The 46,918-nt window shown below is 39.1% G+C and carries 41 protein-coding genes (1 of these 41 running past the window's edge); 22 read left to right on the top strand and 19 right to left on the bottom strand.

Features of this window, described 5'->3' with window-relative positions; translation table 11 throughout:
• Window positions 1-114 precede the first annotated feature (114 nt).
• The 8 genes from QZ574_RS15975 to miaB all read left to right on the top strand — a co-directional run bounded on the left by QZ574_RS15975 (window position 115) and on the right by miaB (window position 8,729).
• Window positions 115-1,773 (top strand): O-antigen ligase family protein, encoded by a 1,659-nt coding sequence (locus QZ574_RS15975; protein WP_297091343.1) that lies wholly within the window; start codon window positions 115-117, stop codon window positions 1,771-1,773.
• 5 nt (window positions 1,774-1,778) lie between these two features.
• Window positions 1,779-2,561, top strand: a complete 783-nt coding sequence (locus QZ574_RS15970) for a Rossmann-like and DUF2520 domain-containing protein (RefSeq protein ID WP_297091342.1) — start codon at window positions 1,779-1,781, stop codon at window positions 2,559-2,561.
• A 2-nt stretch (window positions 2,562-2,563) separates the two neighbouring features.
• On the top strand, window positions 2,564-3,094 hold the full coding sequence (locus QZ574_RS15965) for an HAD-IIIA family hydrolase (protein ID WP_297091340.1): 531 nt from the start codon (window positions 2,564-2,566) through the stop codon (window positions 3,092-3,094).
• Window position 3,095: 1 nt separating this feature from the next.
• On the top strand, window positions 3,096-3,671 hold the full coding sequence (locus QZ574_RS15960; protein WP_297091338.1) for a Maf family nucleotide pyrophosphatase: 576 nt from the start codon (window positions 3,096-3,098) through the stop codon (window positions 3,669-3,671).
• A gap of 124 nt (window positions 3,672-3,795) precedes the next feature.
• A complete protein-coding gene (locus QZ574_RS15955; RefSeq protein ID WP_297091336.1) occupies window positions 3,796-4,800 on the top strand; it encodes a substrate-binding domain-containing protein in 1,005 nt (334 codons plus the stop codon).
• Window positions 4,801-4,897: 97 nt separating this feature from the next.
• Complete coding sequence (locus QZ574_RS15950) at window positions 4,898-6,511, top strand: sulfatase (RefSeq protein ID WP_297091334.1); 1,614 nt, start codon at window positions 4,898-4,900, stop codon at window positions 6,509-6,511.
• A gap of 123 nt (window positions 6,512-6,634) precedes the next feature.
• Window positions 6,635-7,279, top strand: coding sequence for an FAD-binding oxidoreductase (locus QZ574_RS15945; RefSeq protein WP_297091332.1), 645 nt, complete (start codon window positions 6,635-6,637; stop codon window positions 7,277-7,279).
• A 106-nt stretch (window positions 7,280-7,385) separates the two neighbouring features.
• A complete protein-coding gene (gene miaB / locus QZ574_RS15940; protein ID WP_297091330.1) occupies window positions 7,386-8,729 on the top strand; it encodes a tRNA (N6-isopentenyl adenosine(37)-C2)-methylthiotransferase MiaB in 1,344 nt (447 codons plus the stop codon).
• A 116-nt stretch (window positions 8,730-8,845) separates the two neighbouring features.
• On the opposite strand, the gene QZ574_RS15935 is transcribed toward miaB, so the two are convergent.
• Window positions 8,846-10,084, bottom strand: coding sequence for a prolyl oligopeptidase family serine peptidase (locus QZ574_RS15935; protein ID WP_297091329.1), 1,239 nt, complete (start codon window positions 10,082-10,084; stop codon window positions 8,846-8,848).
• A 204-nt stretch (window positions 10,085-10,288) separates the two neighbouring features.
• Here QZ574_RS15935 and QZ574_RS15930 point away from each other — a divergent pair, with 204 nt between their 5' ends.
• From QZ574_RS15930 to QZ574_RS15905, 6 genes are all read left to right on the top strand, one after another.
• Window positions 10,289-11,011 carry a ThuA domain-containing protein gene (locus QZ574_RS15930; RefSeq protein WP_297091326.1) on the top strand — a complete coding sequence of 241 codons (723 nt, stop codon included), beginning with the start codon at window positions 10,289-10,291 and terminating at the stop codon, window positions 11,009-11,011.
• Window positions 11,012-11,070: 59 nt separating this feature from the next.
• Complete coding sequence (locus tag QZ574_RS15925; RefSeq protein WP_297091324.1) at window positions 11,071-12,393, top strand: MFS transporter; 1,323 nt, start codon at window positions 11,071-11,073, stop codon at window positions 12,391-12,393.
• A gap of 99 nt (window positions 12,394-12,492) precedes the next feature.
• Complete coding sequence (gene bglX, locus QZ574_RS15920; protein WP_297091322.1) at window positions 12,493-14,775, top strand: beta-glucosidase BglX; 2,283 nt, start codon at window positions 12,493-12,495, stop codon at window positions 14,773-14,775.
• Between the two features lie 193 nt (window positions 14,776-14,968).
• A complete protein-coding gene (locus QZ574_RS15915; protein WP_297091320.1) occupies window positions 14,969-15,379 on the top strand; it encodes a hypothetical protein in 411 nt (136 codons plus the stop codon).
• A 176-nt stretch (window positions 15,380-15,555) separates the two neighbouring features.
• Window positions 15,556-16,089 carry an AraC family transcriptional regulator gene (locus tag QZ574_RS15910; RefSeq protein ID WP_297091318.1) on the top strand — a complete coding sequence of 178 codons (534 nt, stop codon included), beginning with the start codon at window positions 15,556-15,558 and terminating at the stop codon, window positions 16,087-16,089.
• 236 nt (window positions 16,090-16,325) lie between these two features.
• On the top strand, window positions 16,326-17,078 hold the full coding sequence (locus QZ574_RS15905) for an energy transducer TonB (protein ID WP_297091316.1): 753 nt from the start codon (window positions 16,326-16,328) through the stop codon (window positions 17,076-17,078).
• Window positions 17,079-18,770: 1,692 nt separating this feature from the next.
• Here the strand turns inward: QZ574_RS15905 and QZ574_RS15900 are convergent.
• The 7 genes from QZ574_RS15900 to QZ574_RS15870 all read right to left on the bottom strand — a co-directional run bounded on the left by QZ574_RS15900 (window position 18,771) and on the right by QZ574_RS15870 (window position 29,175).
• On the bottom strand, window positions 18,771-20,636 hold the full coding sequence (locus QZ574_RS15900; protein ID WP_297091314.1) for a right-handed parallel beta-helix repeat-containing protein: 1,866 nt from the start codon (window positions 20,634-20,636) through the stop codon (window positions 18,771-18,773).
• Window positions 20,637-20,663: 27 nt separating this feature from the next.
• Window positions 20,664-21,080, bottom strand: a complete 417-nt coding sequence (locus tag QZ574_RS15895) for a VOC family protein (RefSeq protein WP_297091311.1) — start codon at window positions 21,078-21,080, stop codon at window positions 20,664-20,666.
• 56 nt (window positions 21,081-21,136) lie between these two features.
• Entirely contained in the window at window positions 21,137-22,891 is a 1,755-nt protein-coding gene (locus tag QZ574_RS15890) for an arylsulfatase (protein ID WP_297091309.1), read from the bottom strand.
• Window positions 22,892-22,975: 84 nt separating this feature from the next.
• The gene (locus QZ574_RS15885; protein ID WP_297091307.1) at window positions 22,976-23,668 is read right to left on the bottom strand and encodes an HAD family hydrolase; all 693 of its coding nucleotides are present in this window, start codon (window positions 23,666-23,668) and stop codon (window positions 22,976-22,978) included.
• Between the two features lie 24 nt (window positions 23,669-23,692).
• Window positions 23,693-26,185, bottom strand: a complete 2,493-nt coding sequence (locus tag QZ574_RS15880) for a Smr/MutS family protein (protein ID WP_297091305.1) — start codon at window positions 26,183-26,185, stop codon at window positions 23,693-23,695.
• Between the two features lie 86 nt (window positions 26,186-26,271).
• Window positions 26,272-27,357 carry a sialidase family protein gene (locus QZ574_RS15875; RefSeq protein WP_297091303.1) on the bottom strand — a complete coding sequence of 362 codons (1,086 nt, stop codon included), beginning with the start codon at window positions 27,355-27,357 and terminating at the stop codon, window positions 26,272-26,274.
• Window positions 27,358-27,465: 108 nt separating this feature from the next.
• Window positions 27,466-29,175 (bottom strand): sodium:alanine symporter family protein, encoded by a 1,710-nt coding sequence (locus QZ574_RS15870; RefSeq protein ID WP_297091301.1) that lies wholly within the window; start codon window positions 29,173-29,175, stop codon window positions 27,466-27,468.
• Window positions 29,176-29,430: 255 nt separating this feature from the next.
• On the opposite strand from QZ574_RS15870, the gene QZ574_RS15865 reads away from it, so the two are divergent.
• A complete protein-coding gene (locus QZ574_RS15865) occupies window positions 29,431-29,679 on the top strand; it encodes a hypothetical protein (RefSeq protein WP_297091298.1) in 249 nt (82 codons plus the stop codon).
• A 57-nt stretch (window positions 29,680-29,736) separates the two neighbouring features.
• Window positions 29,737-29,940 (top strand): PspC domain-containing protein, encoded by a 204-nt coding sequence (locus QZ574_RS15860; protein WP_297091296.1) that lies wholly within the window; start codon window positions 29,737-29,739, stop codon window positions 29,938-29,940.
• A gap of 1 nt (window position 29,941) precedes the next feature.
• On the opposite strand, the gene QZ574_RS15855 is transcribed toward QZ574_RS15860, so the two are convergent.
• The 3 genes from QZ574_RS15855 to QZ574_RS15845 all read right to left on the bottom strand — a co-directional run bounded on the left by QZ574_RS15855 (window position 29,942) and on the right by QZ574_RS15845 (window position 33,882).
• Complete coding sequence (locus QZ574_RS15855) at window positions 29,942-32,074, bottom strand: Tex family protein (RefSeq protein WP_297091295.1); 2,133 nt, start codon at window positions 32,072-32,074, stop codon at window positions 29,942-29,944.
• A gap of 132 nt (window positions 32,075-32,206) precedes the next feature.
• Window positions 32,207-32,797: a hypothetical protein gene (locus tag QZ574_RS15850; RefSeq protein WP_297091294.1), complete on the bottom strand. Its 591-nt coding sequence runs from the start codon at window positions 32,795-32,797 to the stop codon at window positions 32,207-32,209.
• Window positions 32,798-33,195: 398 nt separating this feature from the next.
• Entirely contained in the window at window positions 33,196-33,882 is a 687-nt protein-coding gene (locus QZ574_RS15845) for a hypothetical protein (RefSeq protein WP_297091292.1), read from the bottom strand.
• A 234-nt stretch (window positions 33,883-34,116) separates the two neighbouring features.
• Here QZ574_RS15845 and ffh point away from each other — a divergent pair, with 234 nt between their 5' ends.
• The 3 genes from ffh (at window position 34,117) to QZ574_RS15830 (ending at window position 36,978) form a co-directional block, all read left to right on the top strand.
• Window positions 34,117-35,457, top strand: coding sequence for a signal recognition particle protein (gene ffh, locus QZ574_RS15840; protein WP_297091289.1), 1,341 nt, complete (start codon window positions 34,117-34,119; stop codon window positions 35,455-35,457).
• A 35-nt stretch (window positions 35,458-35,492) separates the two neighbouring features.
• A complete protein-coding gene (gene folD / locus QZ574_RS15835) occupies window positions 35,493-36,368 on the top strand; it encodes a bifunctional methylenetetrahydrofolate dehydrogenase/methenyltetrahydrofolate cyclohydrolase FolD (protein WP_297091286.1) in 876 nt (291 codons plus the stop codon).
• Between the two features lie 208 nt (window positions 36,369-36,576).
• Window positions 36,577-36,978, top strand: a complete 402-nt coding sequence (locus QZ574_RS15830) for a DUF3276 family protein (protein ID WP_297091284.1) — start codon at window positions 36,577-36,579, stop codon at window positions 36,976-36,978.
• A 13-nt stretch (window positions 36,979-36,991) separates the two neighbouring features.
• Here the strand turns inward: QZ574_RS15830 and QZ574_RS15825 are convergent, their stop codons facing one another.
• Window positions 36,992-38,881: an ABC-F family ATP-binding cassette domain-containing protein gene (locus QZ574_RS15825; protein WP_297091282.1), complete on the bottom strand. Its 1,890-nt coding sequence runs from the start codon at window positions 38,879-38,881 to the stop codon at window positions 36,992-36,994.
• Window positions 38,882-38,884: 3 nt separating this feature from the next.
• Window positions 38,885-40,150: a serine hydrolase domain-containing protein gene (locus QZ574_RS15820; protein ID WP_297091280.1), complete on the bottom strand. Its 1,266-nt coding sequence runs from the start codon at window positions 40,148-40,150 to the stop codon at window positions 38,885-38,887.
• A 362-nt stretch (window positions 40,151-40,512) separates the two neighbouring features.
• Between QZ574_RS15820 and nth the strand changes: the two genes are divergently transcribed.
• Window positions 40,513-41,208 (top strand): endonuclease III, encoded by a 696-nt coding sequence (nth, locus tag QZ574_RS15815; RefSeq protein WP_297091279.1) that lies wholly within the window; start codon window positions 40,513-40,515, stop codon window positions 41,206-41,208.
• A gap of 33 nt (window positions 41,209-41,241) precedes the next feature.
• On the opposite strand, the gene QZ574_RS15810 is transcribed toward nth, so the two are convergent.
• The 3 genes from QZ574_RS15810 to QZ574_RS15800 all read right to left on the bottom strand — a co-directional run bounded on the left by QZ574_RS15810 (window position 41,242) and on the right by QZ574_RS15800 (window position 43,445).
• Window positions 41,242-42,684, bottom strand: coding sequence for a pyridoxal-dependent decarboxylase (locus tag QZ574_RS15810; protein WP_297091278.1), 1,443 nt, complete (start codon window positions 42,682-42,684; stop codon window positions 41,242-41,244).
• A gap of 39 nt (window positions 42,685-42,723) precedes the next feature.
• Window positions 42,724-42,993, bottom strand: a complete 270-nt coding sequence (locus tag QZ574_RS15805; protein WP_297091277.1) for an acylphosphatase — start codon at window positions 42,991-42,993, stop codon at window positions 42,724-42,726.
• A gap of 92 nt (window positions 42,994-43,085) precedes the next feature.
• On the bottom strand, window positions 43,086-43,445 hold the full coding sequence (locus QZ574_RS15800) for a hypothetical protein (RefSeq protein WP_297091276.1): 360 nt from the start codon (window positions 43,443-43,445) through the stop codon (window positions 43,086-43,088).
• A gap of 166 nt (window positions 43,446-43,611) precedes the next feature.
• On the opposite strand from QZ574_RS15800, the gene QZ574_RS15795 reads away from it, so the two are divergent.
• The gene (locus tag QZ574_RS15795; RefSeq protein WP_297091275.1) at window positions 43,612-43,860 is read left to right on the top strand and encodes a hypothetical protein; all 249 of its coding nucleotides are present in this window, start codon (window positions 43,612-43,614) and stop codon (window positions 43,858-43,860) included.
• 18 nt (window positions 43,861-43,878) lie between these two features.
• Here the strand turns inward: QZ574_RS15795 and QZ574_RS15790 are convergent, their stop codons facing one another.
• On the bottom strand, window positions 43,879-44,874 hold the full coding sequence (locus tag QZ574_RS15790; protein ID WP_297091274.1) for an FAD:protein FMN transferase: 996 nt from the start codon (window positions 44,872-44,874) through the stop codon (window positions 43,879-43,881).
• Window positions 44,875-44,968: 94 nt separating this feature from the next.
• Here QZ574_RS15790 and QZ574_RS15785 point away from each other — a divergent pair, with 94 nt between their 5' ends.
• The gene (locus QZ574_RS15785; RefSeq protein WP_363314343.1) at window positions 44,969-46,057 is read left to right on the top strand and encodes a linear amide C-N hydrolase; all 1,089 of its coding nucleotides are present in this window, start codon (window positions 44,969-44,971) and stop codon (window positions 46,055-46,057) included.
• A 26-nt stretch (window positions 46,058-46,083) separates the two neighbouring features.
• On the opposite strand, the gene QZ574_RS15780 is transcribed toward QZ574_RS15785, so the two are convergent.
• Both QZ574_RS15780 and QZ574_RS15775 read right to left on the bottom strand, forming a co-directional pair.
• On the bottom strand, window positions 46,084-46,530 hold the full coding sequence (locus tag QZ574_RS15780; RefSeq protein WP_297091269.1) for a MarR family transcriptional regulator: 447 nt from the start codon (window positions 46,528-46,530) through the stop codon (window positions 46,084-46,086).
• Between the two features lie 2 nt (window positions 46,531-46,532).
• On the bottom strand, window positions 46,533-46,918 hold the 3' portion of the coding sequence (locus QZ574_RS15775; protein ID WP_297091267.1) for a glutathione peroxidase. 97 nt of this gene lie beyond the right edge of the window; 386 of the gene's 483 nt are visible here — the last part of the coding sequence; its start codon lies beyond the right edge, outside the window — the gene reads right to left on this strand; the stop codon is at window positions 46,533-46,535.

The raw sequence follows: 46,918 nt of genomic DNA, 5'->3' as shown, positions 1-46,918 counted from the left end.
TTCCGAACAGAGAAGTTAAGCCCGTCAGCGCCGATGGTACTGCGTAAAAGTGGGAGAGTAGGTCGCTGCCAATTTTATTGAGGCCCGTGTTCTGATGAGCATGGGCCTTTTTTATTGAAAAAAGTAGAACTACAGCAAATATTTTTTATTCTATATCGTTTGATAAAAAATACGACTGACCGAATGAGACCAGAAAAAGTAAAGGTTGATTTTAATGAAAAGAGTTTTTACTATAGTTTGTTACTATTTGTTATTGTTATCCCTTTTTCTGAAGCTTTTGTGAGTATTGCTGCGGCAGCGTTGCTCGTACAATCGCTATTATTTTATACCTGGCGAAAATCAAAGAACTTATACCCTGAAAAGGCTTCTGCTTTATTCCTTTTTGGTATTTTTCTGATTTACCTGCTTGGTTTAATACAAACAAATGACTGGTCGCTTTCCATTTATCAATTAAAAAAAGTTGCATTTTGGATTGTTATACCACTGGCGTTTATATTATCTCCAAAATTATCAGAAAAACAATTTTTTAACATTTTAATTGGCTTTTGTATTGCTGTCTTTATTGCGTCATTATTAGCAATTGTCAGGCTCGTATTTAAATCAGCATTACATATTACTGATTTCCGAGATATCTCTTTTATTTCACATATTCGATTTTCATACCAGGTAGCTCTGGCTATTTTCTGTACCTTTTTTCTAATTCACCAAAACATTAGCAAAAAAAAGAGTGCAGTTGTCCTAACATTACTGCTTCTTTGGTTCGTATTTTTTATTGTAGTTCTGAAGTCAATTACCGGAATTATTTCATTAGTTGGTGCTGCGAGTTTTTTCATCCTATACTATTTACTTTCAGGAAGACGAAAACTTAAGTACTTTCTTTTTGTATTACTTGTGGGAGCCTTGTTTTTTTCGGTAACATACATTAAATCAGTATGGGATAATTTTTATACCATTGAAAAATTAAATCCTGATAGGGTTGATAAACATACGCAATCTGGAAATCCTTACACATTTAAATTTGATTCGTTTGAAAAGGAAAATGGAAACTGGGTTAACAGCTACGTTTGTGATGATGAGTTGCGAGAAGAATGGAATAAACGGAGTGAATGCAAATTTGACTCTTTGGATGAACGCGGATTTACTTATCAGTCGACATTAATACGATATTTGACAAGTAAAGGATTACGGAAAGATAGTGTTGGCGTTAATAACTTAACAGATAAGGATGTAAAAGCCATAGAACAAGGATATGCCAATTACATTTATATAGATAAGAAGTTTTCTTTATATCCTCGAATTTATGAAACCCTTTGGGAGTACGACAGGTATAAAGCTACCGGAGATCCAAACGGACAATCTTTATCTCAACGCATCGAGTTTTTTAAGGCATCCTTGGAAATCATTAAAAATAACTTTTGGTTTGGTATAGGAACTGGTAACTGGAAGGAAGAATATGCGAATACATACGAATTTTTAAATTCGAATTTAAGCCCCGAAAATCAGCGATCTTCGCATAATCAATACCTGAATTACATGGTTAAATTTGGCTTAATTGGCTTTCTTATAATAATAAGCTTTTTACTTATTCCTGTATTTAGGGAGGGGCATCAAAGTAATTTGTTATTTTGGTTGTTTCTGGTTTTTATGGGTATTGCAAATTTAGGCGATGCAAATTTTGAAAGTCATATGGGACTCTCGTTTTTTAGCTTTTTTTATTGTCTTTTCTTATGGAATTCACCGGAGCTTATCCGAAATTTTAAGTTTCAAAAATAATAACGATGAATAGCTACAAAGTCTGTTTTATAGGAGCTGGAAATGTGGCAACACATCTGGCGGTGGAGCTAAAACAATTGGGACATGAAATAACCCAGGTGTACAGCAGAACGGAGGAGGCAGCAAAAATACTGGCATACAGAGTAAATGCCAGTTATACAAAATTTCCCGGCCAAATTACAACAACTGCCGATATTTATTTTGTGGCGCTGAAAGATTCTGCGCTAGAAAAGGTACTTGAAGAAGTAGTGCTTGAAGATAAATTACTGGTGCACTGTTCAGGGAGTTTGCCAATGGGTATATTAAGTAAATTTTCCGCAAATTATGGTGTTGTTTACCCTTTGCAAACATTTTCAAAAAACAGGGCAGTTAATTTTCGGGAAATACCAATTTTTGTTGAAGGAAATTCTCAAAGTAACGAAAAGTTGTTGTTTAATTTATCTGAACAACTGTCTGGTTTAGTTCAGGTTATGGAATCCCAAAAAAGAAAAAGTCTGCACATTGCAGCTGTGTTTGCCTGCAACTTTGCAAATCATTGTTATGCGTTGGCTGCACAATATCTCGATAGTAAAAATATATCATTCGAAGTACTTCGCCCTTTAATAAAGGAAACAGCACAGAAGGTTCAGGAATTACATCCGAAAATGGCTCAAACAGGCCCGGCTATTCGTTATGATGAAAACGTAATTGACGCCCATTTAGAAGAACTGAACGAAATGCCAAAGGTTCGTGAATTGTACAATTCAATTTCAAAGAGTATTTTTGAGCTTCATCAGAAAAAGGAATAGACATGTCATTTTTTAAAGAAGAACTTACAAGGGTAAAAGCTTTTGTTTTTGATGTTGACGGGGTTTTATCGAAGGATATATCGCCTTTAAACGAAGAAGGAGATCCGGTGCGAACAGCCAATGTAAAAGATGGCTTTGCTATTCGAAGCGCCGTAAAAGCAGGTTATCCAATTGCGATTATAACCGGAGGCTATATTGAGCGGGTGCGCTTACGATACGAGAAACTGGGAGTGGAATATTTTTACGACAAGGCCAGAGATAAAGTAGCTTGTTTAAACGATTTTCTGAAGAAAGTTAATGTAAAACCCGAAGACGTACTTTTTATGGGCGACGATTTGGTCGATTTCCAGGTGATGAATGCAGTTGGTTTGCCAACCTGCCCAAAAGATGCTGTAAATGAAATTAAAAGTATTTCGAAATATATCTCGGATAAAAATGGTGGAGAGGGATGTGTCCGCGATGTTATAGAACAAGCTTTAAAAGCCCAGCACAAGTGGTTTACCAACGATATGTTAAACTCCAGAGCTTTTTAGTATGAACTGGGTTCCAGCCTATCATTTTATTCTTGCGTCAAAATCGCCGCGCCGCCAGCAGCTATTAAAATCAATGGGAATTGATTTTGTAGTGAGAACAAAGGATGTTGACGAAAGTTATCCTTCTGACCTAAGGGGGCATCAGATCCCTGAATTTCTTGCAGAAAAAAAGGCAAAAGCTTTTGTTAATGAATTGAACAATAAAGATTTGCTGATTACAGCCGATACAATTGTTGTTTTAAACGGACAAGTGCTCGAAAAACCTGACGATTATGATCATGCCTATAAAACTTTATCGGCGTTAAGCGGAAAAATGCACGAGGTAATAACCGGTGTTTGCCTCAGTTCAACTAACAAATCGGTCGTGTTTTCATCTTTAACCAACGTGCAGTTTAAACAACTAACCAAAACTGAAATCGATTATTACATTACTACTTTTAAACCGTTTGATAAAGCCGGTGCGTACGGTATTCAGGAATGGATAGGCTCAATTGGTATTAAACATATTGAAGGTTCGTTTTATAATGTAATGGGACTGCCTCTTCAAAAATTATACGAGGAAATTCAAAAATTTTAATATACTCTGCCAAAAGGTTTCATTATTTCTGATGTTTTAAAACAATGAACTAAAACTATTTTCAGGGTTAACCAATCAACTGATAATTCGTAAATTGAATAGAAACTTAATTAAATTCAATAATATGAATTACAGAATAGCATTACTCATCTTAACCTTTCTTGCTGCAATTCTCTTTACCGGATGTGATAAAAAAGACGAGGCTGTTGAAGTTGGTTTTCTAATTCACGCTTTTGATAAGGAGCGGTGGGAAAATGACCGGAACTATTTTGTTGAAAATGTTCAGGAACTTGGAGGAACCGTAAAAGTTATGGATGCCGAAAATGATGCCGATAAACAGTTGGCACAGGCAAAAGAACTGCTCGCCAACGGTGTTGACGTATTAGTAGTAGTACCTGTGGATCAGTTTGCTGCTGCCGAAATAGTGAAAGCTGCTCATGCAAAAAATATTAAGGTGATTTCGTACGACCGGTTGATAAAAAATTGCAAACTCGATTTTTATGTATCTACTGATAACGTTGAAATTGGAGCACTACAGGCCAATTATTTAACAACAATTCAACCGCAAGGAAAATATGCATTAATAGGAGGTGCGTTAAGCGATAACAACAGTCAGCTTTTGTACCTTGGGCAACGAAATGTATTACAACCGCTGGTGGAAAGGGGCGATATTGAGATTGTTTTTAATGAGTTTACCGAGGCCTGGGAGGAAAATGAAGGTTACGATCATGGAAAAGCTTTATTAAAAGAGCACCCTGATGTAGATGCTATAATTGCCGGAAATGATGAGCTGGCTTTGGGGGTTATAAGAGCAACTGCAGAGGCAGGACGAGAAGGCCAGATTTTGATAGCGGGTATGGATGCCGACTTACGTAATCTGCGCGAGATTGTTGCCGGAAACCAAACCTGCACGGTATACAAACCATACGAAAAACTTGCCGCAACAGCAGCAGACCTCGCAATGAAAATGGCACGCTGCGAAGAATGTGAAAAGACTTATCAGACAGTGAGTAATGGGGAAATGCTGGTGCCAACAGTATTTCATTCCGGAATGATTGTTAACAAGGAAAATCTGCAGTTAACTGTTATTTCTGAAGGCTATCAGCGTGAGGAGGAAGTTTTTAAATAGTGAAATGGATTAGTTCTTTTTAAGGGATTTCAGTATTGAGATCCCTTTCTTTTTGCTGAAAACTTTTGTTAACTTTAAAATTGTTAAATCAGATAAAATGAGAAGTTTTTTAATTTGGGCTATCGTATTATTTGTTGTAAGCGATTTTTTAATTGCCTGTAATTCTGTGCACTCAAAACCTAAACAACCAAATATATTGTTTGCTATTTCAGATGACCAATCATTTGCGCACACCAGTTTTGGAGGGTGTAAATTTGTACATACTCCGGCATTCGACAAGATCGCTTCTGAAGGCATTTATTTTTCGAATTGTATCGCAGGGTCGCCGGGATGTGCTCCATCACGAAGTGCTATTGTTACAGGGCGCCATCACTGGCAAAACGAACAAGCCGGCCAGCATGCCTCATCGTGGTTAAAAAAAGTTGTGCCTTTTATTGATGTACTCGAGGCCAATGGATATGCTACGGGTCGTACCGGTAAGGGAGTCTCGCCATTTCAATATGCACGAACTGAAAATGACTCGCTTTGGCGAAAAACAGACGCAGGTGGTGTTGAGTATAGCCGCATTTCCTACGAAGCCGGTACTGCTGATGACGAAAGAACAGCAGAGGGGATAATCACCTTAAATTATTTTGAGAACTTCAAATACTTTATTGAAAACCAAAGATCGAACAAACCATTCTTCTTTTGGTATGGGGCAAAAGAACCACATCGGGCATTTGAAAAAGATTCGTGGAAAAGAAACGGAAAAAAACTTACCGATGCTGAGTTGCCCAACTTTTTCCCGGATCACGAAATTGTTAGGGGAGACCTGTTGGATTATGCCGTTGAAGTAGAATGGTTTGATTTGCATTTGCAACGCATGTTGAAGTACCTTGAGGAAATTGGGGAACTGGAAAATACGATTGTAATTGTTACTTCTGATAATGGAATGGCATTTCCCAGGGCAAAAGCCAACGGCTACGAGTATGGAATACATGTGCCACTTGCCATACGCTATCCAAAAAACTTTCCAGGAGGAAGAATGGTGGATGATCCAATTGGTTTTGCCGATTTGGCGCCAACTATCCTTGAAATTACTGGCATATCGGCCGAAGGTATGTTGCCCATTAGCGGAAAAAGCATTGCAAATATTTTACAAGCTGAACAGCAGGGAACGGTAAGTGCAGAAAAGAAATATGTTTATAGCGGACGAGAACGCCATTCCAGTTCGCGATACAAAAATTATGGTTACCCGGTTAGGGCAATTCGTAGTCAGGAATACCTACTGATTTGGAATATTAAACCGGAACGCTGGCCAGCCGGGGCTCCGCAGCGCATTGCACCGGGAACTCAAAATAAACGTTTACCCATGCACGGAATTGATGAGAAGGGAGTTCACCATAGCGAATGGGCTTATACTGATATCGATGGTTCGCCTACAAAATCTTTTATCATTGAAAATCGAACACAGGAAGCGGTAAGTAAGTATTTTCATTTGGCAGTTGACAGAAGACCGGAGTTTGAATTGTACCAGATTAAAGATGATCCGGATTGTTTAATGAACCTGATAAATACCAACGAGGTACTGACAGTTCAGGAAGAAATGAAAACAGCCTTATTTACTGAATTAAAGAAAACAAAAGATCCACGCGTGGTGGGGCCTGATCCCGAAATATTCGATTCATACACTCGATATAGTCCAATGCGCGAATTTCCCAACCCCGAATAATTAACCCCGGCGATACCATGCGATGACGAATAAAAAGAATTATCAATCAATCGAGATTTGAACTTGACCATTTATTTCTTTTTTATACTTTTGCATCGATTTATTTAGAACAAGTCTTAATAATTGAAAAAGCATAAAGTTACACAGGTCAGGCATTTAACCGATTATACTTTTGTAATTCGTTTCGAACGAAATGGAATGGAGTTTCAGACCGGACAATTTGTTTTATTGGGAACAAAAGGAGCGGTTGACCGACGCGAATATTCCATATACAGTGGCGAGCACGATGACTTTCTTGAAGTACTGGTGCGAGAAGTTGACGGTGGAAAGGTTTCATCAAAATTAAAACGACTTAATGCCGGTGATTTTGTAGATGTTGATGGACCATTTGGTTTCTTTAAGTTTGATCCTGCAAAATTTGCCACGCAAAAGTTTTTATTTGTTGCCACAGGAACAGGTATAAGCCCGTTTCATAGCTTCCTGAAAACACATCCTGAGCTCAATTTCAAGATGGTACATGGTGTGCGAAAAGCTGAAGAAGCCTATGATTATGAAGACTTTAAAAGAAGCAAAGTTACTTTGTGTACCTCGGGGGAGAAGCAAGGCGATTTTTATGGCCGGGTAACCGGATTTTTAAGTACGCAGACTTTCGACGAAGATACAAACTGTTTCTTATGCGGAAATAGCGAGATGATATACGAAGTATTTGATATATTAACAGGAAAAGGAATTCCGGTTTCAAATATTTATACTGAAGTATATTTTTAAATAGAAAAAGCTGTAAATAACAAGGGATAAAATTACCCTTCTTTTATGGGAAGCTTGCTGAGGAAGGAAGACTGGAGGGGGAAACCAAGTAAAAAAGATAGACAGAATGAAATATCATGTAGTAACCTTAGGGTGTCAGATGAATATGTCGGATAGTGAACGGGTGATTTCGGTGCTTGACGAGGCCGGATACGAGTGGACCGACAACGAGGAGGAGGCCGGACTAATTGGTATTTTGGCGTGCTCTGTGCGCCAGAAAGCAATTGACAAAGTGTATTCGAGAATTCACAAATGGAATAAGTGGAAGAACAATAAAAACCTGGTTACGTTCATTTCAGGATGTATTTTACCCGACGATCATGAGAAATTCCTGAAACTCTTTGATATAACTTTCCAGATGAAGGATTTGCCCGAACTGCCTAAAATGATTCGCAGCTACGGAGTAACTACGCCTACCCATCTGAATGTAGGTATTGATCCGCATAATGAGAATATTGAAGATTTCTGGAATGTGCAGCCTCATTACCAGTCGAAATTTGAAGCATTTATTCCTATTCAAAACGGTTGCGATAAATTTTGTACCTATTGTGCTGTGCCGTATACACGCGGTCGGGAAGTTTCGCGCCCATCAAAAGATATTGTTGCAGAAGTGGCTTTACTGGTGGCACAAGGGTATAAATCTATTACCTTGTTGGGGCAAAATGTAAACTCATACGGACTCGATAAAAAAGGCGAAGAACTAACTTTTCCTCAGCTGCTTAAAGAGATTGGTGAATTGGGGAACAGGTTGAAAAAGGAATTCTGGTTATATTTTACTTCGCCACATCCGCGCGATATGACTGATGAAGTTATTGAAGTAATAGCAGAGTATCCGGTTTTGGGAAAACAAATTCATTTGCCAATGCAGAGTGGTGATGATAAGGTGCTTATGCGAATGAACCGCAAACACAATATGGAAAAATATCGACATATTGTTGAAACCATCAGGCGAATTTTACCGCAGGCTACCCTTTTTACCGATGTAATTGTTGGTTTTACAGGAGAAACCGAAGAACAATTCGAGAATACACGTAAAGCCTTTGATGAATTTAAGTTCAACATGTCGTACACAGCTATTTATTCTCCACGGCCCGGAGCAACCAGTCATCGCTGGGTTGACGATGTGCCACTTGAAGAGAAAAAACGACGCCTGCATCAGTTAACCGAAGATTTGCGAAAACATAACCTGCCATATAATAAAAGCCTAATTGGACAAACAAAACGGGTTTTGGTTCGGGGCGAGGACAGAAAAGAGGGGTACCTTACATCTTACACCGAAGGAAAATTAACCATCCGTTTTGCTTGTAACGATAAATCATTGATCGGACAATTTGCTGACATTAAAATTACTTCTGCTTCTGATTTTTCGCTGGAAGGAGAGCTGCAGGAAGTGGTAGCCAGTTGCGAATAAAATGCTAAGTTATAAACTATACAGATTCTGTCTTCGATAAGGTAGAATCTGTATAATTCTTTATTGTCGACTGAAAGAAATCTAAAATTACTTTTTCGTATCCTCGTAGTGCGTGTCTACATAGTACTGTTTTCTAACTCAATGAACCAAAGTATAGATGCTAAGCCTGCAGGTATTATTCCGCCAGTATGATCGAGCCCCACCAGAGGAATATATTGTACTTGATTAGTAGAGGCGCCACCGGCAATAAATTCGGCATACTTTTCTTCTGCTACAATAGACGGAACATAGGTGTCGGCTGTACCATGATAGAGCCTTGTTTGAGATTTTGGGACAAACGCAGGCACACTGTTTTCTTGAAGCATGCTTAAAACCTCGTCATAATTTGCTTCCGAATCCCATCCGCTTAGGTATTCAGGTGTAAATAAATTGGCAATTGTTGTGGTTAACTGGTTGTTCAGGTCTTCTCCTGAAGTATTTCCATCAAACATGGTCTCAATTTTTGCAGCATAGGGTTCCTGAAAAACGCTATTTATAGGAGTTGTTAAACCTAACTGAAGGTAGCTGTTAAAAATATAAGCCAGAAAATATGGCATCGGGTATTCTGCTAAACCAACCACATATTGGTTAAGCGTTGTAAGGTTGTATGGGCCTGCACTACATGCACTTGCTTTTAAACTAAAGGCAAACGAAGCATCGGCTTCAATGGCTTGCTGAACCTGCATGGTAGCCCAGCCTCCTTGTGAGTATCCTGCAAGGTACAAATCATTATTCAGCGAGATATTTTCTTCATTCTCAACAAACTCTTCTACCGCTTTTAGCATATCGGTAACAGTTTGTACGGTTGATTCGTGATGCAAATAAGGATGAAACATTTGATCGGCCTCGCCAAATCCCAGGTAATCCGGAAGGGCGATAACAAAGCCGGTTGAACCCATCATTTTTAGAATACGAAACAGGTCGTTATTTGTATCCACCGAGGGGGCTTTGCTGTGCAAAGTGTTAGTACCGTTCTGGTAACTTATAACTGAATAATCGCCCGCAGCATCAGGTAGGGCCACTACACCCGAAGCGTTGATGGTTTCATCATTAAAAGTAGTTTTATAAGTTATTTTGTATACTTCAACACCCGATTTTACAAGGTCAGCAAGGTCAGCCAATTCCGGGTATTGTGTGGAGGCAATGGCTATTAACAGGTCAATTTGTGTTTTTGAATAGGATTCCTGTAGTGTCGCTTCAACTAAATATTCATTTCCTGTAACCGGTGTTTCTACATCGTCCATTTCATCGCACGATACAAAAACAAATGCAGCAAGGAAAAAGTAAAATAAAAATCGAATAAATTTCTGATTCATGGCTAAGAGTTTTGTTTAAGAATAAACCAAAAATAGGCTAATTTATTTTTCAAGTAAAGGATTTGGAGGAATAATTAGGAATTAAAAACACGTAAAACAGTTGCGAGGTTATTGAGATATGATTGAATTTATTAAATTTAGCATCAGAATCGATCAGAACAGGATGGAGGAAAGGCAATAATTTGTACTGAAATAAAGAGAGAAATGAAGAAATTTTTTGTACTGTTTATATTTAGTCTTTTTACTTTACTGGCTAAGCCTCAATCAACTAAAGTTTTATTAGTAACCGGAGGGCACAGTTACGACACCATTCAATTTTTTGAGTTATTTGACGAACTGAAGAATGTAGAATATGAACACTTGCAACAACCTGAAGCGAATAAAAAAATAGCTGATGGTTATGCAAGCAATTTTGATGTGTTGGTGTTTTACGACATGTGGAAAACAATTACTCCGGAACAAAAGGCCGCTTATATTCGGCTTACCAAACAGGGTAAACCCTTTTTATTTTTGCATCACTCCCTTGTTTCCTATCAAAACTGGCCGGCTTTCGAAAAAATTATTGGAGGCAAATATGTGCGTGAGTCCAAAAATGTACCTGAAGAAGAATGGTCGGATTACGAACACGATGTTTGGGTGTATTGCAGTGTTGAAAACTACACTCCGGTAACGGCTGGTTTTCATGAATTACGTTTTTTTGATGAAGTGTATGGAAACATCAGAATCTCGGAGGAAGTAAAACCATTGCTGAGAACGCGGCATCCGAAAAGTGCTGATTTTGTGGCATGGGAAAACAGGTATAATGCATCAACAGTACTTTATATTCAACCGGGCCACGATAAACGAACCTATGAAAACGAAGAATACCGAAAACTGATAAAACAAGCGATACAATATTTAAAAAATTCAGATAAATCAAAATTATAAACTTAGAGATGCGGGAACTAATTCACGCTTAACCTAAATCTCTGCTAAACCAATTTACTATGAAAGATGTAAATCAGAAACGACTTTTTGTTGCTGCTTGTCTTGCTTTGCTGGTTACAGCAATAACCTTCGCCATTCGGGCAAAAATTGAAGGGGTATTTACCGACGAATACGGACTATCAAAAGAAGATGTTGGCCGGGCTTTTGGGCCAGCGTTTTGGGGATTTGCTGTTGCCATGTTTGCCGGTGGTTATTTTATCGATTTGGTAAAAACCAAAACTATTGTTTGGATGGCTTTTGGGCTTCACCTGGTAGGAATAGTGCTGTTACTTATGGCAAAAGATTATACCTCCTTGTTTATTTCCAATGTATTTATTGGGTTGGGCAACGGTAGCGTTGAGGCAGCCTGTAATCCGCTGGTGGCTACGTTGTTCCCTGATAAGAAAACGAAAATGCTAAATCGTTTTCATGTATGGTTTCCTGGAGGAATTGTAATTGGCAGCCTTTTGGCAGCGCTTATAATGGATGCTTTAAATTTACCATGGCAGGTGTTGGTCGGAATGTTGTTTATTCCGCTGGTAATATATGGAGTATTGTTCTTTGGGCAGAAAATACCGGAAACAGAGCGGGTGGCAACCGGCGTAAGCTACAAAGAAATGATGCGGAATGTTGGAGCACCGTACACGATAACACTGGCTGTTATTTTTATGATTCTGGTAGCAACTACCCCTTCAATTGCCGAACTGGTTACAGCCAACTATGCCACTCCATTAATAATTGTTGGTGTAATAACAGCATTAATAATTGTTGAAGGACGATTAGTAAATAAAATTACACTGTTATTCCCATTTATTTTTGGATGTATGCTACTTACCGCATCAACAGAGCTGGGAACAACACAATGGATTAATGCCCTGCTTGCTGATAATGGCATTCACCCAATGATTGTTCTGGCAGTAGTTACCGGCTTAATGGCAGTGGGCCGTTATTTTGCGGGTGGACTAATCCATCGTTTAAATCCTGCGGGTGTTTTACTTGGTTCGGCAATATTTTCGGTAGCCGGACTGTTGCTCTTAAGCATTTCAAGTGGTGCGGTAATGACAGTTGTTTCAGCTGCCGTATTTGCAATTGGTGTATGTTATTTCTGGCCAACAATGATTGGAGTTGCCTCCGAATATGTTCCGAAAAGTGGCGCCCTTGGTATGTCAATTTTGGGAGGTGCAGGTTTTGTGGCTACATCGATGATATTGCCTATTATGGGAAAATCAATAGAAACTGCTGGTGCTCAGATTACTTTGCGTAACATGGCCGTATTACCCGTAATTCTTGTTGCAGCATTCATAATATTGAATATAGTTGTGCGAAAATCGCATACAAAGTAATATTTTTTTACAGGAGAATTTGAAAGGCGGATTTTGTTCCGCCTTTTTTTATGCTATATTTGCATTAAATTGTAAAATATACAATAAGATAACGGTCGTATGAAAAAACTAATTCTTTCCATCCTTGTAATGAGTGTTATAGCTGTTGCTTGTACAAAAAGCACCGACCCCGGAAAACACGCTAAAAATGAAATTGATGTAAGAGTTGAAGCCTTGCTGGCAAAAATGACTTTAACTGAAAAAGTTGGTCAGTTAAACCAGTATTCATCGCGCTGGGAGATGACAGGGCCTGCTCCTGAAAGTGTTGATTCCATGGCCCTGTATAATATGATAAAAGAAGGGAAACTGGGATCGATGCTAAATGTAACAGGGGCAATCGCAACTCGCAATATTCAGCGCTGGGCAGTCGATAGTAGCCGTTTAGGAATTCCTCTAATTCTGGCTTACGATGTAATACATGGTTATGAAACCATGTTTCCTATTCCATTGGCAGAAGCAGCAAGCTGGGAACCGGAACTGGCACAGTTATCCTCTCGAATAGCAGCAATTGAAGCTTCAGCCGCAGGTTTGCACTGGACTTTTGCTCCAATGGTTGATATTGCCAGAGATGCCCGTTGGGGAAGATTTATGGAAGGTTCCGGAGAAGATCCTTACCTAGGAGCAAAAATGGCCTATGCCCGGGTAAAAGGTTTTCAGGGTGATGATTTGTCGGCAGAAAATACCATAGCTGCCTGTGCAAAACACTTTGCTGCCTATGGTTTTATTGAATCGGGCAGAGACTACAACTCGGCTCAAATAGGAAATCCAACCTTGCACAATATTGTTTTGCCTCCGTTTAAAGCTTGTGTTGAGGCAGAAGTAGCAACATTAATGAATGCTTTTAATACCATAAATGAAATGCCGGCAACAGCAAGTAGTTATTTGCAACGTGACATTTTAAAAGGCGAATGGGGCTTTGATGGTTTTGTGGTTTCAGATTGGAATTCGATTGGAGAGTTAATACCTCACGGTGTTGCTGCCGATAAAAAAGCGGCAGCCTTACTGGCAATTAATGCCGGATCGGATATGGATATGGAAGGTAACGCTTACGTAAAACACCTGGAAGAGTTGGTAAATGAAGGACTTGTTGAGGAGACATTGGTAGACGATGCGGTAAGAAGAATATTACGTATAAAGTTTAAGTTAGGATTATTCGATGATCCATACAAATATTGTAACCCCGAGCGCGAAGAGGCGGTAATGAGATGCGAAGAACACCTTGCTGCTGCAAAAGAGGCTGCAAAAAAGAGTATTGTTCTATTAAAAAACGACAACAACTTGTTACCGCTTAACAAAGATGGTTTGAAAATAGCTGTGATTGGCGAGCTTGCCGAAAGCAAAGATGTTCCGCTGGGGAGCTGGAGGGCTAAAGCCGTAACTAACTCTGCTGTTTCTTTACTCGAAGGAATGAAAAATACGACAGGCAGCTCAAGCATAAACTTTGCAAAAGGACCGGATTACATTAATGGTTATCGTTCGTTTTTAACGGAGTTGCAGTTTAATACCACCAACCGAAATGGTATGTCAGCCGCCAAAAACCTGGCCTCAAAATCAGATGTGGTGGTTATTGCCTTAGGCGAAGATTGTTGGCAGAGTGGGGAAGGACGTAGCCAAACCGATATTGCAATGAAAGGCTTGCAGCAAGAATTGTTGGAAGAAATATATACGGTAAATAAGAACGTTGTTGTGGTACTAATGAATGGCCGACCAATTGAAATTAACTGGATGGCAGAAAATGTACCTTCAATAGTTGAGTGCTGGCATTTGGGATCTGAAGCAGGTAACGGAATTGCAGAAGTGTTATTTGGTGACTACAACCCTGCAGGAAAACTTCCGGTATCTTTTCCAAGGGCCGTTGGTCAACAACCATTGTATTACAATCATTTAAATACAGGTCGCCCAACTAATCGCGAAGGAAATGTATTTTGGTCGCATTATACCGACCAGAGTAAGGAACCGCTTTTTCCTTTTGGATATGGTTTAAGTTACACCCAATTTACTTATTCTGATTTAGCTCTTTCCGCCGGCGAAATTAACACGGGCAGCAAAATTGTAGCATCAGCAACAATTACAAACACCGGAGATGTTGCTGGAGAAGAGGTTGTGCAATTGTATATTCGCGACCTGGTAGGAAGTGTTTCTCGTCCGGTAAAAGAATTAAAAGGATTTAAAAAAATAAGCCTGAAACCGAATGAATCGCAAAAGGTATCTTTTGAAATTACAACTGAAGATCTTGAGTTTTACGGCGCGTCAGGAGAATGGAAAGCTGAGCCAGGAGAATTTAAACTATGGATTGGTCCAAATTCGGCTGAAGGCCTTGAAACAGGCTTTGTTTTAAAATAGAATTATTTCAAATAACCAGATAAGTGGCGGCTCCATATTTAATTATGTGAGCCGCCTTTTTTATCGGTGATTAACCATTGCTTACTTAACCAATACCATAACATTTTTTAACATTTGCATAATCATTTTCAGGTATCTTTGGTTGTATTTTTAATTAATTTAGCAAACGATAAAACCATATAACTTGCGCATTATGAAATCGTTTGGCAAGTTAATCCACAAATCGTACATGACATTTTTACCAACCCACTATCCGGTTCATTATTACGGTTTACCTGATGGGTACGTTTATTTGTGTTATGCGAGACTTTATGAAGAAGGATTTCATAAAACCGATCTCGAGTATGTATTTGCACGACATAACGATTTTAAGTACAATTATTTAAATGAAGTAGTAATACCAAAGGCCGAATTTAGAGCTCCTGTATATAACGAAATGGTTGATAATCCCGACCCGGATATAACAATAGTTGAAACAAGGCGTGATATAACAAGTTACGCTCAGGCCATTAAATATCTGAAATCTATTAACCAATCAACAGTTATTATTCCCAAGTTGAAACGGACAAAGCAGACACACGATAATATTCAACTCGGCGCTTAAAATGCAATATTTTTGTTTTTGCTTTTAACCCAAATAAATTCTTTATCCTTTAGAAATATTCATCAACTTTAAAAAGAGTGATGCTTATTACATTTGCCATGGCAATAAATCATGTAGCATATCTTTTTTTTAAAAACTACGTATGAGAAATCGAAAATTCATCTCACACGCACAAATTGCCAGAAGTAAAGATTAGGCCAAAAACCGTTTTGTTAGAAAAATACGGAAATATGTATTCAACTCACAATTCAGAGTTTTTAGGGAAACTACATGGAATTGTGTTACAAAATCTTTCTAATGATAATTTTGGTGTAAAAGATTTGGCCGGGAAATTACATTTAAGTCGTTCTCAGTTGCATCGGAAAGTAAAACAACTAACAGGTAGTTCGGTTAGCTGTTTTATACGTCGGACGCGCTTACAAGAAGCTGAACAAATACTTTTAAATGAACAGCGAACAATTTCCGAAATCGCCTACCTCGTAGGTTTTGGAAGTCCAAGTTACTTTAACAAATGTTTTCACGATTATTTTGGTTTAGCGCCAGGCAACTATAAAAAACACCACAATCATATGTTGTTACACGCTAATAATGCTGATTTAAAGAAACCTCTGCAAAGGCAAGTCCGAAAAACTACGAAAAAAACTTATTATTTTATCATACTGGCTTTCATAATCCTCTCCCTCATTTTAATCGCTTTTTATATGATATAAACAGTCAGATTCACTAATTCTACTTTTGTACTTCCGATTTTAATTTATGAAACATAGTTTTAAGAATCGCACATAATTTAAAGGATCAGAATATGAGTGAATCAAATGCAACATAGTTGCTAAGTCTGGCCTTTAATTTTGATGTAACTTGTTGCTTAAAAGTTCCTGGATTAAGAAAGGAGGAATAAAGGTAAAGGAACCACATTATTAATGTTAGTTAAAAAACTCAGAAAGCCATGAAAAAGTTAGTTTTAATAGTACTGGCTATATGTTTGTGTATGCTGGTACTTGGTCAAAATGAAACTCCAAACCTTCACAACGAGATTGATGAAGTTGAAATTAGTCCTCCTTCTTTTACCGGAATACGGGATTTTTCGGATTATTATGCTGTTGATGCAAATTATTTAAAACAATATCTGGCCACAAATATTAATTATCCTGATGACGCATTAAATTGTGGGCGAGAAGGAACTGAGGTAATTAAATTTAAAGTAAATGCATTAGGGAAAGTTACCGATATCCATATTGTCAATAACGTTTGTCCAGCAATTGATAAAGAGATTCTTAGAGTATTGGAAAATACAAGTGGAATGTGGAAGCCGGGTATTAAAGATGGAACTCCGGTAACCATGGAGCAAGAAGTTTCGATTGTATTTTCTGTGTCTGATAGTCCGGTTAATGCAAGAGCGAGATTTCTTGAAATTGCTTCCTCATGCTTTACCAGAGGTACCGAAGCATTTTACTTGAAAGGAAAATCTAAAAAAGCAGAACGTTTATTTTCACAGGGAATTCGATATATGCCTCATGACCAAAGCCTTCTTCTTCTTCGGGGCTTGGCACGCTACGAACAGGGTAATATCGATGGTGCAACAGAAGATTGGGAAAGACTTTTTGAATTAGGTCAGCTCGACCTAACTTCTGAATATCTGGTTAGAGCAAAAGGAATGAAAGCGTACGATGCGGTAATCGCTATGTTAAAAGAAAAATAACCGATTATTCAAATAGCTTCAGTTTAAAGAACAATGAACCCGGAGATTTTTTGCCGGGTTTTTGTATTTATTCAAATAGGGCTAGAGTTTTACACATTTACTATTTTATCATTAAATAGAACAATATTTTATTTTCAAAAAAAAAATAATTGATTTAATAATGAGTTGAAATTCAGTTGAATATTTCCCGGGTATTGTGTCTTGTCATTGCTTGAATAATTTGATAAGACATTGATACTTGTTCTTAGCCTGATATAAAATACGGGTTGCACTATCAGTAATTTACCTAAAATATGCTTAAATGCATATATTTATTTGTTTATATAAAAAAGAATTATTTAATTTGCTGGTGATAGGTCGTTCAGGCCTATTGTGTGTTTGGGGGTTAACATTAATAAGGGCAGTTGTTGAACTGCCCTTTCTTTTTATCCCTCTAACAAAACTATCTGTTGTAATATTTTGCCCAATATGTTTCTTTGCTTTCGGATTAAGATAATTGGCTTAAATCTGCTGGTGTAATTGCTTAGGCTGTCTAAGTGATTTGCTGAAAATGGCTGAATTGTATTGGCCTTTAAAGGTTTTTAAGTTTTGAATTTGTATTTTTGATAATGATAGATCGTTCAGATCTATCGTGTGTTTGGGGGTTAACATTTATAGAAAGGGCGGTTGATGAACTGCCCTTTCAACTGAACCTTAAATACGAATAAATTTGGCACAATTCTTTTACATCTTACAAGAACGTAAGAATATAATTTAAGGCAACTGTTGAGTTGCCTTTTATTTTTCCCAGAACCTTCATTTATGGAGATGCAACCGGCAATGCATGCATCTATGCTAAATCTGTATATATCCAGAAATATGTAAAAAACGTTGAGTGAAAATGAGTTTCATGTACTGTTAGGTTTAAATAAATAAAACGCCAGGAATTTTTTTATGTGAAACCTAACAGGCGACATATGCAAATGGACCTGCTGGTTAAAAACAAATTGCCTTTTGTCATAACCTATAAAGGAGACCAAACAAAATAGCTGTGCTTTGCTGGTGATGAGAGCCAGGTTTTTTAATTAGAAATAGCTTCAAATTAGTCAATATCATTTAGCAAAGTGTTAATCTATTTTGGCAAGACTGGTTCTATATGAGAAAAATGTCCCAAATAGAGACAGTTTGTTTTGTTTTTGGCATGGTTAAGTTATTGTTATACAGTTGTTAAGAGTTTTTGGCCTGATGGTTGCTTTAAGAAGTACAAATTAGGAAAATAAAATATAGGGTTTGTATAACAGGGTAGAACGACTTCTAATTTGATTGGTTCTGTATTAAAGGGTTTGTAAATTATCAATCATCATTAAAAAGCGTCCTTTAGTTCTACCCTTTCTTCTTTTTTACACTTAAGTATTATGTAAAATAAATTTTCAATTTAAGTGAATTTTGATCTCACAACAAGAACTCCGGGATTAACAGTATAAAAAAACCGTTCATCAACATGAACGGTTTTAAGTTTTACAAACCACTTCAAAAAAGCGTACTGAAAAAGTAGAACCATACAACTATGGATCACCAACAGTATTTTAATATTCTTTTGATCTAGCGTCCTTATGTAAAAGTACAACAATATTAGAGAATGTTGCAGTGCCTAGAATAGATTCCGTTTATTTAACGAATGTTATCAGTTTTTATGAGGTTGCTTATAAGAAATCAATACGTTTCAATACTGAAAGCCCTTGTAGTATCAGTGTTTAATTCAGAAATGGGCGTTTTTTTCAAAAGCATATTTTTCCCTAACAGATCTTCAGAAAACTGGTTGTTAATCAATTTAATCTGTTTACAATACTCGAAAGTGAAAGTGTAGTGCCTGTTGTGATAAGGTTCAAAATCATAACTTCGGGTTATGGTGTTGTTGCTAAAAGATAATCCTTCAACAGATAAGGCATAAAGAATTGGGTAATCAAATGGGTGAAAGTGGTTGTGCTCAATTCGTATGTTTTGATGAAATCTCTTACTTTTTTCACCAATAGATGGAATAATGGGATAGATGGAAATAATGCCCTCGCAAAATTGGTATGAACTTGTATTACACAATGATGTGAAGGTATTATTTTTAATGAGTACATCAGTTACGGCACCTGTTTCAAACCATTGGTTGGCATCACCGGCAATAAGAATGGCACTGCCACTTGATTCGAATGTATTGTTCTCAATCAGTACTTTTCCCGGAGTAGAAACAAGAAGTCCGCGAGCCCTGCAATTTTTGAAGTTATTATTGGTAACCGTTAGATTGGGAGTCCAGGTTAAGTTTTCCAGAGCATCGCCAGGATTTACACTTAACGGAAGCTCATTCTCCAACTCAAGAATAAAAGTTTCGTTGTCAAGGGGTTTGAAAGCTTTTGTGCTATTTACTCCCAGCAAGGTCATTGTATTGTTTTCAATCAGGCTTATTTTGTCGCCTCTACGTGCCCAGTTTAATCCGACACTTTGGTGGTGCATAAATCTGCATTTTACCTCGTTTTTTGAAACTATTTCCTGAATCTGAACACTAGTGCCATGCACATTAATCGGATCGTCCATTAAGCCTTGGAAAGTGCAGCTGTTTACAACAATTTCTCCGGAACAGTTAGATACCTGCAGTCCATCATCGCCTCCGCCAAAATAGCGTCCTTTGGCTCTGTTTGGAATGGCCTGGTAACGGTTAAAAGTGAGGTTTTTACTGTATTGAGCCAAAATACCCAGACCAGTAGCATGGTAAAGTCGCAAGTTTTGAATGGTAATGTTTGATGATTCGTTAATAAAAACTCCGGAATGTGTGCGTGCTGCATGGCGCAAAACAAGAAAGTTTCCAACCTGGGGTTTTCGTTTAAAGTTATAATGTAATCTTAAAATTCCGGGCATGGTTGGCTCGGCGTGATAGTCTTGCCAGTTTTCCCCCAAACATCCCTCGTCTCCCGTTTGTGGAACAATATACCTGCCCTTTCGGTCAAACTCCATGGTTCGCGTCCATGCATTTTCCTGTTTGTTGCTACCATAAAAGAACAATTTGCCCTCGCGTAAGGTGTACGGCGATTCTTTGGGATTTAAGCCAATATCCATATAATGTTCGTTTATTCGCAAAACCTCGGCCTGTGCTATTAATGGTTGGTCCCAATCAATGCTCACATTTTTTAGCGTAATATTCTGGCAGTTGTTAAAGGTAAATGGCTGCATTTCTTCGTGAAAAATTAGCTGACTTCCTCTACCATCAATTACCAGGTTTTTAATATCTTCAAAATGAAAAGCACAAACTTTGGGGTTTTTATCGCTTGTGTTCGATTCAAAATATTCTTTTCTAATACATCCATCGGGGTAAAAATGATAGGTTCCGGTTGAAAATACCAACACCTTTGGCTGATCATTCTTTAAATCATCAAGTGCCTTGTAAAAATATTTAATGGCATTTCTTTTTTTAGTTTTATACAATCCATAATCTTTTAGAAAAATATAGGTGGTATCGTTTTTGGCTACCGAGCCAACGGTTTGAAATGTGATGCCAAACACCAGCCCTAAAATGTAAATTAAACTGAGTTTCATTGTTGATGGTTGTTTTAGTGCAAGATACTATTTTGTGGTTTTTCCTTCGTATAACGATTGAAAAACTTCATCTACAGGCTCCCATAACTCAATTTTATTGTTTTCAGGATCGAGTATATGAACAAATTTGCCGTATTCAAAAGTTTCAATAGTATCGCATATGATTACCCCTTCTTTTTGTAATTTGTCTACCAGTTGTTCAATGTTTTCTACGCGGTAGTTGATCATAAATTCTTTTTCCGAAGGCTCGAAATAAGTCGTGTCTTCTTTAAATGGACTCCATACTGAGTAAGCCTTTTGGTCGGGTTTCTCCGATTTGCGAAACTCAAAAACAGAACCGTACTCATTCGTAACCAAGCCCAGGTTTTTTTGATACCATTCTTTCATTTTATCTGGATCTTTTGTTTTGAAAAAGATGCCTCCAATACCAGTAACTTTCTTCATTTTTAAACTGTTTTTTATAAAAGTAGCGTAAGGTCTAATTGGTTCAAAATATGAGTTTAAATCTTACGGAAAAGTAATAATCTAAAATCCATTACCTGCGAGCCGGGTATATCTGTTGCGTGCAGGGTTAATTTGTTTCTTCCCTGCTCCAGATAAATACTCCCTATTTTCTTGCGTTGAAACGCTTTAACATACCCTTCCATGCGCGGATAAATATCGTCTTTATTCAACAGCGAAGACTCAAATGCTTCATTAATTTGAAATTGGAGTGTTGATTGTTCACAGCTTAATAATAGTGTGGATCCAACATCTTGCAGAGGGCAGGTGTAGAACAATTCCACTTCATAGTTACCGCTGCGAATAATTTCGGTATCAAAAGTAATTTTATCAGTTGTAGCTATCCAGTTTGTAAAATAGGTGCTGTTTGGGTATTTGTTTGATCGGGTTATATTGCCATACCCAATGCCATCGCGTGCAGGAAGTTGGGTGATTGGCATACTCGGGTGTCCAATGGGGAAGGGGCGTGGTGAGTCTGCATCGAGTTCGGAAAGAACCTGTAGATTCCAATTGTTTTTTGCTGTAACAAGTTGATTATGAGTGTCGGGGAATGAATCGGCCACGTTCAGTGTTTGGCCGGGATCATTTTTCATATCGAACAGTTTATTGTCGGCATCCAATCGGAATTGCTGATTTCGCAGGCTTGTTTGCCCATTCCAATAGCTAAAAATGTTGCGATTGGGCCACTGTGGATTTTCATTGTAGAGCAAGGGTTTTAGAGAGACTCCATCAAGTGGTTTTGTGTGAATTGTTTCAATTTTAGCCAAATCAATAAGTGTGGGTAAAAGATCGATGCCACCGGCTATGGTGTTGATGTTCGTGTTGCCCTTTAATTTGCTTTCCCAGGTAATTATCATTGGCGAACGTACGCCTCCTTCGTCTGTCGAGCCTTTTTTCCCTTTCATGCCATCGTTCCACCGCCAGGCATTGGGGCCGTTATCCGATAAAAAGACAACAATTGTATTTTCTGTTAATTGCAGTTCTTCCAGTTTGTCAGTAATTCTACCCACATTCCAGTCTATATTTTCACACATGGCCAGTGCTGCCCGGGTAAAATCGACAGCTTCTTTTTCCGGACTATGATAAAAAAGCTCCAGTTTTTTGTTTTTAAATCTGTTCCAGTATTCCTGGGGCACTTGCATTGGCGAGTGTGGTGTGTTAAATGGCAGGAATAAAAAGAAGGGTTTATTTTTATTTTGTTCGATAAAATTAAGTCCGTGATTGGTAAAGTCGTCAATAATAAATCCGTTTCCCTGCACAATTTCTCCATTATGTTCCAGCATTGGGCTGTGGTAATTGCCCCAGTGTCCGGAGCAAAACCCGTAAAAATCATCAAATCCCCGCGAGTTCGGATGATAGGGAGCTTGCATTCCATTGTGCCATTTACCATAGGCTGCCGTAGCGTATCCTGCAGCTTTAAAAAGTTCGGCAATGGTTGTCTCGTCAGTGTCGATACGTTCGCCACCGGTGCTGGTGCTCCATACACCACTGCGAACATGATAGCGGCCCGTGAGTATTTCGGCGCGCGTTGGCGAGCATACCGGACAAACATTGAAGCGCTCGAAAGTAATACCTCTCGTGGCCAGTTTATCAATATTTGGTGTGTGCAAATTTGTGTTTCCATTGCAGCTCAAATCGCCCCAACCCTGGTCGTCGGTTAAAATTATAATTACGTTTGGTGGCTTTACAGACGATTTTTGCACGCACGCGGATAGAAGAAAAGAAACGAGAAGAAGGAATAGATAATTTCTCATGGCAGTTGGTTTTTGCAAGAGTAAAATTAGGTATTCCTTTTGTTAAACCTATCTTCCCGGTTTAAAATTCTATAGCCTCAAAATTTACAGGATATTTTTAATGGCTGAAATATTTTGAATTTTTAGCCAGTTCGGATGTTCTTCTTTTTCAGTGGTTTTTTCGTGTTCCCATAAAATATGGAAAGGAACATGAATTCCGTAAGCTCCTAATTCAAGAAGCGGTTCGATATCTGATTTGTATGAATTTCCTATCATTAAAAAATCTTCAGGAAGAATGTCGAGGTGAAGAAGTAATTTTTTGTAATCATCGGGCTGTTTATTGCTCATTACCTCTACATGATGGAAGAAATGTTCCAGATTTGATTTTTTAAGTTTTCTTTCCTGATCAAGCAAATCTCCCTTGGTGGCAATAATTAGTTTGTAACCTTTTTGGTGCAGATAGTTCAGCACATCTTCAATTCCATCAATAAGTTCAACTTTTTGATTGATTTGTGATTTCCCCAATTCTATAATCCGTTCAATAATCGATTGAGGGACGGTATTGCCCGAAATTTTCAAGGCAGTTTCAATCATAGATAAAACAAAGCCTTTGGTGCCATAACCATATTCTTCAAGGTTATTCATTTCGGTGGCATATAATTCTTTCATGGTTTCATCCGAAGTTGAAAAATCCGAAAGTAGTTCGCAAAATTTCTTTTCGTTCTCCCTGAAAAACGTTTCATTTACCCACAAGGTGTCATCAGCATCAAAGCCAACTACTTTAAAATTGGTTTTCATTGTTTTTGTGCGTTCTGTTGTGTTTTAAAGCGCTAAATTAACAACCGTAATTCCGGCACCTCCAAAATCTACATGCTCATCTTTATAATTGCGTACCATTGGTTCCGAACGCAAATAATCGCGAATACTTTGTTTTAAAATACCATGGCCTTTACCATGAAGAATGCGCAACTGGCTTACTTCAAACATAATGGCTTCATCAATAAATTCGGTAATTTTACCAATGGCTTCTTCTACGCGTTGTCCTCTTATATCAATTTCGGGCTTAAATGATAATCGTTTTTGCGAGAAACTTTCAGTAAGAACCGAGGCTCGCGAACCACGGTTTTTGTCGAGTTTCTTGGCCTCGTTATTACTAATTCGTTCAATATTTTTACGAGGCATGGTCGTCATTAACTGGCCAAACGCCACCACTGCATTTTTCTCATTCAGCTCAATAAGGTCGCCAATAGTATCCTGACCTTTAATGCGAACCTTGTCTCCGGGACGCATTTCAATACTTTTTTCCAGCTTTTCTTTTGATACGGGTTTTTTAAACTCGTCGGGCCTACGTTTATTTCGGTGCTCTTCCCGGCGCTGAAGTTGTTCCATTTTTTTTGAAATTTGAGTGTCATTCCCCGTAACTTTGCGGTCAATGTCTTTTTTCAAATCGCCCAATTGAGCACGCGCACGTTTTGTTTTTTCTTTATCGGCCTGCGCCTTTTTTATTTCCTGAATCGTATTTTCAATTCGTTTATTCACGCCTTTTAGCAAGGCATCGGCCTCTTCCTTCGCTTTTTTTAGAATTTCTTTGCGTTGTTTCTTAATCTCCTGTAACTCGGTTTCGTATGTTACAGCCGTATCGTCCAATTTTTTCTCCACTTTGCGAATTTTCATGCGTTTGGTTTCCCAATATCGTTTATCGCGGTTAATCTGTCGCAGGTTTCGGTCAAAATCAATGTGGTCTTTGCCAACTTTTTCTGTTGCTTTGTCTAAAATATCTTCCGGGAGCCCAATTTTTCGGGCAATTTCAAATGCAAAGGAGCTGCCCGGTTTTCCAATATCCAGTTTAAAAAGTGGATTCATATTCTGTGCATCATAAAGCATGGCACCGTTGATAATGCCATCTGCCGAAGAGGCAAAGTGTTTCAGGTTGGTATAGTGGGTGGTAATAACTCCAAAGGTGCGAATCTGAGTAAGTTTGTCGAGAATAGATTCGGCAATAGCCCCACCCAGCATAGGCTCGGTTCCTGTTCCAAATTCATCAATTAAAACCAGTGTTTGTTCGTTGCAATTGCGCACAAAATGCTTCATATTCATTAGGTGCGAGCTATAGGTACTCAGGTCGTTTTCCAGCGATTGTTCATCGCCAATATCAATAAAAATTTGATTGAAAACTCCTGTTTTACTGGCTTCGTTAACCGGAATAAGTAGTCCGCATTGCAGCATGTATTGCAGTAGCCCGGTAGTTTTTAAACAAACAGATTTTCCGCCTGCATTGGGACCGGAAATCAGTAAAATATGACGCTCGTTGGTCAATTTAATATCAAGTGGAACAATTTTCCGTTTTTCTTTTTGTAAGGTTTTAAGAAGTAGCGGATGAATGGCATGGTACCATTCAATAACCGGGGTGGGGTTAAATTCGGGGCGTATTGCATCAAATTCTACCGCCAGCATTGCTTTGGCTCGAATAAAATCAATTTCACCCAAAAAATCGTATGAAAATGAAAGTTCATCGAGGTAGGGACGGATATCGTTGGCAAAGGTGGTAAGTATTTTTATAATTTCCCGTCGTTCAGCATATTCCAGTTCCCGTATTTCATTGTTCATTTCAACAATCTCGTTGGGCTCAACATACGATGTTTTTCCTGTTGCCGATTCGTCGTAAACAATCCCTTTTAGTTTGCGCTTATTGGCTGCTGCTACCGGAATTACAGCTCGTCCGTCGCGAATTGAAACTGCTGCATCATCTTCAACCCAGCCATCTTTTTGGGCTTGCTTAAGTATGGCATGAAGCCTTTTCGACATGCTTGATTGCATGTTTAAAATGCTTCTTCGTATTTGCGACAGTTCCGGCGATGCATTGTCTCTGATCTTACCAAACTTATTGATGATGACTTCAATTTTATCATAGATATAAGGAAAAACCTGAACTTGCGAGGTTTTTTGTTTAAGAATGGGAAATACCTCTTCGTCTTGCTTATTAAAGAAATTTACAATGGCACGTACCGATTCCAGCGATCGTTTTAAATCGAATAACTCAGCGGGCTCGAGAAAACGACCCTCCAATCGAATTTTTTGCAGGGCATCACGCAAATCATAAAAATGTGTTGCCGGGAAGCTGTCGAATTCACGAACAATTCTGCAGAATTCATCTACTTCGTTTAATTGCTGTAAAATGGTTTCATGCGATGTTTGAAATTGCATTTCCGCTACCCATTCGCTTCCCATGGTGCTGATGCACTTGTTGTTAAGTAGTTCGCGAATGCGGTCGAAACCGATTTTTACCTCAAAATTGTGTGGGTATATGTTTTGCATAGCTTTCTGTAAAATAAACTGCAAAAATAGAGAAATTTGTTGAGCATGCCCAGCATGAGGCCGTGCTATGTATTGCTTGCAGGTGCTTAATTACTTTGATGGGGGCTGGGACTTGATGACAAAGCATGTTTACTGAGTCGGAGTACGAGGTGCTTAATTTTAGTCCGGTTATACGTGTAGCTTATGTGTATCAAACCATCGCGGCTTTGGATGATACAAGGATAGCTAAATTCTCCCTCCGTTTCATTTTCCAACTGCAGAATACTTTTCCACTCCTTTCCATCTGCAGAAAAATACAAGTCAAGCTGGTTTCTTCCTGCTTCCCACGATTTGCCACTTTTCATCGGATTATTAACCAATAATTTTGCTCCTGAAAATAAGTTTGTTGCATCAATGCCCGAATTCGGATGCCTGATGCTTGTTGCCTGCACTACCGACCAGGTCAATCCTTCATCTTCCGACCAGCTTTCCATTATTACATTTTGATTACTGCGAAGCAAGGCCTGAATACGATTATTGGGGTAAAGCAATAAGGTTGGCTGTATAGCTTTTACTGAATCGGGCGATGGGATATTTATCTTTTGCCAGCTTAAACCATTGTCAGTCGACCTTTCGATATGTGATTTCCACAGTTCGTGGTTGGGTTCGGTGCTTGATGGACTAAGAATAACTCCCGAAGGTAAACGAACAGGCTTATTGCGAATTGGGCCTAAAATTCCTTTTGGTAATTCTTGCGGCTTTGTCCATGTAATTCCTTCATTATCAGAATTCATAAACAATCCCCACCAATCATTCGGGCTTGGTCCAGCTTTGTAATAAAGGGTAATTAGTGTATCATTATTTCTAAAAAGTACCGGATTCCAGGTTGGGTATCTTATGGTATCTGTTTTCCCATCAGCCACCATTTGCGGCTTGCTCCAGTTATTGTTCTCAAATACCGAGGTATAAATGCTCACGTTGGGGTGACGCTCGTACGGGCCTCCAAAAAATGACAAAAGTAAACCTTCGTTGGTTTCAATTATCGAAGAGGCATGGCATTGGGCATATTGCGTGGTATCGAAAATATGATACTCGGCCAACAGTTGAGCACTGATGTCATAATTTTTTGCTTGTTGTTGGCAACCGATTAAAAGTATCGCGAAACAGGTAATTAGAAATGCAACTTTTTCCATCCGTTTAAAAATGTCTGTTTCCTGTGGTAACAGGTATAACCCGAGATAAATCTTAATCTTTCACGTTGGTGTAGTTTGAGTGCTAAAATTCATGTTCTTTGAGTACTGCTAACCTTTTGGCACCTTTTCTCCGGGGAAACGCCTGGCGTATTCTTCCCAAAACAGTTTTACCTCGCTTTTCATTTCTTTTGAAAGGAAAAGGATTCCGATGAGGTTAGGGATGGTCATTAAGGCGATGGTGATACCTGAAAGTGTCCAAACAATCGTGGTATCGGTAAAAGAGGCCAGAAAGAAGCCAATAACATAAATGAGCCTGTACCAAACCACTCCTTTCACGCCTACCAAATAGGTAACTGCTCGTCCGCCATAGTACGACCAGCTTATTGCAGTAGAAAAGGCAAACATAAGCAGGCCAATGGAAACGATGTACTTGCCCGATTCTCCAAACCAACTGCGGGTAAAAGCAATGGTGGTAAGTGGTGCACTGTGCATTAATGATTTACCGGAGATTGTAAGTCCGTTTTGTTTGCCAATTTTTCCGTTTTTAACAGTGATATCTCCATTGTACGGCTGGTTGTTCACAAACACTTTTACCTCTTCGGCTACAGAACGGGCATGAAAAAACGTGGGTTGATTTTGAATTACTCCGTTAACAACGGTTAGTTTGCCGTTAAAGGTTTTCAGTTCCTCTTCTCCGGCCAGGTAATTAAACAGTTTTTTTCTGTCCGTTTCATTTTGATCAGAATAACTTCCTTCAAGAATTACGAGGTCGGCATCCTGGAATTTATTTTCGTGTTTTTCCGTCCACACACCGGAAGAAAGCAAAACCAAACCTGTTAACGTACAGATTATTATGGTATCGATAAATGGCTCAAGCAAGGCTACCAAACCTTCAGAAACCGGTTCGTGAGCACGGGCAGCGGCGTGTGCAATTGGTGCCGACCCTTGTCCGGCTTCGTTCGAAAACAGTCCGCGATTTACCCCCCGGTTAAAAGCAAAGGCAATACTGCCGCCTAAAAAGCCACCCATGGCAGCCGTTCCGGTAAACACGTCGCCTACAATTGCGCTTATTGATGGGATTATATTTTCGTAGTTGAAAAGAATTACTGCCAATGCTCCTAGAAAATAAATAATGGCCATTAAAGGTACCAGGCGCGAGGTAACTTTTGCAATTCGTTTAATACCACCAATAATAACCAGCCCAAGCAGCACGGCCAAAACACCACCGGTAAGCATGTGGTTTATTCCAAAAGTCTCGAAAAGCGAATTGGAAATACTGTTTATTTGTGGCAAGCTTCCGGTGCCAAAGGATGAAAGAATGGTGGCCACTGCAAATAATCCCCCCAAAAAAGTACCGGTTTTTATTACATTGTCGCCAATGGTTATGTTCAGCCTGTTTTTCATAAAATACATGGGGCCACCGGCAATTGAACCATCGGCTGCTTTTTCGCGGTATTTATGCGATAAGGTAACTTCAACAAATTTTGTGGTCATACCAACAGCAGCGGTTATCAGCATCCAAAAAAGAGCAGCCGGCCCTCCAAGGTGAATGGCAAGGGCTACACCTGCAATGTTGCCCGTTCCAACGGTGCCCGAAAGTGCAGTAGTTAATGCCTGAAAATGAGAGGTGTCGCCTTCATCTCCTTCCTTGTCGAATTTCCCCCGAACAATGCGCAACGAGTGTTTCAGGTACCTAAACTGGGGAAATTTTAAATAGACGGTAAAGAAAATTCCGGTTCCGAGCAGTAAAAAAACGAACCATTGAGAACCGCCAATGTGGCCATCAATTAAAGAGAGGATATCGTTGAGCTTGTTCATTGTTTGCAAATATTTTATGAGATTTTCAGAAATTGAGCTAAAAATAGTAATACTCGCCAATTTGTTAAAAAATGAGGAATTTTATTTTTAAAATGTTATTAAATGGTGAGATTAATCATCTTTGGCGGCTAATTGTAGAGAACTACCAGTACCCCCCCCCGTTTTGTTTATTACTTTTTTAATTTCTTTTCGTTTAATACTGAAACCAATTAGATTTTCTCGTAATTTCGCATAACAATATTTAAACAATTAGCCATGTTACCAAAATTTTTATTAGCCGACAATTCAATGGAAACACCGGATACTATTTTCGTTGTTCATACCGAAACTCCCCGTTTTATTGTTGAAGCAGATATTGATGATTTTTGGAATAACCAGGAGGTGCACTGGATTGATGGAGAACCCGGTGACGAAAACCTGATTGCTGAATTAGTAGAGGCAGCAGAAGAGTTTTTGGAAAAAGAATTTGAAAACGAAGAATTGTTGGCAGAAGACGACGATTAGTGCAGTTGCAACGAGGCCAGTGAAAGTGGATTGTAACAAAAATCATTAGCCTGAATTATGGCCACCAACCGTTTATATCGGTCCCGAAATAGGGTTTTGGGAGGAGTGCTCGCAGGAATAGCCGAATATTTTGCGATTGACGTTATCCTGGCTCGGGTTATTTATGTACTTCTGTCGCTATTCTCTGCAGGATTTCCTGGTTTATTGGTTTACATTATTTGTTGGGCTATAATTCCTGAAAAACCAATTGAAATGCAATAATCTACTGTTCAACTCCTTTTAGGGAAAGTTGAATACGTTTACGTGCCACGTCAACTTCTTTAACTTTTACTTTAATGTGCTGGTGAAGCTTTACAATTTCATTCGGATCGGAAATAAACCGATCTGCCATTTCGGAAACATGAATTAAGCCGGATTCTTTTATTCCCACATCAACAAAGGCTCCAAACTTGGTAATGTTGTTTACAATTCCGGGTAACACCATTCCAACCTGTAAATCACTGATGCTAAAAATTCCATCAGCAAATTCAAAAACTTTTATTGCTTTGCGCGGATCACGGCCCGGTTTTAAAAGTTCTTTTTTGATGTCGAGCAAAGTTGGTAAACCTATATCAGCTGTTATATACTTCTGAAAATCAATTTTCGACACCAATTCTTCATTTCGCACTAAATCGCTCACTTGGCAGTTTAGGTCTTTCGCAATTTGTTTTACGATTTTATATGATTCAGGGTGAACTCCCGAATTGTCGAGTGGGTTTTTAGCATCCGGTATACGCAAGAAACCTGCGGCCTGCTCAAAAGCTTTTGGCCCCATTCTGGGAACTTTTTTCAGCTCTTCACGCGATGTAAACATTCCTTTTTCTTTTCGATAAGAGGTTATGTTTTCGGCCAACTGTGGCCCCAATCCCGAAATGTAGGTTAGCAGATGTTTGCTGGCCGTATTCAGGTTAACACCAACAGCGTTAACACTCAGTTCAACAACCGAGTCGAGACTGCTTTTCAGCTTCTTCTGATCCACATCGTGCTGGTATTGCCCAACCCCAATACTTTTCGGGTCTATTTTAACCAGCTCTGCCAAGGGATCCATCAGGCGGCGACCAATTGAAACGGCTCCTCTTACGGTCACATCATATTGCGGAAATTCCTGCCGGGCAACCGATGAGGCTGAATACACCGAAGCGCCGTCTTCGCTAACAACATAGATTCGAAGTTCGCGATTGAAACGCAGTTTTTTTATAAAATATTCGGTTTCACGACTCGCAGTTCCATTCCCGATTGCAATGGCTTCAATTTGGTACATTTCAACCATTGAGCTTATCTTTTTCGCGGCCATTTTCCGCTCTTCCTGTGGTTTGTGCGGATATATATTTTCGTTATGAAGTAAATTGCCCTGCTCATCGAGGCAAACAACTTTGCATCCTGTTCGGTAACCCGGGTCAATTGCTAATGTGCGTTTTTGCCCGAGTGGAGGTGCCAGCAATAGTTGCTTTAAATTATCGGTAAAAACTTTTATCGCTTCAGCATCTGCTTTTTCTTTTGCTAAGTTAGCAAATTCTGTTTCCATTGATGGTTGAATCAGGCGCTTCAAACTGTCTTTTACCGCCACGGCAACCTGTTCAGAGCTGCTATTGTTTCCTTTTACAAAGAAACGTTCCAGGTTTTCCAAAACACGATCTTCGTCCGGCGAAATTGAGATTCTGAGAAATCCTTCATTCTCACCACGCCGCATGGCCAGCAAACGATGAGAAGGGCATTTCTTTAAGGGTTCGCTCCAATCAAAATAGTCGCGAAACTTGGCCGCTTCTTCTTCCTTTCCTTTTACAAGCTTTGATGTAATGTAAGCTCCCAGTTGAAAACCTTTACGAACAATGTTTCGTGCCCGTTCGTTTTCGCTTACCCATTCGGCAATAATATCCCGTGCACCCGAAAGTGCCTCTTCAGCCGAATGTACTTCGTTGCTAATAAATTGGTTAGCTTTGAATTCAGGATCGCGCTCCAGTTGTTTCATAATAATTTTAGCCAGAGGTTCCAGGCCGTTTTCACGGGCCATTGTGGCTTTGGTGCGTCGCCTGGGTTTGTAGGGCAGGTAAATGTCTTCCAGTTCTACAGGGTCAAAGCAATGTTCAATTCTGGCTTTTAATTCTGGTTTTAAAAGCTCTTGTTCGTCAATGGTTTTTAATATGGTTTGTTTACGTTTTTCAAGTTCAGCAAATTTTTCGTTTTGTTCTTTTATTTCCTGAATTTGTACTTCATCCAAACTTCCGGTACGTTCTTTTCGGTAACGCGATATAAACGGAACAGTGGCTCCTTGGTTTAATAACTCGATGGTATTTGTAACCTGTGTTGAATTTAGTTTGAGTTTGTCGGCTATTAGATTTATGATGGCGCTTTGCATTGCTTTGTTTTTATTGAAATGCAAAGGTACTGAAGCAAACATCATTTCAAAAAGAAGGTAAGCGTTAAATTATAAACAAAAAACCACCCGGATTATTCCGAATGGTTTAGAGTTCCTGTATTGTTAGGCTGTTTATTTTTTTACAGTGTAAATATGTTCGCCTGAGTCTTCTGATAATATAACCCGGTATTCTCCCTTTCGCAACGTGGATAAGTTGTAACTTCGATGAATTGCCAGATTTTTTCCGAGATTGTAGCCGTAAATGTGCTCTCCTTCATGGTATATATTTAAAAAAACATGTTTTTGGGTGGTGTTTAAAAACGAAACCTTGAGCCGGTTTTCGTCGAGCTTCATGAAAGGTTCGTACAAATGAGTGGCCTCTTCGGTTGTGATGTTGTTATTTGCTACAATAATTTTATTATTAAGGCTTTGGTTACCATAATTGAAGCAAACCCGGTAGGTGCCATCTTGCAATCCGGGGAAAAAGAACTTTTCGCTGTAGCTTGTATTTTGTCTCTTTGATTTGTGAAAAAAGACTATGTCGTCATTTTCATCTGTTATTGTAACTTCAAAATTACACGGTGTTTTCGATTCAAAATTGAGCAAGGCTGCCTCTTCGCCAATTTGCGAGATATTCATTTTGGGGAGTTCGGACCCGACTGCAAAAGCTGCGGTAAGAACCAGGATGGAGATTGTGATAATGACTGAAATTTTTGTTTTCATGTTGTTTGTTTTTTGGATTAATAATAGTTATTAAAATAAAATACCATTTGGTATTTTATACAATTTACGATTAATCTGCTGAAATCCAATTTTTTTTTAGCCATTAATACCAAATTGACCTCAAAATGCCGCATATAAATTGATTTTATCTCGTTTCTGTTGCGTTAATGATTCCTTACAAGCTATGCTATAATTTTCCACTTTGTACAAATGAAAAGTATTCGGCATATCCAATGCTGCATTTTATAATCAAATTGGCATAAGTCAAAAGCTGGCCTTTTACTAAGTAAGTTGAAAGGAGTAAAAAGGGGGGGCTTAAAAATATTTACATTAGCTTTAAACATAAAAAAAGCGTACTGCTTAATAAAAACAGTACGCTTTCAGGCTGCAAATATTTCTTAAAAACTTAAACCAATTGTAAAGTTCATACACGGAAGTTTTGATGCTTTCTCATTCGGGTTTTTCCCAACACCTTCATTAATGGCTTGCTGCAGGTAGGTGCCCGGATAATCATCGCTTTCTAACTCTGCGCTTAGCGTGTTAAACTCGGCCCCCAGCATAAGAATTCCGTAACGAATGTTCAAGCCGGTTGAAAAGCCAAAATCAACTTTACTTATAAAGAACTCATCAGCGTCATCAATCATATCGTCGTAGTAGGTAACAGCGCCGGTTCCCCAGGCAAAATCTGCCTTGGCACAAATATCAAACTCCAGTTTGTCAACCGGACTGTAGGTAAACGAAGGGCCAATTTTCGATCCGGCACGAAAGATGCCTAAATTGGTATCATAAAAATCATTTTCCGATTTAAAGTTATGGAAAATGGCATAAAGGTAGTCGACATTTATGCCAAAGGCCATGTCGTCTCTATCTAAAATACTTTTGATTAGAAAGATTGAACCCAGTTCAAAATTGGCTCCTGCTTTCGACTCAATTCCGGCATCGTTCCAATCTTGCTTGTCAAGGTCAAAATGTTTCCACGATGGATTGGAGTAGCCAACCCGGAAATAGAATTGGTTCTCAACTTGTTGGGCAAAAATGAATGTAGATAGAAGAAGCAGCGAGAGTGATAGAATAACTTTTTTCATGATGTGTAAAAATTTGAATATATGGTTAAATTACGAGGTTAATTCGGCCTTAACTATTACTTATTTTGCACAAGTTATGATAATCTGCTTAAATATAAAAATAGAAGATGTGCTACTGGTTTTTAACTTTAGGGGTAGAAATAAAAAAACCTTTATCTTTTTGCACTCATTTCCTTTTATCTTTTGCCTTGTTTTTTCTATTTTTGCACCTCATTTTCAAAAAGAAGTAAAAGCATGTTTGAGAATTTAAGTGACAGGCTGGAGAAGTCCTTTAAACTATTAAAAGGGCAGGGGAAAATAACCGAAATCAATGTAGCGGAAACGCTGAAAGATATTCGTCGTGCATTGTTGGATGCTGACGTTAACTTTAAAATTGCCAAAAAATTTACCGACGACGTAAAAGTAAAAGCTTTGGGGCAGGATGTTTTAACTGCCGTTAAGCCCGGGCAAATGATGGTAAAAATTGTAAAAGATGAGCTGGCCCAACTAATGGGCGGTACTTTTACCGATATAGAACTGAAAAATAAACCTGCTGTTATTTTGATGTCAGGTCTGCAGGGGTCGGGTAAAACCACTTTCTCTGGTAAGCTGGCCAATATGCTGAAAAGCAAAAAAGGGCGTCATCCACTGCTGGTTGCAGGCGACGTTTATCGTCCGGCAGCAATCGACCAATTGAAAGTTTTAGGCGAACAAATTGGTGTGCCGGTTTACACCGAGGATGGAAATATGGACCCGGTGAAAATTGCCCAGGCAGCAATAAAGCAAGCCAAAGCTAACGGAAACGATGTGGTAATTGTGGATACCGCCGGGCGTTTGGCAATTGATGAGCAGATGATGAACGAAATATCGGCCATTAAAAAAGCGATAAACCCCGATGAGATTCTGTTTGTAGTAGATTCGATGACTGGGCAAGATGCTGTTAACACCGCCAAAGAGTTTAACGAACGTTTAGACTTTGATGGTGTAGTGCTTACTAAACTCGATGGTGATACCCGCGGTGGTGCGGCGTTATCCATTAGTGCAGTGGTTGAAAAACCGATTAAATTTGTGGGTACAGGCGAAAAAGTTGATGCCCTGGATGTTTTCCACCCCGATCGTATGGCCGATCGTATTTTAGGAATGGGTGATATTGTTTCGTTGGTAGAAAAGGCCCAGGAACAATTTGACGAAGAAGAAGCAAAACGCCTGCAGAAAAAATTACAGAAAAACACATTTAACTTTAATGACTTTCTGAAGCAGATTAACCAGATTAAAAAAATGGGTAATTTGAAAGATGTGATGGGTATGATACCCGGCATGGGAAAGGCAATGAAAGGTATGGATATTGATGATGATGCCTTTAAACACATTGAGGCCATAATATATTCGATGACACCTGAGGAACGCGAAAATCCATCATTAATTAACGGTGGCCGCAGAAAAAGAATTGCTACGGGGTCGGGAACAAATATTCAGGAAGTTAACCGCTTGTTGAAACAATTTAGCGAAACACGGAAAATGATGCGTATGGTATCGCAAGGTAAAAACGTTCAGCGGATGATGGCAGGTATGCAAGGGCAAGGCCGTAAATTTTAATTATATAGAATAGTTCACAAAAAATAATTTGCGCAATGAATTTAATTGACGGGAAAAAAGTAGCTGCTGAAATCAAGCAGGAAATTGCTGAAGAGGTAAAACAAATTGTTCAGAACGGAGGCAAACAACCTCATTTAGCTGCTATTTTGGTAGGGCACGATGGAGGTAGCGAAACTTATGTGGCCTATAAAATTAAGGATTGCGAAGAAGTGGGCTTTAAGTCTTCGTTGATTCGTTATGAAGATGATGTAACCGAAGAAGAATTACTGGCAAAAGTTGAGGATTTAAATAACGATGCCGATGTTGATGGTTTTATTGTACAGCTGCCTTTGCCAAAACATATTTCAGAACAAAAAATTATTGAAGCTATTGAGCCTAAAAAAGATGTAGACGGCTTTCACCCGATAAATGTGGGACGCATGGTAATTGGCTTACCCTCGTTTGTATCGGCAACACCTTACGGTATAGTTGAGCTGATTAAACGGTACGATATTGAAACCAGCGGTAAAAACTGTGTTGTTCTTGGACGAAGCAATATTGTTGGTCGTCCAATGAGTGTGTTAATGTCGCAAAAAGCAATGAATGCTACAGTAACGGTTGCACACAGCCGTACAGCCAACTTAAAGGAAGTATGTGCCAATGCCGATATTTTAATTGTTGCTATGGGTGTGCCTGAGTTTGTAAAAGGCGATATGGTTAAAGAAGGAGCCGTTGTAATTGATGTAGGTACAACCCGGGTAAAATCGGATAAAACAAAATCGGGTTGGAAACTTAAAGGAGATGTCGCTTTCGACGAAGTAGCCGAAAAGTGTTCGTACATAACACCTGTTCCGGGTGGTGTGGGACCAATGACACGTACTTCGCTGCTTTTAAATACTTTGCTGTCTGCCAAAAAAGAAATTTATAAATAGACGAAATAAGCACATAAAAAAAGGAGCATAAATTGCTCCTTTTTTTATACCCTCGTTTTACAGAGCAACTGAAATTGTGTTGGTAGAATTATTATAAATAGCACTTTTTGCCGCGGAATATAGCTGCTTCATGACACATTCTGAATATTTCTCAATTATTTTTCTATTTTTGAAACCTAACTAAGTCCAAAAACCAAAATATTGAAGAATGGAAAGCGGTGATACCAAGGAGGGAGCTAAGTACAAAGACAGCAAATTCAAACAAGAGATTCACTCAAAAGTTATTCGGGCCGGAAAAAGAACCTACTTTTTTGATGTAAAAAGTACCCGAAATGATGAGTATTACTTAACCATTACCGAAAGCAAAAAACGCTTTGGCGAAAATGGAAAGTTTTCGTACGAAAAACACAAAATTTTCCTTTACAAAGAAGACTTCACAAAATTTGTAGAAAGCCTACAGGAAGTGGTTGATTACATTCATGAAGAACAACCGGAAGAAGCTATTGCAGAAGTGGTTGCAGCGAATGAAGAAGCCATTGAGGAAGAGGTAGCTGAGGAAAAAGCAGCTCCGGTAAAAGATTACACCAGCGTTGAGTTTGAAGATATTTAAACGCTAAAGCTTGTTACCCCAATTCACTTAATTCTAACCATCGTAACTCTTTTTCATCGAGTTGCGATTTTATTTGCTCCAACTCCATCGACTTATCATACAATTCATCGTGGTTAAGGTTTCCTGAATTTAGTTCTGCTTCCAGTTTTGTTATTTTTTCCTCCATTTCCGGAATCTCGTTTTCCAATTGCTCAAATTCCCGTTTTTCGTTAAACGATAATTTCCTTTTTCCTGGATTTTTTCCTGGAGCTTTTGACGTATTTTGTGCAGTAACCTTTGTTTCAGCTTTTATTTTTGCCTCCAATCGTGCTTTTTGTTGCTCTTCTTCTTCTACCTTGTTGCGGTACACGGTGTAGTTTCCCGGAAAATCAGCAACTTTTCCGTCTCCTTCAAAAACAAATAGATGGTCAACAATTTTATCCATAAAAAAACGATCGTGAGACACCACAACCACGCAGCCGGCAAACGATTGCAAGTATTCTTCCAATACGTTAAGGGTCATAATATCAAGGTCGTTGGTTGGTTCGTCAAGAATCAGAAAATTAGGATTCTGCATTAAAACTGTGCAAAGGTATAAACGCCGTTGCTCGCCACCACTAAGCTTTTCAATATAGTTGTATTGGGTTTCGGGCGGAAACAAAAAGCGTGTCAGCATTTGCGTGGCGCTCATTTTTGTGCCGTCCTCAAAATAAATATACTCTGCTATTTTCTGAACGGCTTCAATTACTTTTTCCTGCGGATCAAAATTGATTCCTTCCTGTCGGTAATAGCCAAATTTTATGGTTTGGCCAATGTCAATCGAGCCGGAATCGGGCGAAAGTGCTTTCGTTAAAAGATTCAGAAATGTTGATTTTCCGGTTCCGTTTTTACCCACAATACCTACTTTCTCAAAACGTTGAAATTTGTATGTAAAATCTTCGATGAGTTTCACGCCGGGAAATGATTTGGATACTTTATCCAACTCAACAATTTTCTTCCCCAGACGAGCTGATTTTACATTCATTTCAACTTTGTCGTTTCGTACCTGCTGCGAAGCTTTGTCTTTGAGGTCGTAAAACGAATCAACACGGTATTTTGCTTTATGACTTCTCGCTTTTGGCATGCGGCGCATCCATTCTATTTCGGTGCGTAAAAGGTTTTTAGCCTTGGTAATGCTGGCCTTCTGCATGGCTATCCGCTCATCACGTTTTTCAAGAAAATAGGAATAGTTACCCTGATAACGATAGATTTGGTTGTCTTCCATTTCAATAATCTCGTTGCACACACGGTCGAGAAAATAGCGATCGTGCGTAACCATTAAAAGAGTGGCTTTCGTTTTTTCAAGATAGGCTTCAAGCCATTCAATCATTTCCAGATCAAGGTGGTTGGTGGGTTCATCAAGAATTAATAAATCGGGTTGGTTGATAAGCACCTTGGCCAGCGCCAGTCGTTTTTGTTGTCCACCGGAGAGTTCGGCTACTTTTTGTTCCAGAAAATTAATTTTTAACTGGCTTAGTATCTGTTTAATTTCTACCTCGATGCCCCAGGCATTGAGCTCGTCCATTTTTGCCGAAATAGCAGTAATTTCTTCTTGATTGTTTTTTGTTACTGCCAGCTCAAAAGCTTTTACCGTTTTTATTTTTTCGTTATCGCTTTCAAAAATTTCTTCAATAACGGTATTGGCCGGGTTTAAATTAGGGATTTGTTCAAAGTATCCCATTTTTATATCGTTGGTGAGCGTTATTGCCCCTTCGTCAGGTGTTTCTTTTCCGGCCAGTAAGTCAAGCAAGCTTGATTTTCCGGTTCCGTTTTTTGCAATTAAGGCCACTTTGGCACCTTCAAAAACGGTAAAGGAAATATTTTCAAATAGCATGAGTTCCCCCCAGCGTTTCGAGAGGTTTTCAGCTTGTATAAATGGCTTCATGTTTTACGACTTGTTTTCAGAGGCAGCGTTATCTTTTTTTTCTTTAAGTGCTACGCTGTCTTTGTAATCGAATAATAAACTTAAGAAAGTTGGAATATTTTTGGCGGTAGCACTGTTTGGCGAGTTGCTCAAAATGGCAATACCAATGTCTTCTTCGTCGCACAGGGCAATTTCGGCTTTATACCCCAAAACGTAACCACCGTGGTAGGCTACTTCGCGTCCTTTGTAGTCAATAATTCGCCAGCCCAGCGAGTAACGCTTCGATTTTACCTCGCGTCCCCAGCTTCTGAAATAAGTTCGTTTTAATGGAGAGTTTACCTGCGGTGTAAAAACTGTTTGCCGGGCACTGGCATTAAAAACTTCAGAGTTGTCGTCAGTTAAAGTAGCCAGAAAATTGGCCATATCGTTAATACTGGCATTAACTCCGGCAGCCGGAGCTGTGCTGTAATACCTGTCGTTAAGCCGCATGGGTTTGTAGCGGTTGTGCCCCTGGTTATAATGGGGGAAGGCCTTGTTTTTGTTGTTTTTAAAGGCCTCAAAGTTCATTGAAGCATCAGTCATGCCAAACGGAGAAAAAACTTTTTCTTTCATTACTGATTCGAAGCTTTTTTGAGTCTTGGCTTTTGTAATCGGGTCGTAAATACTGTAAACCACATTTTGGTACCCGTAAAGTTCTCCGGGAGGAGCAGTAATATCAACCTGATTCAAGCGTTCAATTATCTTTTCAAGAGGTACCTTGTCTTCCACCATCAGGTCGTAGGCATGCGGAATAAGACCGGAGGTATGGCTGAGCAGATGTCGCACCTTGAGTTGGTCGGTACATTCTTTATCTTTCAATTCAAAACCAGGAATGTAATCAACTACTTTATCGTCGAGTTTTATAATATTCTCATCATCCAGAATTCCTGCGAGTACACCGGTTACCGATTTTGATACCGATGCAAGACGAAAAACCGTGTTGGCATTAACCGGAGCTTTTTCGCCAGCTTTTCGCACTCCAAAACATTTTACCAGGGCAACTTTACCTTTGTAGGTTACCACTGCAGCAGCACCAACGGTACCTGATTGTTTTAAATTTTGTTCAAGAATACTGTCGAATTGAGCCAGGGTATTTTCAATCTCAACAAGAGGATTGTATTCTGTTTCTTTTTTTGTAACAGCCTGTGTTTCCTTGTCTTTTGTTTTTTTTGCACTAACAAAAGACTGTAATTTCAGTGCTAAAACAGCCACCCCAACAATAACAACAGCAACGTAAATTCTTCTTCTCAAAACGTAATCTCCTTCACAATTTGAAACAAAAATAAGATTTATCTGATTGATTTGCAGGTGATGGCTTAATTTCGTCTTATTTTTTATTCACCATTATAATTTAATAACCTGCCAAAAGAAAAAGCCGGTCTCCACCGGCTTTTATACGTCTGTTTAATTAATACTTAAAATCATTTCTATAAAAGGGGAAGAAATGATACCTAAGCTATTGTTTTAATAAGACAGAATATTATCGTTTTTGTTACACCTGCGATGAAAAAAAATCGATTATTTTTGAAAAAAATGAAACAACCAAGATTATTAGTGTTCTAAACTACATAAACTAGAATGATTAAAATTCATGGTGAATTCCATCTGTTACGATGGGAAATAGTAAATTTTATACCGATGGAATAATGAGAAAGAAAGAACTCTTTGCATATATTATCGATTATTTTGAAACGACCATGCCAATTGCTGAAACAGAACTGGACTATGGTAATCCGTTTGAATTAATTGTTGCTGTAATCTTATCGGCACAATGTACCGATAAGCGCGTAAACCAGATTACTCCAGACTTGTTAAAGCGCTTTCCTACGCCACAAAAAATGGCAGAAGTTGAACCTGCCGAGGTGTTTGATTATATTAGGAGCTGTTCTTATCCGAATAACAAGGCAAAACACCTGGTGGGTATGGCCAACAAGTTGCTAGAATTGTTTAATGGAGAGGTGCCAAGCGATGTTGACGATTTACAAAAATTACCCGGTGTTGGCCGAAAAACTGCCAATGTGATTGCCTCTGTGGTTTATAATAAACCAGCTTTGGCGGTTGATACCCATGTTTTTAGAGTGGCAGCCCGTATTGGTTTAAGTACCAACGCAAAAACACCACTGGCTACCGAGCAGCAATTAATGAAATACATTCCGGAAGAATTGGTGCCTAAAGCCCATCATTGGCTTATTTTACATGGACGATATACCTGCCTGGCCCGCAAACCAAAATGCAGTAAATGCGGTTTAACTGATGTTTGTAAGTTTTATAAAAAGGAAGTTAAATCGGGCGCACAGGCGGCATCCTGATTGTGTTAGCTTTTGTGGTAAAACGAATTTTTTTTACTTCGCACTCAGCGTTTTTGCGGTAGTTAGAATTAACTCCCACGCATTTTTTACATGTTTTTCCTCCATGTGGGTTTGCCCAAAGTTCATGCGTAAAACAAGCTGGTCGTTAAGTTTTGTATGGGTAAAATAAATCTTACCACTGTCGTTTATCGTGTTCATTAAAAGCATATTAAACGCATCGCCGGCCTTGTGCTTAAAACAAACCAGGTTCATTACAGGCTTAACAACAACTTCAAAGTCATCCGATTCATCTACCCACTTTTCAAATTCTCGGGCCAGGCGCACGTGTTCGCGAATAAGCTGCTGAAGCCCCTCGATTCCGTAATGCCTGATAACAAACCATAGTTTTAAGGACCTAAAACGCCTGCCCAGTTGAATGTGCCAGTCGCGGTAATCAAAAACTTCACCGGTTTCGGTGGCTTTGTTTCGCAGATATTCCGGTAAAATGGAGAAGGTATTGATGAGTTCTTGTCGGTTGGCTACCCAAAAAACATTACAATCAAAATTGGTAAACATCCATTTGTGCGGATTAAAACTGTAACTATCTGCCAGTTCAACGCCAATAGCCAGGTGTCTGAATTCGGGGCAAAGCATTGCCGTTCCCAACGAGGCAGCATCAACGTGAAACCAGCATTTCTCTTTCTTGCAAATCTGTCCGATTTCCGGAAGTGGGTCAACTGCAGTTGACGAAGTGGTACCAATTGAACCACAAACAAAAAACGGCACCAGTCCGTTGGCTTTATCCTCCTTAATTTGTTGGTGGAGGAGATGCGCTTGCATGGCAAAATTTTTGTCAACATCAATCAGTCGAAGATTGTGTTTGCCAATGCCGGCTATTTTTATGCCTTTCTCAACTGAAGAATGCGTTTGTGTTGAAACGTATGCTACCAATTTTTCTTTCAGTCCATTTATATTGGATGCAAAGTTTGTGGCCCGCTCGCGTGCTGCAATAATGGCCGTAAGTGCAGCGGTAGAAGCGGTGTCCTGAATAACACCACCTCCGGTTGATGTGGATTTAAACTGTGCCGGCATTTGCATCATTTCAGCCAGCCAGTCAAGCACCCTGATTTCCAGTTCTGTTGCTGCCGGACTTGTTGCCCAAAGCATACCCTGCACTCCAAGTCCAGATGAAACAAGGTCGCCTAAAATGGAAGGAAACGACGTATTGGCGTTAAAATATGCAAAGAAGTTGGGCGATTGCCAATGTGTTATTCCGGGCATAATTTTTTCATCCAGATCGCGTATAATTTCATCAAATGGTTCGCCACTGGCGGGTGCCGCCTTGGGTAATTTATTTAATAGCTCGCCGGGTTTCGATTGCGACATTACCGAATAGTTTTCAATCTGTTCGTAATAGTCTGCAATCCAGTCGATTATTTTTTTCCCTTCTTCACGGAACTGTTCCGTACTCATGTGAAATTTCTCGCTCTTCACCATTTTGTTATTTTAATTTGGACGATTAGAATGATGGGATTATTATTTTACTTCAAAGGCCTTGTAATTTTCAATAAAATCTACTTCGGTTTTGTTAACGCTTTTTACTTCCGAAAGGGGAGGCCCTACCCAAAGATAGTCAAGCAGTGTGTTTATGGCAGCCTCGTTGCCTTGCGCCAGTACTAAAACTCCACCATCGAGGGTGTTTCTCACCCAGCCTTTTATATTTAGTAATTTGGCTTGTTGTAAAGTATAAAACCTAAAGCCAACGCCTTGCACCCTTCCTGAAACTTTTATTTCGTATTGAACCATCTTTCTAACTTTGTGAACGAAGGTAAAAATAATAAGAAATATGATTTTCTTTTTGGGAAGCAAATAGTTCGTAAAATCTTGTTCTGTTATTTTTATTTCTGCTTAAATGCTTCCACATTTTCGGGTTGAATTAACGCCCATATGGAATAAACACCAATGCCTGTCCCGATAGGAAAACTAAATAAGTTTAATACTGAAAGGACCAGGGTTAAAATACGTGCCCATTCTTTTCTTTTGAGCAGTCCGATTCCGGCCAATAGGCCTGGCAGGCTTACGATGGCGGCAAATACCATCACAACATTGGCAATAATTGAAAGTACAAATTCTGCTTCGTGCTCGTTAACAAAATCGCCAATTACGTGAAACAGAACAAAGAAAACTGAGGCGAGGATTAAGCCTAAAATGCTGTACGCAATTTGCAAGGTGGCAACTACATTAATGTGTTTTTGCATAACTTTTTTGTTTTTTGTTTTTCTGAATTTACGAAAACGAACGTCGAGCACTGTAAACTTTTAGACCAACCACAACATTTTGTCGCTAAATTGGTTATTTATATGGGATTAATTAATTGGAAAACTGTATTTTTGCAGCTCAAAATTTTTTGAAAGAGAGAAGAAAATGGAAATTTTAAAATTGGTTTTATTGGCAATTGCCTTGCTCGGCATAGGATTGTTTGGTATGGCAGTCAGGATTGTTTTTCTTAAAGGAGGAAAGTTCCCGAATACCCACGTAGGCGCGAATAAACATTTAAAGAAAAACGGCGTTTACTGTGCCACCACACAAGATAAATTGGCACAACGCAAAGCACGCAAAGAATTAGCATTTAAAAAACTAAGTTTTGCAACAGATACAGAAGCCGGTAAGTAACCGGCTTTTTTTATGCTTTTAATTTACCAATAAGCTGCTGAAGCCTTCCGACATGTACACTTGGTTTTCACCCGATTCGTCGGCATAAATAAAATAAATTTCGAGGCCGGGAACCTGCCGTGCAATTTCAATACCCAAATCTTTTCCCAACACCATAAATGCGGTAGCAAAGGCATCTGCCGACATACAATCGTTGGCAACTACCGATGCACTTAACAAGCTGTGCTGTACCGGATAACCCGATTTTGGGTCGATTGTGTGGGCATATTTTTTGCCATTTTCTTCGTAAAAATTCAGGTAATTGCCAGAAGTGGCCATGGCCTTGTTTTCCAGTCGAAGGGCAGCATTTAACTCGTTTTTAAACGGGTTTTCAATGGGCTTGCGTATGCCAATGGTCCAGGTTTTGCCTTTGCTGTTTACCCCGCTGGCAACTACTTCGCCTCCAATATCAACCATATAATTTACACAGCCCTTCTTATTTAATAAATCGCCAATTAAATCGCAGGTGTATCCTTTGGCTATGGCACTCATGTTTAGCATTATTTCCGGAACATCTTTTACAATTTTATTACTGCTGATTTTTACTTTGTTATACCCACAGAACTGTTTAAGCGAATCAACTTTGGCAGCAGTCATTTTTTGCTTGTCTTCCGGGCCAAAGCCCCAGGCACTTATCAGTGGTGCAGCCGTAATATCAAAAGCACCGTTGGTAAGCTCCGAAATCTCCATTGCCCGTTGAAAACAGGCAATAAATTCCGGCTCGGGAATAATATCAGTGTTGTTGTTTATTTTTGTGATGGTAGCTTCTTTATCGTAATGCGAAAAAATTCGCGATAAACGTTTCAATTCCCGGTCAATTTCTGGCCCCAGGTCGCTACCATTAGCACTTTCGTATTTCACACTGTAATAAGTGCCGTAAATCATGCCATTGTTGGCTACATATTTCTGCTTGCTCGAGTTACAACCTGAAAGAACAGACAGAAGAATAATAAAAAACAGAATTTGTAATCTCATTTTATTGTAGACTTAATTTGCTGCGAAATTACGAAATGAATTAAAAGATTTGGGCGAAAGTTGTAATGATTTGGCATTTAAAACGACAAATCAAATGCAAAAATATAAAACTAAAATATTCAAAATGAAAGCAATAAGTTTGTCTGTCGTTTTCGTATTTATTTTCGCAAATTCTTTTTCTTGCACCACTTTTTTATTGAATAATAGTAAGGGCGAGCTTGTATTCGGACGTAATTTTGATTTTCCTGTAGGAATTGGCCATGTGAATTTCAATTATCGCGGCGTGGAAAAAACAGCTTTTATCCGGCCTCCCGAGAAAGCAATTGCCTGGAAATCGAAATACGGAAGCGTTACATTTAATCAGATAGGTAGGGAGTTTCCTTATGGAGGAATGAATGAAAAGGGACTGGTGATTGAGCAAATGTGGCTGCAGGAGGCGCAATACCCCGACGGCGATGAACGTTTTGGAATTACTGAATTGCAATGGGTTCAATACCAACTTGATGTTTGTGAAACGGTTGATGAAGTTATTCAGTCAGATAAAATGGTTCGTATTTCATACATGTCTACTGCACCCTTACATTTTTTGGTTGCTGATGCAAGTGGTAATGTGGCAACAATTGAATATTTGAATGGCGAACTATCGGTTCACCAGGGGGCAAATCTACCTCATCCGGTGCTGGCCAACTGCACCTACGAACATTCGCTTGCCTACAAAAAAAGCAAGGAGAATAAAGAGGCCAAACATTTTAATAATTGGACCATAAATTCTTCGGGGAGGTTTGCAAGGGCGGCCAGGCTTATTGAAAATTACGATGGCGAACAAGAGCTATGTCGCTTTGCCTTTTCAGTTTTGGATAGTGTGGCGCAAAATCCAGGTACGCAGTGGAGCATTGTTTACGATATCTCGAGGGGTGAAATAAACTATAAAACAACACAAAATAAACGGGTACAACAGGTAAATATGAACCGGTTTGATTTTTCTTGTAAACCTGAAAAGGCGTACCTGAATCTTTGCGATGAAATCGCTGATGGTATGCCGCTTAAAAAACTGACTTTTGAAGAAAACCTGGCATTGATTAACAAGGTTGTTGAGCAAGTTGATTTTCTTAAAAACTCTGTTCCTGAAGGGGCTAATGAAGCGCTCGCCCGCTATGTCGATAATATTTCGTGCGGCGAATAATAGGGTAACTGTCTCAATAAACCGTATTATGATGCAGGCAGTGCGCTGTTAATCAGTAGGTTTAGTTTTTCGCGCAATTCAATTAAATCATCAATGCCAAACTTATCAGTATTGATTTGTGCCAGCAGTTTTTCCGGAACTGTTGCAGCATCCAGGCGCATGTTCTTTCCTTTTTGAGTTAAAGAAATTGAAACCTTTCGTTCGTCTTCAGCAGAGCGCGAACGCACAATCAAACCTTGTTTTTCCATCCTTTTTAAAAGAGGGGTAATGGTGTTGGTATTTAAAATAAGTTTTTGCGCAATTTGGTTAACCAGCATCGAGTCGTGCTCCCACAGTACCATTAAAACCAGGTATTGCGGATAAGTTATTCCCAAATCATCCAGTAGAGGCTGGTATTGGCGTGTAATTAACCTCGATGCCGCATAAATAGGAAAGCATACCTGGTTGCTTAATTTTAGTTGTTCGTATTCCATTGTTATTGTATAATTTTTGTCAGGTATTTTTCTATTTTTTCAGGCTTGGTAGTCGGAGAGAAACGTTTTACCGGGTTTCCATCGTTGTCAATTAAAAACTTGGTAAAATTCCATTTAATCTTGCTGCCAAAAGTACCTTTTAATTCCGTTTTTAAATACTTGTAAATTGGATGCGCATTTTCTCCGTTTACATCAATCTTCGAAAACATCGGAAAGCTTACGCCATAATTTAAAACACATCCTTTGGAAATAGATTTTTCATCGCCGGGTTCCTGGTTAGCAAACTGGTTGCACGGAAAGCCAAGAATAACCAAACCCTTCTCTTTATATTTCTGATACAGTTCTTCGAGGCCTTCAAACTGCGGCGTTAACCCACACTTGCTGGCCG

It is taken from the genome of uncultured Draconibacterium sp. (assembly GCF_913063105.1).
In the GTDB taxonomy this organism is placed as follows: domain Bacteria; phylum Bacteroidota; class Bacteroidia; order Bacteroidales; family Prolixibacteraceae; genus Draconibacterium.
Note: the sequence above shows the minus strand (reverse complement) of the source record. Positions and strands in the feature narration are given on the sequence as shown.

What these genes read in the sequence shown, in the direction of transcription:
- QZ574_RS15970 (WP_297091342.1), top strand. Translation starts at nt 1,779, where the DNA reads ATGAATAGCTACAAAGTCTGTTTTATAGGAGCTGGAAATGTGGCAACA.
- QZ574_RS15965 (WP_297091340.1), top strand. Translation starts at nt 2,564, where the DNA reads ATGTCATTTTTTAAAGAAGAACTTACAAGGGTAAAAGCTTTTGTTTTT.
- QZ574_RS15960 (WP_297091338.1), top strand. Translation starts at nt 3,096, where the DNA reads ATGAACTGGGTTCCAGCCTATCATTTTATTCTTGCGTCAAAATCGCCG.
- QZ574_RS15955 (WP_297091336.1), top strand. Translation starts at nt 3,796, where the DNA reads ATGAATTACAGAATAGCATTACTCATCTTAACCTTTCTTGCTGCAATT.
- QZ574_RS15950 (WP_297091334.1), top strand. Translation starts at nt 4,898, where the DNA reads ATGAGAAGTTTTTTAATTTGGGCTATCGTATTATTTGTTGTAAGCGAT.
- miaB (WP_297091330.1), top strand. Translation starts at nt 7,386, where the DNA reads ATGAAATATCATGTAGTAACCTTAGGGTGTCAGATGAATATGTCGGAT.
- QZ574_RS15935 (WP_297091329.1), bottom strand. Translation starts at nt 10,084, where the DNA reads ATGAATCAGAAATTTATTCGATTTTTATTTTACTTTTTCCTTGCTGCA.
- QZ574_RS15930 (WP_297091326.1), top strand. Translation starts at nt 10,289, where the DNA reads ATGAAGAAATTTTTTGTACTGTTTATATTTAGTCTTTTTACTTTACTG.
- QZ574_RS15925 (WP_297091324.1), top strand. Translation starts at nt 11,071, where the DNA reads ATGAAAGATGTAAATCAGAAACGACTTTTTGTTGCTGCTTGTCTTGCT.
- bglX (WP_297091322.1), top strand. Translation starts at nt 12,493, where the DNA reads ATGAAAAAACTAATTCTTTCCATCCTTGTAATGAGTGTTATAGCTGTT.
- QZ574_RS15915 (WP_297091320.1), top strand. Translation starts at nt 14,969, where the DNA reads ATGAAATCGTTTGGCAAGTTAATCCACAAATCGTACATGACATTTTTA.
- QZ574_RS15905 (WP_297091316.1), top strand. Translation starts at nt 16,326, where the DNA reads ATGAAAAAGTTAGTTTTAATAGTACTGGCTATATGTTTGTGTATGCTG.
- QZ574_RS15900 (WP_297091314.1), bottom strand. Translation starts at nt 20,636, where the DNA reads ATGAAACTCAGTTTAATTTACATTTTAGGGCTGGTGTTTGGCATCACA.
- QZ574_RS15895 (WP_297091311.1), bottom strand. Translation starts at nt 21,080, where the DNA reads ATGAAGAAAGTTACTGGTATTGGAGGCATCTTTTTCAAAACAAAAGAT.
- QZ574_RS15890 (WP_297091309.1), bottom strand. Translation starts at nt 22,891, where the DNA reads ATGAGAAATTATCTATTCCTTCTTCTCGTTTCTTTTCTTCTATCCGCG.
- QZ574_RS15885 (WP_297091307.1), bottom strand. Translation starts at nt 23,668, where the DNA reads ATGAAAACCAATTTTAAAGTAGTTGGCTTTGATGCTGATGACACCTTG.
- QZ574_RS15880 (WP_297091305.1), bottom strand. Translation starts at nt 26,185, where the DNA reads ATGCAAAACATATACCCACACAATTTTGAGGTAAAAATCGGTTTCGAC.
- QZ574_RS15875 (WP_297091303.1), bottom strand. Translation starts at nt 27,357, where the DNA reads ATGGAAAAAGTTGCATTTCTAATTACCTGTTTCGCGATACTTTTAATC.
- QZ574_RS15870 (WP_297091301.1), bottom strand. Translation starts at nt 29,175, where the DNA reads ATGAACAAGCTCAACGATATCCTCTCTTTAATTGATGGCCACATTGGC.
- QZ574_RS15865 (WP_297091298.1), top strand. Translation starts at nt 29,431, where the DNA reads ATGTTACCAAAATTTTTATTAGCCGACAATTCAATGGAAACACCGGAT.
- QZ574_RS15860 (WP_297091296.1), top strand. Translation starts at nt 29,737, where the DNA reads ATGGCCACCAACCGTTTATATCGGTCCCGAAATAGGGTTTTGGGAGGA.
- QZ574_RS15855 (WP_297091295.1), bottom strand. Translation starts at nt 32,074, where the DNA reads ATGCAAAGCGCCATCATAAATCTAATAGCCGACAAACTCAAACTAAAT.
- QZ574_RS15850 (WP_297091294.1), bottom strand. Translation starts at nt 32,797, where the DNA reads ATGAAAACAAAAATTTCAGTCATTATCACAATCTCCATCCTGGTTCTT.
- QZ574_RS15845 (WP_297091292.1), bottom strand. Translation starts at nt 33,882, where the DNA reads ATGAAAAAAGTTATTCTATCACTCTCGCTGCTTCTTCTATCTACATTC.
- ffh (WP_297091289.1), top strand. Translation starts at nt 34,117, where the DNA reads ATGTTTGAGAATTTAAGTGACAGGCTGGAGAAGTCCTTTAAACTATTA.
- folD (WP_297091286.1), top strand. Translation starts at nt 35,493, where the DNA reads ATGAATTTAATTGACGGGAAAAAAGTAGCTGCTGAAATCAAGCAGGAA.
- QZ574_RS15830 (WP_297091284.1), top strand. Translation starts at nt 36,577, where the DNA reads ATGGAAAGCGGTGATACCAAGGAGGGAGCTAAGTACAAAGACAGCAAA.
- QZ574_RS15825 (WP_297091282.1), bottom strand. Translation starts at nt 38,881, where the DNA reads ATGAAGCCATTTATACAAGCTGAAAACCTCTCGAAACGCTGGGGGGAA.
- nth (WP_297091279.1), top strand. Translation starts at nt 40,513, where the DNA reads ATGGGAAATAGTAAATTTTATACCGATGGAATAATGAGAAAGAAAGAA.
- QZ574_RS15810 (WP_297091278.1), bottom strand. Translation starts at nt 42,684, where the DNA reads ATGGTGAAGAGCGAGAAATTTCACATGAGTACGGAACAGTTCCGTGAA.
- QZ574_RS15805 (WP_297091277.1), bottom strand. Translation starts at nt 42,993, where the DNA reads ATGGTTCAATACGAAATAAAAGTTTCAGGAAGGGTGCAAGGCGTTGGC.
- QZ574_RS15800 (WP_297091276.1), bottom strand. Translation starts at nt 43,445, where the DNA reads ATGCAAAAACACATTAATGTAGTTGCCACCTTGCAAATTGCGTACAGC.
- QZ574_RS15795 (WP_297091275.1), top strand. Translation starts at nt 43,612, where the DNA reads ATGGAAATTTTAAAATTGGTTTTATTGGCAATTGCCTTGCTCGGCATA.
- QZ574_RS15790 (WP_297091274.1), bottom strand. Translation starts at nt 44,874, where the DNA reads ATGAGATTACAAATTCTGTTTTTTATTATTCTTCTGTCTGTTCTTTCA.
- QZ574_RS15785 (WP_363314343.1), top strand. Translation starts at nt 44,969, where the DNA reads ATGCAAAAATATAAAACTAAAATATTCAAAATGAAAGCAATAAGTTTG.
- QZ574_RS15780 (WP_297091269.1), bottom strand. Translation starts at nt 46,530, where the DNA reads ATGGAATACGAACAACTAAAATTAAGCAACCAGGTATGCTTTCCTATT.